General features: G+C 69.0%; 57 protein-coding genes (2 of these 57 cut by a window edge). 14 read left to right on the forward strand and 43 right to left on the reverse strand.

The annotated features are described in order from the left end of the window. On the reverse strand, positions 1-675 hold the 5' portion of the coding sequence (locus VEA62_RS12745) for an amidohydrolase (RefSeq protein WP_324822327.1). 639 nt of this gene lie to the left of the window's left edge; only the first 675 of its 1314 coding nucleotides appear in the window; the start codon lies at positions 673-675; its stop codon lies beyond the left edge, outside the window. 82 nt (positions 676-757) lie between these two features. Between VEA62_RS12745 and VEA62_RS12750 the strand changes: the two genes are divergently transcribed. Together VEA62_RS12750 and VEA62_RS12755 are read left to right on the forward strand one after the other, a co-directional pair. Then, positions 758-2059 carry an MFS transporter gene (locus tag VEA62_RS12750; RefSeq protein ID WP_324822330.1) on the forward strand — a complete coding sequence of 434 codons (1302 nt, stop codon included), beginning with the start codon at positions 758-760 and terminating at the stop codon, positions 2057-2059. Positions 2060-2104: 45 nt separating this feature from the next. Next, a complete protein-coding gene (locus VEA62_RS12755; protein ID WP_324822333.1) occupies positions 2105-2536 on the forward strand; it encodes an SRPBCC domain-containing protein in 432 nt (143 codons plus the stop codon). Between the two features lie 24 nt (positions 2537-2560). Here the strand turns inward: VEA62_RS12755 and VEA62_RS12760 are convergent, their stop codons facing one another. The 9 genes from VEA62_RS12760 to VEA62_RS12800 form a co-directional block, all read right to left on the reverse strand. After that, entirely contained in the window at positions 2561-3547 is a 987-nt protein-coding gene (locus tag VEA62_RS12760; RefSeq protein WP_324822336.1) for a type II secretion system F family protein, read from the reverse strand. A gap of 9 nt (positions 3548-3556) precedes the next feature. Then, positions 3557-4534, reverse strand: a complete 978-nt coding sequence (locus tag VEA62_RS12765) for a type II secretion system F family protein (RefSeq protein ID WP_324822338.1) — start codon at positions 4532-4534, stop codon at positions 3557-3559. 6 nt (positions 4535-4540) lie between these two features. After that, positions 4541-6157: a CpaF family protein gene (locus VEA62_RS12770; protein ID WP_324822341.1), complete on the reverse strand. Its 1617-nt coding sequence runs from the start codon at positions 6155-6157 to the stop codon at positions 4541-4543. A 3-nt stretch (positions 6158-6160) separates the two neighbouring features. Then, a complete protein-coding gene (locus VEA62_RS12775) occupies positions 6161-7723 on the reverse strand; it encodes an AAA family ATPase (protein WP_324822345.1) in 1563 nt (520 codons plus the stop codon). Between the two features lie 5 nt (positions 7724-7728). Next, on the reverse strand, positions 7729-8391 hold the full coding sequence (locus tag VEA62_RS12780) for a CpaD family pilus assembly protein (protein ID WP_324822349.1): 663 nt from the start codon (positions 8389-8391) through the stop codon (positions 7729-7731). Positions 8392-8399: 8 nt separating this feature from the next. Then, entirely contained in the window at positions 8400-9833 is a 1434-nt protein-coding gene (locus VEA62_RS12785) for a type II and III secretion system protein family protein (protein WP_324822352.1), read from the reverse strand. Beyond that, a complete protein-coding gene (gene cpaB / locus VEA62_RS12790; protein ID WP_324822355.1) occupies positions 9830-10747 on the reverse strand; it encodes a Flp pilus assembly protein CpaB in 918 nt (305 codons plus the stop codon). Before cpaB ends, VEA62_RS12785 begins: the two co-directional genes overlap by 4 nt. Positions 10748-10878: 131 nt before the next feature. Continuing rightward, a complete protein-coding gene (locus VEA62_RS12795; RefSeq protein ID WP_324822358.1) occupies positions 10879-11397 on the reverse strand; it encodes an A24 family peptidase in 519 nt (172 codons plus the stop codon). Between the two features lie 122 nt (positions 11398-11519). Further along, positions 11520-11690 carry a Flp family type IVb pilin gene (locus VEA62_RS12800; RefSeq protein ID WP_324822361.1) on the reverse strand — a complete coding sequence of 57 codons (171 nt, stop codon included), beginning with the start codon at positions 11688-11690 and terminating at the stop codon, positions 11520-11522. A 303-nt stretch (positions 11691-11993) separates the two neighbouring features. On the opposite strand from VEA62_RS12800, the gene VEA62_RS12805 reads away from it, so the two are divergent. From VEA62_RS12805 to VEA62_RS12815, 3 genes are read left to right on the forward strand one after another with little or no spacing between them, the layout of a single operon-like run. Further along, on the forward strand, positions 11994-12407 hold the full coding sequence (locus tag VEA62_RS12805) for a pilus assembly protein N-terminal domain-containing protein (RefSeq protein WP_324822364.1): 414 nt from the start codon (positions 11994-11996) through the stop codon (positions 12405-12407). A gap of 6 nt (positions 12408-12413) precedes the next feature. Continuing rightward, positions 12414-12989, forward strand: coding sequence for a TadE/TadG family type IV pilus assembly protein (locus tag VEA62_RS12810; protein WP_324822368.1), 576 nt, complete (start codon positions 12414-12416; stop codon positions 12987-12989). Continuing rightward, positions 12986-13522 carry a TadE/TadG family type IV pilus assembly protein gene (locus VEA62_RS12815; protein WP_324822371.1) on the forward strand — a complete coding sequence of 179 codons (537 nt, stop codon included), beginning with the start codon at positions 12986-12988 and terminating at the stop codon, positions 13520-13522. The genes VEA62_RS12810 and VEA62_RS12815 overlap by 4 nt, the downstream gene beginning before the upstream one ends. On the opposite strand, the gene VEA62_RS12820 is transcribed toward VEA62_RS12815, so the two are convergent. The 4 genes from VEA62_RS12820 to VEA62_RS12835 are packed head-to-tail and all read right to left on the reverse strand — an operon-like array spanning position 13519 to position 16570. After that, entirely contained in the window at positions 13519-14808 is a 1290-nt protein-coding gene (locus VEA62_RS12820; RefSeq protein ID WP_324822374.1) for an anthranilate synthase component I family protein, read from the reverse strand. The two genes, VEA62_RS12815 and VEA62_RS12820, sit on opposite strands and share 4 nt — an antisense overlap. Beyond that, positions 14805-15584 (reverse strand): tyrosine-protein phosphatase, encoded by a 780-nt coding sequence (locus VEA62_RS12825; protein WP_324822377.1) that lies wholly within the window; start codon positions 15582-15584, stop codon positions 14805-14807. The genes VEA62_RS12820 and VEA62_RS12825 overlap by 4 nt, the downstream gene beginning before the upstream one ends. Before the next feature lie 44 nt (positions 15585-15628). Continuing rightward, positions 15629-15943: a transcriptional regulator gene (locus VEA62_RS12830; RefSeq protein WP_324822380.1), complete on the reverse strand. Its 315-nt coding sequence runs from the start codon at positions 15941-15943 to the stop codon at positions 15629-15631. 3 nt (positions 15944-15946) lie between these two features. Next, the gene (locus VEA62_RS12835) at positions 15947-16570 is read right to left on the reverse strand and encodes a hypothetical protein (RefSeq protein WP_324822383.1); all 624 of its coding nucleotides are present in this window, start codon (positions 16568-16570) and stop codon (positions 15947-15949) included. Positions 16571-16993: 423 nt separating this feature from the next. Between VEA62_RS12835 and VEA62_RS12840 the strand changes: the two genes are divergently transcribed. Together VEA62_RS12840 and VEA62_RS12845 are read left to right on the forward strand one after the other, a co-directional pair. Beyond that, positions 16994-17236, forward strand: a complete 243-nt coding sequence (locus tag VEA62_RS12840; RefSeq protein ID WP_324822386.1) for a hypothetical protein — start codon at positions 16994-16996, stop codon at positions 17234-17236. A 147-nt stretch (positions 17237-17383) separates the two neighbouring features. Further along, entirely contained in the window at positions 17384-17659 is a 276-nt protein-coding gene (locus VEA62_RS12845) for a hypothetical protein (RefSeq protein ID WP_324822389.1), read from the forward strand. Between the two features lie 50 nt (positions 17660-17709). Here the strand turns inward: VEA62_RS12845 and VEA62_RS12850 are convergent, their stop codons facing one another. From VEA62_RS12850 to VEA62_RS12875, 6 genes are all read right to left on the reverse strand, one after another. Beyond that, positions 17710-20151 (reverse strand): nucleoside triphosphate pyrophosphohydrolase, encoded by a 2442-nt coding sequence (locus tag VEA62_RS12850; protein WP_324822392.1) that lies wholly within the window; start codon positions 20149-20151, stop codon positions 17710-17712. Continuing rightward, positions 20138-20605: a hypothetical protein gene (locus VEA62_RS12855; protein WP_324822395.1), complete on the reverse strand. Its 468-nt coding sequence runs from the start codon at positions 20603-20605 to the stop codon at positions 20138-20140. The genes VEA62_RS12850 and VEA62_RS12855 overlap by 14 nt, the downstream gene beginning before the upstream one ends. Positions 20606-20705: 100 nt before the next feature. Continuing rightward, the gene (locus tag VEA62_RS12860) at positions 20706-21284 is read right to left on the reverse strand and encodes a hypothetical protein (protein ID WP_324822398.1); all 579 of its coding nucleotides are present in this window, start codon (positions 21282-21284) and stop codon (positions 20706-20708) included. 115 nt (positions 21285-21399) lie between these two features. Next, positions 21400-24309 carry a DNA polymerase I gene (gene polA, locus VEA62_RS12865; RefSeq protein WP_324822400.1) on the reverse strand — a complete coding sequence of 970 codons (2910 nt, stop codon included), beginning with the start codon at positions 24307-24309 and terminating at the stop codon, positions 21400-21402. Positions 24310-24354: 45 nt separating this feature from the next. Further along, a complete protein-coding gene (locus VEA62_RS12870) occupies positions 24355-24801 on the reverse strand; it encodes a hypothetical protein (protein ID WP_324822403.1) in 447 nt (148 codons plus the stop codon). Between the two features lie 8 nt (positions 24802-24809). Further along, the gene (locus VEA62_RS12875; protein WP_324822406.1) at positions 24810-26471 is read right to left on the reverse strand and encodes a thiamine pyrophosphate-binding protein; all 1662 of its coding nucleotides are present in this window, start codon (positions 26469-26471) and stop codon (positions 24810-24812) included. 96 nt (positions 26472-26567) lie between these two features. On the opposite strand from VEA62_RS12875, the gene VEA62_RS12880 reads away from it, so the two are divergent. Beyond that, on the forward strand, positions 26568-26705 hold the full coding sequence (locus VEA62_RS12880) for an entericidin A/B family lipoprotein (RefSeq protein ID WP_324822409.1): 138 nt from the start codon (positions 26568-26570) through the stop codon (positions 26703-26705). 305 nt (positions 26706-27010) lie between these two features. Here the strand turns inward: VEA62_RS12880 and VEA62_RS12885 are convergent, their stop codons facing one another. The 11 genes from VEA62_RS12885 to VEA62_RS12935 form a co-directional block, all read right to left on the reverse strand. Then, positions 27011-27520 carry a hypothetical protein gene (locus VEA62_RS12885; protein WP_324822412.1) on the reverse strand — a complete coding sequence of 170 codons (510 nt, stop codon included), beginning with the start codon at positions 27518-27520 and terminating at the stop codon, positions 27011-27013. 59 nt (positions 27521-27579) lie between these two features. After that, positions 27580-27927, reverse strand: a complete 348-nt coding sequence (locus tag VEA62_RS12890) for a barstar family protein (protein WP_324822415.1) — start codon at positions 27925-27927, stop codon at positions 27580-27582. Positions 27928-28000: 73 nt separating this feature from the next. After that, positions 28001-28237, reverse strand: coding sequence for a hypothetical protein (locus VEA62_RS12895; protein ID WP_324822418.1), 237 nt, complete (start codon positions 28235-28237; stop codon positions 28001-28003). Next, a complete protein-coding gene (locus VEA62_RS12900) occupies positions 28230-28505 on the reverse strand; it encodes a hypothetical protein (RefSeq protein WP_324822421.1) in 276 nt (91 codons plus the stop codon). Before VEA62_RS12900 ends, VEA62_RS12895 begins: the two co-directional genes overlap by 8 nt. A gap of 240 nt (positions 28506-28745) precedes the next feature. Further along, on the reverse strand, positions 28746-29483 hold the full coding sequence (gene truA / locus VEA62_RS12905) for a tRNA pseudouridine(38-40) synthase TruA (protein WP_324822424.1): 738 nt from the start codon (positions 29481-29483) through the stop codon (positions 28746-28748). Further along, a complete protein-coding gene (gene fmt, locus VEA62_RS12910) occupies positions 29483-30409 on the reverse strand; it encodes a methionyl-tRNA formyltransferase (protein WP_324822427.1) in 927 nt (308 codons plus the stop codon). The genes truA and fmt overlap by 1 nt, the downstream gene beginning before the upstream one ends. A 17-nt stretch (positions 30410-30426) precedes the next feature. After that, entirely contained in the window at positions 30427-30654 is a 228-nt protein-coding gene (locus VEA62_RS12915; protein WP_324822429.1) for a hypothetical protein, read from the reverse strand. Continuing rightward, positions 30654-31238 (reverse strand): peptide deformylase, encoded by a 585-nt coding sequence (gene def / locus VEA62_RS12920; protein WP_324822432.1) that lies wholly within the window; start codon positions 31236-31238, stop codon positions 30654-30656. The genes VEA62_RS12915 and def overlap by 1 nt, the downstream gene beginning before the upstream one ends. 57 nt (positions 31239-31295) lie before the next feature. Then, on the reverse strand, positions 31296-31904 hold the full coding sequence (locus VEA62_RS12925; protein WP_324822434.1) for an SOS response-associated peptidase family protein: 609 nt from the start codon (positions 31902-31904) through the stop codon (positions 31296-31298). 50 nt (positions 31905-31954) lie between these two features. Then, the gene (locus VEA62_RS12930; protein WP_324822437.1) at positions 31955-32344 is read right to left on the reverse strand and encodes an acyl-CoA thioesterase; all 390 of its coding nucleotides are present in this window, start codon (positions 32342-32344) and stop codon (positions 31955-31957) included. Beyond that, the gene (locus tag VEA62_RS12935; protein ID WP_324822440.1) at positions 32344-33534 is read right to left on the reverse strand and encodes an acyl-CoA dehydrogenase; all 1191 of its coding nucleotides are present in this window, start codon (positions 33532-33534) and stop codon (positions 32344-32346) included. Before VEA62_RS12935 ends, VEA62_RS12930 begins: the two co-directional genes overlap by 1 nt. A 140-nt stretch (positions 33535-33674) precedes the next feature. Between VEA62_RS12935 and VEA62_RS12940 the strand changes: the two genes are divergently transcribed. Continuing rightward, the gene (locus tag VEA62_RS12940; protein ID WP_324822443.1) at positions 33675-33941 is read left to right on the forward strand and encodes a DUF6356 family protein; all 267 of its coding nucleotides are present in this window, start codon (positions 33675-33677) and stop codon (positions 33939-33941) included. A gap of 175 nt (positions 33942-34116) precedes the next feature. Next, entirely contained in the window at positions 34117-35352 is a 1236-nt protein-coding gene (locus VEA62_RS12945; RefSeq protein WP_324822445.1) for a CaiB/BaiF CoA-transferase family protein, read from the forward strand. Here the strand turns inward: VEA62_RS12945 and VEA62_RS12950 are convergent. The 9 genes from VEA62_RS12950 to VEA62_RS12990 form a co-directional block, all read right to left on the reverse strand. Then, complete coding sequence (locus VEA62_RS12950; RefSeq protein ID WP_324822448.1) at positions 35321-35638, reverse strand: putative signal transducing protein; 318 nt, start codon at positions 35636-35638, stop codon at positions 35321-35323. The two genes, VEA62_RS12945 and VEA62_RS12950, sit on opposite strands and share 32 nt — an antisense overlap. 11 nt (positions 35639-35649) lie before the next feature. After that, positions 35650-37182 carry a 2-oxoglutarate dehydrogenase complex dihydrolipoyllysine-residue succinyltransferase gene (gene odhB, locus VEA62_RS12955; protein ID WP_324822451.1) on the reverse strand — a complete coding sequence of 511 codons (1533 nt, stop codon included), beginning with the start codon at positions 37180-37182 and terminating at the stop codon, positions 35650-35652. Between the two features lie 35 nt (positions 37183-37217). Next, positions 37218-40220, reverse strand: a complete 3003-nt coding sequence (locus VEA62_RS12960) for a 2-oxoglutarate dehydrogenase E1 component (protein WP_324822454.1) — start codon at positions 40218-40220, stop codon at positions 37218-37220. 338 nt (positions 40221-40558) lie between these two features. Beyond that, entirely contained in the window at positions 40559-41461 is a 903-nt protein-coding gene (sucD, locus tag VEA62_RS12965) for a succinate--CoA ligase subunit alpha (RefSeq protein WP_324822457.1), read from the reverse strand. A 42-nt stretch (positions 41462-41503) separates the two neighbouring features. Then, on the reverse strand, positions 41504-42091 hold the full coding sequence (locus tag VEA62_RS12970; protein WP_324822460.1) for a hypothetical protein: 588 nt from the start codon (positions 42089-42091) through the stop codon (positions 41504-41506). A 4-nt stretch (positions 42092-42095) separates the two neighbouring features. Further along, complete coding sequence (gene sucC, locus VEA62_RS12975) at positions 42096-43286, reverse strand: ADP-forming succinate--CoA ligase subunit beta (protein WP_324822463.1); 1191 nt, start codon at positions 43284-43286, stop codon at positions 42096-42098. Positions 43287-43436: 150 nt separating this feature from the next. Further along, positions 43437-43892, reverse strand: a complete 456-nt coding sequence (locus tag VEA62_RS12980; RefSeq protein ID WP_324822466.1) for a hypothetical protein — start codon at positions 43890-43892, stop codon at positions 43437-43439. A gap of 99 nt (positions 43893-43991) precedes the next feature. Then, a complete protein-coding gene (locus VEA62_RS12985) occupies positions 43992-45533 on the reverse strand; it encodes an MFS transporter (RefSeq protein ID WP_324822469.1) in 1542 nt (513 codons plus the stop codon). A 137-nt stretch (positions 45534-45670) separates the two neighbouring features. Continuing rightward, positions 45671-47872, reverse strand: coding sequence for a TonB-dependent receptor (locus tag VEA62_RS12990; RefSeq protein WP_324822472.1), 2202 nt, complete (start codon positions 47870-47872; stop codon positions 45671-45673). A gap of 177 nt (positions 47873-48049) precedes the next feature. Between VEA62_RS12990 and VEA62_RS12995 the strand changes: the two genes are divergently transcribed. Both VEA62_RS12995 and VEA62_RS13000 read left to right on the forward strand, forming a co-directional pair. Then, positions 48050-48772, forward strand: coding sequence for a TetR/AcrR family transcriptional regulator (locus VEA62_RS12995; protein WP_324822475.1), 723 nt, complete (start codon positions 48050-48052; stop codon positions 48770-48772). Next, positions 48769-49551 (forward strand): LytTR family DNA-binding domain-containing protein, encoded by a 783-nt coding sequence (locus VEA62_RS13000; RefSeq protein ID WP_324822478.1) that lies wholly within the window; start codon positions 48769-48771, stop codon positions 49549-49551. The genes VEA62_RS12995 and VEA62_RS13000 overlap by 4 nt, the downstream gene beginning before the upstream one ends. On the opposite strand, the gene VEA62_RS13005 is transcribed toward VEA62_RS13000, so the two are convergent. From VEA62_RS13005 to VEA62_RS13015, 3 genes are all read right to left on the reverse strand, one after another. Then, positions 49505-51016, reverse strand: coding sequence for a carotenoid oxygenase family protein (locus tag VEA62_RS13005; RefSeq protein WP_324822481.1), 1512 nt, complete (start codon positions 51014-51016; stop codon positions 49505-49507). The genes VEA62_RS13000 and VEA62_RS13005 overlap by 47 nt on opposite strands. A 10-nt stretch (positions 51017-51026) precedes the next feature. Next, positions 51027-51470, reverse strand: a complete 444-nt coding sequence (locus tag VEA62_RS13010; protein ID WP_324822484.1) for a DUF2141 domain-containing protein — start codon at positions 51468-51470, stop codon at positions 51027-51029. Between the two features lie 167 nt (positions 51471-51637). Next, positions 51638-52870, reverse strand: coding sequence for a YihY/virulence factor BrkB family protein (locus VEA62_RS13015; RefSeq protein WP_324822486.1), 1233 nt, complete (start codon positions 52868-52870; stop codon positions 51638-51640). Between the two features lie 82 nt (positions 52871-52952). Here VEA62_RS13015 and prmC point away from each other — a divergent pair, with 82 nt between their 5' ends. Both prmC and VEA62_RS13025 read left to right on the forward strand, forming a co-directional pair. Beyond that, positions 52953-53858 carry a peptide chain release factor N(5)-glutamine methyltransferase gene (gene prmC, locus VEA62_RS13020; RefSeq protein ID WP_324822489.1) on the forward strand — a complete coding sequence of 302 codons (906 nt, stop codon included), beginning with the start codon at positions 52953-52955 and terminating at the stop codon, positions 53856-53858. 321 nt (positions 53859-54179) lie between these two features. Further along, positions 54180-54529: the beginning of a DUF4167 domain-containing protein gene (locus VEA62_RS13025; RefSeq protein WP_324822491.1), read on the forward strand. Its footprint extends 616 nt past the window's final position; the window shows 350 of its 966 coding nt (coding positions 1-350); its start codon is at positions 54180-54182; the stop codon falls past the right edge of the window.

Consider the following 54529-nt stretch of genomic DNA (forward strand, 5'->3'; position numbering starts at 1 on the left):
GGCCGCCATGAAGCCGCGCGGCCGGTACCACAGCGTCCCCGGCCGGCCCGGCACGACGTGCAGGCCGAAGATGGCGTCGGGGCGCGGGTTCGCCAGCGCCCCCTCCTCGATCATCAGCGCCGCCCCGCCCTTCGGCTCGCCGGGAGGCGCGCCCTCCTCGGCGGGCTGGAAGATGAACACCACCGTCCCGGCGATGTCGTCCTTCATCCCGGCCAGCACCTCGGCGGCGCCCATCAGCATGGCGACGTGGGCGTCGTGGCCGCAGGCGTGCGCCACCGGCACGGTATCGCCCATATAGGTCCCGGTGGCCGTCGAGGCGAACGGCAGGCCCGTCGCCTCCAGCACCGGCAGGGCGTCCATGTCCGCCCTCAGCGCCACGGTCCGGCCGGGCCCGCCGCCACGCAGGATCCCGACCACGCCGGTCTTGCCGACACCAGTGCGCACCTCAAGCCCCAGCGACCGCAGGTGCTCCGCCACCGCGGCCGCCGTGCGCGTCTCCGCGAAGCCGAGTTCCGGATTGGCGTGCAGGTCGCGGCGCCAGGCGACGACGCGGGGAGCCACGCTCTCCACTGCAGCCTCGATCCGCCCCGGCGGGACCTGGGCCTGCGCGACCCCTGCCGGAAGGGCGACGGCGACGGCGCAGGCGGTGGCGGCGAGCAGGCGGCGGACGGACATGGCGACGTCTCCGATGATGGATCGCAACCGTTGCGGACGACGGGCGCTTCCGCAAGGCTTCACCGCCGCATAGGGTCTCGCCGTGAACCTCCGCTCGCCCGCCTTCGCCATCCTGTTCGCGGTCAGCCTGATCGCCGCCGCCGGCAATATGGCGCTGCAGTCGGTGCTGCCGGCGATCGGCCGCGAGTTTGGCATCCGCGACACCCTCGTCTCCGCCGCCTTCGCCATCTCGGCCCTGATGTGGACCCTGACCTCCCCCTACTGGGCGCGTCTGTCCGACCGGCTGGGGCGCAAGCGGGTGATCATGATCGGTCTCTCCGGCTTCGTCGTCTCCATCGGCGGCTTCGGCCTCGCCACCACGGCGGGGCTCCAGCTGTGGCTGGCGCCGATCCTCGCCTTCGTCCTGATGGCGGTCGCCCGAACCATCTACGGCGTGTTCGGCTCGGCCTCCCCGATCGCCGCCCAGGCCTATGTCGCCGACCGCACGACGCCCGAGCAGCGCACCCAGTCGATGTCGCTGCTGGCCTCGGCCCAGGGTCTGGGCACCGTCATAGGCCCGGCGCTGGCGCCCTTCTTCATTCTGCCCATCGTCGGCCTGGCCGGCCCGATGTACGCCTTCGCCCTGTTCGGCGCCGTCGTGCTCTGGATCGTCTGGCGCCGCCTGCCCAGCGGCGACGTGGTGCGCCAGCCGGCGCCGGGCCGCCACAGGGAGGACGCCGGCAAGGGGCTGTGGAAGGATCCGCGCGTCCGCGACTACCTGCTCTACGGCCTGCTGGTCACCGGCTCCCAGGCGGTCAACATCTCGGTGCTGGGCTTCCACATCATCGACGAGATGGCGATCACCGGAACCTCGGTGCGCGACGCCCAGCCCTTCATCGGCATCGCCATGCTGGCCGGCGCCGCCGCCACCCTGATGGCCCAGTGGGGCCTGATCCCCCTGCTCAAGCTGCAGTCGGCCGACCTCATGCGCTGGGGCGCGGGCCTGGCGCTGCTCGGCAATGTGATGACCATCGCCGCGCCGGGCTATTACGGCGTGGTGATCGGCTATGCGGTGATCTCGCTGGGCGTCGGCTTCGCCCGCCCGGGCTTCACCGCCGGCTCCTCCCTGTCGGTCGACCGGCATGAGCAGGGCGCCGTGGCCGGCCTGATGATGTCGCTCGCGGGACTCAGCTTCCTCGGCCCGCCGGTGATCGGCGTGGCGCTCTACGAACTGGCCGAGCCCGCTCCGTTCGTGGCCAATATCGCTCTGCTGGCCGTCGCCACCGGCCTGTGCTTCGCCAGCTCGCGCCTGCGGCTGGGCCCGCCCGACCTGCCGGACCGGGACGAAACACCCTCGCCCGAGACGCCGCCGGCGTCCCAGCCCGGCCCGGAGGGCGGCCGCTAGCCTGCCGTCTTTTCAGCGCCTGAAAGGCATGTCAGATCGTCGGCCATGGAAACCGCCCGTATTGAACGACGCATCGGCGTCCGCGCGTCGTCCGACCGCATCTGGGAACTGATCGCCGACCTGCCCGGCTGGGATCGCTGGAACCCGGTCGAGACCGGCGTCGAGGGGACCATCGCCTATGGCGGCTCGATCGCCCTGACCGAGGCCGTCCCCGGTCTGCCCGGGCGCCGCGCCGGCGTCCGCGTCGCGGAATGGCAGCCCCTCACCCAACTGGTCTGGCTGGAGAAGCGCGGCCTGTGGTTCGGCGCCATGCGCTATTTCGAGATCGAGGAGCTGGGGCCCGGCAGCTGCATCTTCGCCAACGGCTTCATCTTCTCCGGCCTGCGCGGCGAGATGCATTTCGACCGCCACCGTCCGAAACTGCGCACCGCGGTGGACGCCATCGCCGAGGGGATGAAGACGACGGCCGAAGCCTGAACGGCCACCCCTGGCCGCCCGCGGTCAGCCGCCTTTGGCCATCGTGTCCTGGATGCTGATCACCGCCGGGGTCAGGATGACGATGAACAGCACCGGCAGGAAGAACAGGATCATCGGCACGGTCAGCTTGGCCGGCAGGGCCGCGGCCTTCTTCTCGGCCGCCGAAAGGCGCATCTCGCGGTTCTCCTTGGCCATGGTCCGCAGCGCCGATCCCAGCGGCGTGCCATAGGTCTCGGCCTGGGTCATCGCCGTGGCGACCGACTTGACGCCCGGATGGTTGGTCCGCTTGGCCAGGCCCTCATAGGCCATGCGCCGGTCGGGCAGATAGCTCAGCTCGGCCGAAAGCAGCGTCATCTCCTCGGCCAGGTCGATCGACGAACTGCCGATCTCCTGGCTGACCTTCTGGATCGCCGCCTCGATCGACATGCCGGCCTCGACGCAGATCAGCAGCAGGTCGAGTGCATCGGGAAAGGCCTGCATGATCGAGGTGCGCCGTTTGGCGATGCGGTTCGAGAGGAAGATGTTCGGCGCATAGAAGCCGATCACCGCCGCGAACATGCAGATGGTCAGCCGCAGCATGACCGTCAGGCCGAAGTCGTTCAGCACGAAGACGTAGAAGGCCGCCAGCACCAGCATCACGAACGGCATGGAGAAGCGGAAGAAGTAGAAGGTCGTCAGCGGCTTCGGCCCGCGGTAACCGGCCTGGGCCATCTTGTCGGCGACCTTCGGGTCCTCGAGAAGCTTGGTCAGGTTCAGCCGTTCGACGACGCGCTTCTTGAAGCCCTCGTCGCTGTGGCGCAGCCCCTGGGGGCCGGCGTTCCCGGCGGCGATGGCCTGCCGGGACCGCCGCTTCAGCTCCTCGCGGCGCACGGCCACGGCCTTCATCCGGCCTTCCAGTTTCGCCTCGCCGCCCAGCGACCCCAGCAGCGTGACCATGGTCGCGAACACCAGCAGGCCGACGCCGATGCTGAGGAGGTTCTGCACATTGGTGAAGAAGCCGACGACGTCCATGACCTCCTCCTAGAACTTGAACGAGATCATGCGCTTCATCACGAAGACGCCGAGGGCCATCATCATCACCGCGATCAGCAGCATGAACTGGCCGCGCGGCTCGGTGAACAGCTTGCCCATATAGGCCGGGGTGGTGATGCTCACGAGTATCATCACGGCGGGGGGCAGGGCGCCGATGATGCCGGCCGAGGCGGTCGCCTCGGACGACAGGGCCTTGATCTTCTCGCCCATCATCTTGCGGGCGCGCAGCACGGTCGACAGGTTGCCCAGCGCCTCCGCCAGGTTGCCGCCGGTCTTCTGCTGGATGCCGATCACGATGGCGAAGAACTTCAGCTCGGGCGTCGGCATGCGCTCGTACATCTTTTCCAGCGCCTGCTGCAGGGTCAGGCCGACGCCCAGCCCCTCGACCAGAGTCTGGAACTCCCCGCCGAGGGGCGCCGGGCTCTCGCGGGCGATGATCTTGAAGCAATCGTGGACCGGCAGTCCGGACTTGATGCCCCGGACGATGACGTCGACGGCGTCGGCGAAGTGGCTGCTGAACTTCTTGCGGCGCCGGTTGCCCATGAAGCCGACCACCCAGCGCGGCAGGCCGAGGCCGAAGACCAGGGCCACCCCGAGACAGATCAGGATGTTGAGGCCGAACACCAGCGGAGCCAAGAAGGCGATCACCCCCAGCACGGCGCTGATGATCCAGAAGGTCTTCACGCTGGTCGCCAGGCCGGCCTGCTTCAGCTTGGCGGCGAGGCTGATGCGGGCCTTGCGCTGGGCGCGCTCCGATTCCTGGAGCTGCTGCATGATCTGCTTGCGGCGGGCTTCCGGCGTATTGGCGGCGGCGGCCTTGCGGGCGGCCGCCATGTTCTGCTTCGGCCCGCCGAAATTCTGGGCGCGCTTGACCGCGGCCTCCGAGGAATCCCCCCCGCCGACAAAGGCCCAGCCGAGTCCGCCGATGGTGATGAAGGCCAGAACCGCCGCGAGAATGGGAAGCATCGCCGGCTACTCCGCCGCGTCGAGGGCTTCGGCCAGTTCGCGCTCCAGCCCGTAATAGCGGGCACGGTCCCAGAAACGGGGACGGGCGATGCCGGTCGAGCGGTGGCGGCCGATGATCTTGCCGTTCTCGTCCTCGCCCGTGATCTCGTAGACGAACAGGTCCTGGGTGACGATGACGTCGCCCTCGAGGCCCACCACCTCGGTGATGTGGGTGATGCGGCGGGAGCCGTCGCGCAGGCGGGCGGCCTGGATGATGACGTCGACGGAGCCGACGATCATCTCGCGGATGGTCTTGGACGGCAGGCCGTAGCCGCCCATGGTGATCATCGACTCCATCCGGCTGATGGCTTCGCGCGGCGAGTTGGCGTGCAGCGTGCCCATCGAGCCGTCGTGACCGGTGTTCATGGCCTGCAGCAGGTCGAAGGCCTCGGGGCCGCGCACCTCGCCGACGATGATCCGCTCGGGACGCATCCGCAGACAGTTCTTGACCAGATCCCGCATGGTGATCTGGCCCTGGCCCTCGAGGTTGGGCGGGCGGGTTTCCAGACGCACCACGTGCGGCTGCTGCAGCTGCAGTTCGGCCGCATCCTCGCAGGTGATGACCCGTTCGGTGGGGTCGATGAAGGCGGTCAGGGTGTTCAGCAGCGTGGTCTTGCCGGAGCCCGTGCCGCCCGAGATGACCAGGTTGCAGCGCGAGGCGCCGATGACGCCGAGGACGCGGGCGCCCTCCGGACTGATGGAGTTGTACTCCACCAGGTTCTTCATCGTCAGCTTGTCTTTCTTGAACTTCCGGATCGTCAGGGTCGCGCCGTCGATGGCCAGAGGCGGCGCGATGACGTTGACGCGGCTGCCGTCGGGCAGGCGGGCGTCGCAGATCGGCGAACTCTCGTCGACGCGGCGGCCGACCTGCGACACGATCCGCTGGCAGATGTTCATCAGCTGGGTGTTGTCGCGGAAACGGACGTTGGTCAGCTGGACCTTGCCGCCGACCTCGATGAACACCCGCCCCGCGCCGTTGACCATGATGTCCGCGATGTCGTCGCGGCTCAGCAGCGGCTCCAGCGGACCGTAGCCGAGGACGTCGTTGACGATGTCCTGGACCAGGTGCTCCTGCTCGGCCACCGACATGGAGACGTTCTTGATCGCCACCAGCTCGGCGACGATGTCGCGGATCTCCTCCGCCGCCGCCTTCGGATCCAGACCGGCCAGCTGGGCCAGGTCGATGGTGTTCATCAGGGCGTTGAAGATCGTCGTCTTGGTGGCGTGGTAATAGTCCGACTGCTCACGGACGATCTCGGCGACGGCCTGGGCCTTCTTCAGCTGCTCGAAGCCGGGCGTGGCCTTGGGGCCGGGGCCGTTCTTCGGCGACGCGGCGGCGGCGGCGGGCCTGGGCCGCGAGGCCAGGGCGTCGAGCCGGTCGGCGGCCTCGGAAGCCGGCTTGGCCGTATAGGCCTCGGCGCGGCGCTCCTCCCGCTCCAGTTCCGCGACATCGCCGCCGAACGCGAAGGCCTGGGTCTGCACGCCCGGTTCAGGCTGGGGCACGGGCGGCGGCGCCGCGGGCGCCGGCGCCGGACGCGGAGCGGGAGCGGGGGCTCCGGGCTGGCCTGTGCGCTTTCCGAACACGCGTTACGACTTCTTCTTGAACAGGCCGGAAAGCAGCGACTTGCCGCCCTTGGCGGGCTTGCTTCCGGGCCCCGCAAGCATCGGCAGTTCACGGCGCGAGACGATCTGGGCCAGCATCTGGAACGCGTCGGCCGCCTTCGACTTGGCCCCTGCGTCGAGGATCATCTGGCCGTTGTTGGCGGCCGCGCCGAACAGTTTCGGATCGAACGGTATCAACAGGCTGGGATGGACCCCGAGGGCCGCGCCGAACTCCTTGGCCGGAATCTCCGGACGTCCGGGGACGCCGACCTGGTTCAGCACCAGCCGCGGCGGCGCGTCGTTGGGCCGGCCCTGACGGATCAGGTCGATCATGTTCTTGGCGTTGCGCAGGCTGGCCAGGTCCGGCGTCGCGACCACCACCACCTCGTCGGCGGCGATCAGGGTGCGGCGCATCCAGGCGGACCAGACGTGCGGCAGGTCCAGCACGACGAAGGGGGCGGTCGAGCGGATCTGCGTGGTGACCTCATCGAAGGCCTCGGCCGAGATGTCCCAGTCGGCGTCCAGCGTGGCGGGAGCGGCGAACAGGCTCAGCTTGTCGGTGCACCGGACCATCATCCGGTCCAGCAGGACCGGGTCGAGCCGGTCGGGCTGGCTCAGGGCGTCGGCGACGCCGTTCAGCGGGTCCTGGTTGAAGTCGAGCCCGGCGGTGCCGAACGGCAGGTCGTAGTCGACGATCACCGTATTGGCGCCGATCCGCTCGCTCATCGCATAGGCGGTGTTGTGCGCCACCGAGCTGGAGCCGGCGCCGCCGCGGGCCCCGACGAAGGCGATCGACCGGCCGACGAACGGCTGGGCCGGATCGTTGAACAGGCCGCCGATGGCCGCGATCAGCTGCAGCGGCTGCAGCGGCGCCACCAGGTATTCGCTGACGCCCCGCCGCATCAGTTCGCGGAACAGCAGGATGTCGTTGGTCGCGCCGATGACCACCACCTTGGTGCCGGCGTCGCAGACCTCGGCGAGCTGGTCGACCTCCCACAGCAGGGTCTGGGGATCCTTCAGGCATTCGACGATGATCAGCGGCGGCGTCGGCTCGTGGCGGTACGCCTCGACCGCGGCGGCGACCCCGCCGATCCGGATCTGGGTCGTCGCCCGCGACAGCCGGCGATCCTGTCCGGCGCGTTCGGCGGCGGCGAGGGTGTCCTGGCGTTCGGCGAAGACGTGGATGGCGATCCGCGGCACCGAGACCTCGGGTCCGCCCGCGGCCATGACCGGCGGCGAGAAGGCCGCCGAGGCGCCGGCGACGAGGTCGCCCACGGGATTGAAGCCCGCCACGGCCGGGATCTGGCTCGCGGGCGATGCGGCCGGGTAGTCCTGGGGAGCGGCCGCGACGGCCGGGGTCGTGAACTGCAGCGGCGGCCGGGCCGCCTCCTCGGGGCCGCCCAGGCCGCCCTGATCCGGCGCAGGGGGCCCGCCGGCCTCCACGTCAGGCCGCGCGGCCGGTCCCGCCTGGCCAACCGGGACGTAGCCCATGTCGAGATCGAATTCGTCCTCGAAATCCTCGACCGGTCTGGGGAAGGCGTTGGTCATCGCTACTATTCCACGGCCCGGGCGATACGGCCCTCGACCAGCTGTTCCTGCGGCGCAGCGGTGACCTCGCCCTTGCGATAGTTGTCGAACACCACGGCGGCCCGGCCCGAGTCCGCCGGGCTGATCGGGCGGTGGCCGACGATGTCGCGGGGGTCGGCGATCTGGGCCGCGAGATTGGCGTTTATGGCGCAACCCAGTCCGATCGAGGCCTCGTTCGAGAAGCGCCCCTCCATCGCCCGCGGCTCGGCGGCGCAGTTGGGGATCGCGGCCCGCACAGTTTCGAACCCGGCGAGAACCGGCGCCCGCGGGTCGGGCGCGGCGTAGGAGGCGACGACGATCCGGTCGGCCGGCAGTCCCGCCGCCTGCAGCGCCGAGCGGACGGCCCAGGTCTGGCGCGCGGCGGCCGGGTCCTCGCCCGACGGCCCCTCGATCCGGACCTGGCCCACGCCCGAGGCCATGTAGCGGCCGGCCAGATCGTTGAGGGCCGCCTGCTGGTTCGACGACAGTCCGTCCTCGTGCACCGCCAGGGCGATCCGGTCGAGGCCGGGCTCGACCCGCAGCGAATAGCGCGACAGCGGCGTCAGGGGCTGGCCGGCCGGCGAGCCGGTCGAGGCGCAGCCGGCCAGGACGGTGGCCGCGGCGGCGGCGAGGAGCAGGGCGCGCTTCATCGGAGGCCTCATTCGATCACATAGCCGACGGGGCCGGTCCAACCCGCGTCGGCGGCGTCGGCGGCGGCGTTCGGGCGGCCATAGTGCTGGTTCAGCTGGCCGAACAGGATGGTCTGGGCGTCGTTGGCGATGCGCAGGCCGTCGGCGGGCGTCTGCATCCGCCCCGGCGACGTCGGCGAGACGATGTAGGCCTCGACGATGATCACCAGTTCGGTCTCGCCGGACAGGTAGTCGCGCGAGCGGAACAGGGCCCCCAGCACCGGCAGGTCGCCGAGGCCGGGCAGCTGGTCGATGTTCTGGCGGGTGTCCTCGCGCAGCAGGCCGGCGATCATCAGCGAGCCGCCTGAAGGCAGTTCCACGGTGTTGGAGGCGCGCCGGACGTTCAGGCCCGGGATCACCAGGGCGGTGCCCCCGCCCGTTCCGCCGCCGAGGGTGAAGGCGCCGAGCGAGGTCAGTTCCGACACCTCGGTCGACAGCTGCAGCGAGATCCGGCCGGGCGACAGGACGATCGGCCGGACCGCGAGGCGCACGCCGTAAGGCTTGAACTCGATGGTCACCTTGATGCTGTCGCCGTCGGTTTCCTGGCCGACGGGCACGGGGAATTCGCCGCCCGCGAGGAATTCGGCGCTCTCGCCGTTGGCGGTGGTGATGTTCGGCTCGGCCAGGATGCGGACCAGGCCGGCGCGTTCGAAGGCGCGCAGCGAGGTATTCAGGCTGCTGCCGTCGCCGGCCGAGTCCTGGTAGTTGAGTATGCCGCCGCCCAGCTGGTTGCCCGACACCGCGAAGGTCGCGGCCTGGGTCAGGGTGAGGCCGTCGCCCACGGAGGCGAGCACGGCGGTCGCGTCCAGGCCGAGCTGTTTCACGGCGGTGCGCTGCACCTCGACGATGCGCGCGCGGACGGTGATCTGGTCCGAACCTTCGATGGTCATCATGTTGATGACCTTTTCGGGCGCCGAGACGAAGGCGCGCGCGACCTGGCTGGCCCGGTCGGCCTCGCCGGGGCTGAAGACGGTCCCGGTCAGGATGACGCTGTCGTTGACCGCCTCGGCATGGACATTGCCTCCGGGCATGACCCGGTCGAGCGTGTCCTGAAGCGCCGAGACCCCGGCGTCCACGCGGATGCGCAGCGACAGGATGGTGCGGCCGGCGTTGTCCAGCACGACTGCGTCGGTCTCACCCGGCGCCAGGCCGATGATGGTGATGCGGCGCGGCGAATGCAGCATCGCCTCGGCGACCAGGGGATTGGGCACGATCACGTCGCGGGCGTCCGCGGGCAGGTCGACGGCCATGGACGAACCGCGCGGCAGGCTGATCAGCTGCGACTGCGCGCCCATGGAGACGGCGGCGCGGGTCTGGGCCTCGGCGGGCGAGGCGGGCGCGGCGGCGGCGGCCATCAGGCCGGCCAGGGCGACGGCGGCGAGACGCATCAGCGGACGCTTCATTGGACCACCACCACTTCAGGCGCGCCGCCGCGATAGACGCGCACGGCGGAGGACTGGCGCGGCCCGGCCGAGACGCGGCCGGACGGGCCGCCGGTGTCGGCGTAGGAGCGCAGGATCAGGCTCAGTTCACCCTCGGACTTGGCGAGGGCGAGGGCCTCGGCGTCGCGCGGACCGACCTCCAGGGTCGCCGTCGCGCCGATCACCGTCTGCTCGTCGTCGCCCGCCCGGGTCGACTGGTCGATGGCCAGAACCTTGATGTTCTGCATGACCGTGGCCGAGGTGAATTTGGAGCGGTCGGCTTCGCTGGCGCCGATGTTGCCCAGATTGGTTTCGCGGGTCAGCACCACATCGACCCGGTCGCCCGGCAGGATGAAGCCGCCCGCGGCGGTCTCGACCGTGACGCGGATCGCCATGGCGCGCATGCCCGGCTCCAGATAGGCGGCCATGTAGCCGCTGTCTCCGGCGCGGACGATCTTGCGCATCACGATGGGCTCGCCGGCGAGGATGGGTTCGCGCACGACCGAGCCGACATAGTCCGCCTTGGCTCCGCCGGTGGCGAGCTCGGTCGCGGCGCGGGTCACCGCGGCGACGGCGCCGGCCGGCTTGGCCTCGGCCGCCTGGGGCGCGGCGCCTGCGGCGCCTGGTATCGGCGCCGAACCGTCGGTGATGAAGGCGGGGTTGACCTGGTCGAGCGGCCAGTCCTTCCAGTCCATGTCGGATTCTTCGAGCCGCTTGCCGGCCTGAAGGTCCTTGGCGGCGACCAGGACCTTGGCCATCGGCCGCGCCTCGACGGGCGCGGCGGTGGCGACGGCGGTCGGCTCCTTCGACGGCGATCCCATGGCGCGCACGACCAGGGCCAGCCCGATGGCGGCCACGGCGGCGACGCAGATCACGATGATACGGGCAGGCTTCATCGACTGTCTCCGGCAGGCCCGGCCGGACCCCTGAAATGGTCCTTCGGCCCCCTACCGTTAACGAACATGCCGGGCCCGGGTTAACGTGGGCCTAAGTGCGGCCGGGTCGCCCCGGCTGACAGAGCCGGAAATCAGCCCTGGCCGGCGAGGAAGGCCGCCATCAGGGGCGAGGCCGGATAGGCGGCCAGCACCCCGGCGGCGATGGCCACTCCGTACGGAATGTCCCCCTTGGGCTCCATCAGCCGCGCGGCCCAGCCCGGGCCGTTGGCGACATAGGGCTGCAGCCAGGCGCGGGCGAGGAGCAGCGCCGCGCAGAACAGCCCCCCGATCACCGCCGTCCACACCAGGAACAGGCCGGCTCCGCCCGGGCCGAGCCACAGGATCGCCGAGGCCATCAATTTGACGTCGCCGCCCCCGAGCAGGCGCACGGCGAACAGCCCCATTCCGAGAAGCAGGGCCGCGACGGCCACGCCGATGTGGATCGCGAAAGCCGTCGGGGGGAGTCCCATCAGCAGGGCGGCGGGAAAGAAGCCGAGGATCAGCAGGCCGGAGATCCAGTTCGGGATCTTCATCGACGTCAGATCCTTCAGCCCGGCGAGGATGGCCAGGGCGGGCAGGATGGCGAGGAAGGGCAGTTGCAGGACGTCCATCCGCCCAGTCTGGCGCCGGACCCTTTAAGGCCGCGTTGCCGGGCGTGCAGAGGCGCCGGTCAAAAGCAAAGGGCCGGAGCGTTTCCGCTCCGGCCCTCGCCCGGTTTCAGGACTTCGCCGTCTTAGGCGCCGGCGATGGCGGTCGACACGTCGGTGAAGGCGGCCGAGATGTTGGTGCCCAGAGCGGTGACAGCCGCGATGATCACGACGGCGATGAGGGCGGCGATCAGGCCATATTCGATGGCCGTGGCGCCCGACTCATCGGACATGAACTTCGAAATGAACTTCTTCATGGTCATGGTTCCCTTGGAAAGAGGAAGCGAGCTACGTACTGATGCGGGGGGGAGCCGGTAGCCCGCTTGACCCCCAAAACGCATCGTCGTTATCGCCCATATCGGTTAAGGGCGGGTCGCCGGGCGTGGTTACCGGAAGATTTACTGTAAAATCTGTCGGCTTGACCGTTTCACGGCCCGGATTCCCGGCGCTGTGACTGGACCGGGCCGGTATTGCGGCAAGGGTTTCAAACTTTGTTGAGGTTTCGAGGGCAGGTTCGCCGTCACGCTCCCGCGCGCGCTCGCTCTATGGACACCATCGCCATGACCCGCCCCCACCGCCTGCTTGTCGCCCTCGGCGCCGCCGCCATCATGGCCGGCCCGGGGCTTGCCGTCGCCCAGTCGGGCCGCATCAGCGTCGAGATCGACCAGGCCCGGCGCGTCCAGCTGAGCGGCCCGGCTGGTTCGGTCATCGTCGGCAACCCCGAGATCGCCGACGTCACCGTGGTGGACGCCAACACTCTCTACATCACGGGCAAGGGCTATGGCGTGACCGAGGTGGTCGCCGTCGATCAGATCGGCCGCACGGTGTTCCAGAGCCAGGTCGTCGTCACCGCCGGCGACGGCGCCGGTCGTGTCCGGGTCTGGCGCGGTGCGCAGTCGACCGAAATGGCCTGCGCCGCCTCCTGCTCGCCATCGGTGCGGGGAACCAGCGGCCCCGCCCCGGCCGCCGAATAGGCGATCATGATCTTCCGCCGACGCCGCTGGTCGTTCGGAGGCCGCCGCTTGCGGGGTGGCTTGCTGCGCAACCGCGACGGTTCGGCGGCCGTCGAGTTCGCCTTCGTGGCCCTGCCCTTCTTCCTGATGATCTTCGCCGTTCTCGAAGTGGCGCTGATCTTCACGCTCGACTCCATTCTCGAGAACGCGACCATCGCCACGGGCCGGCTGGTGCGCACGGGCCAGGCCAGCGCCCAGGGCATGACCGCCGCCCAGTTCAAGACCAATCTGTGCAGCCGGATGAGCGTCTTCTCGGGCGGCTGCGAAGCCAACGCCACCATCGACGTGCGGGTCATCCCGCAGTTCGACACCAATCCGCCCGACCCACTGGCCGGAGAAGGCTTCGATCCCGCCGGCCTGACCTACGACAACGGCAATCCCGGCAACCTGATCCTGGTGCGGGTCTGGTACAAGCATCCGCTGGTGACCAGCTTCCTGTCCCAAGGCCTGTCGAGCATCGGCGACCGCACCGCCGTGCTGACCGCCACCACCGCGTTCCGGAACGAGCCGGCGGGAGGGGGGACGCCCCCGGCGACGCCATGAAGAAGCGCAGTCTGATCCGGCGCCTCACCGGCGACCAGCGCGGCGTCTCCGCCGTCGAATTCGCCATGCTCGCACCGGTGCTGATCGCCTTCTACATGGGCATGACCGAATTCTGTCAGGGCTTCATGGCCCAGAAGCGGATGAGCCATGTGGCGGCCATGGTCGCCGACCTGGTGGCCCAGGAAGACACGGTGACGCCGGCTGCGGTCGACGACATCTTCGACATCGGCGGCCTGATCATGAGGCCGTTCCCGACCACGACCCTGCATCAGCGGGTCTCGAGCGTGACCAATGTCGGCGGCGTGCCGACGGTCGACTGGAGCCGGGCCGAGGGCATGACCGCGCGCGCCGTCGGCTCGACCATGACCCTGCCGGCGGATCTCGTCTCGGCCGGAGAGAGCGTGGTGGTGGCCGAGGTGACCTACGACTACGACTCCGCCGCGGACTATCTGATGCCGGGACTGACCCGGTTCTCCCACACCTACTATCTGCGGCCGCGGACCTCCGACAAGACCGCCTGCGCGGCCTGCTAGGCCCCGGCCAGGGCCTCGCGCAGGGCGAGGATCTTGGCCTCGGTCTCCGCCAGTTCCGAGGCGGGGTCGCTGTCGGCGACGATGCCCGCCCCGGCCAGGGTGCGGAAGCCCCACCGCCCCCCTGACCGTTCGAACGAGGCCGTGCGGATCAGCACCGAAGCGGTCAGGGCGCCCTCGCTTCCGACGTGGAACAGGCTGCCGCACCACGGACCGCGCGGCGGCTCATGGGCGGCGATCACCTTCATGGCCTGGTGCTTGGGCGCGCCCGTGATCGACCCCGGCGGGAAGGTCGCGGCCAGCAGGTCGGCGACGCCGGTCTCCGGCCGGGCCGTCGCGGTGACGGTCGATACCAGGTGGTGCACGGTCGGGTGGCTCTCGATCTCGAACAGCCGTTCGGCCGCCACCGTCCCGGGCTCTGCGACTCGGGACAGGTCGTTGCGCATCAGGTCGACGATCATCAGATTCTCCGCCCGGTCCTTGGCGCTGGCGCGGAGCTCGGCGGCGAGGGCCGCGTCTCGTCCCGCCTCGGCGTGGCGCGGACGGGTGCCCTTGATCGGCCGGGTCTCGATGCGGCGGCTCCGGGGGTCGAAGGTCAGGAACAGTTCGGGCGAGTTGGACACCAGCGCCCGCTCGCCCAGCCGCCAGAAGGCGCCATAGGCCGCCGCCCGGTCCGCCAGCCGCAGCATGACGTCGAACGGATCGGCCCCGGGGTTCAGTTCGCCCGACCAGGCGCGGGCGATATTGGCCTGGAACAGCTCGCCCGCGGCGATACGCGCGACCACGTCGGCGACGGCCGCGACATAGGCTTCGGGCGGCGCCTCGGCCCGCAGCGCCGGGGCGGGCGGCGCCGGGGTCGGGACGTCGACCGCCAGGGACAGCCAGCCACCGGCCCGGTCGGCGGCCTGGCGGGCGGCGGCGTCGTCCGCGCCGTGGCCGACCGCGGTCACGGTCCTCTCCCGGTGGTCGAAGGCGAGCATGGCCGGATAGCGGGCCAGCATCAGGTCGGGCCAGACCGGTTCCCGCGGACCCGTCGCCGGACGCGCCCCGGCGTCATAGGCCTGCAGCCCGACCACGCCGCGCGACAGGGCCTGGTCGCGCAGCAGGTCGAGGCCGCCCTCCCCGCCGGTCCAGTCCGGTTCCGCGGCGACGAATGACCAGCGCCCCAGCGGCCCGCCGTCCGAGAGCAGGGCCAGCGCCCCGTCGCGGTCCCTCAGGCCGGCGGCGACGGCGAGGGGATCGCGCCATGGGCCGGCGCGGGTCGCGGTCGCCGGCAGGGGCCGGATCACGCCGCCAGCCGCTCGCCGATGCGGTCGCGCAGCGCCGCGTCGACGCCCAGCGCCTGTTCGAGATAGCCGTCCACCGTGCCGTGCCGGGCGGCGATCTCGCCCAGCGCGGTCTCCAGATAGACCGGCTCGACGCCCAGGAAGGCGACCACGGCGTCGTGCGAGGCCGCACGGCCGGTCATCGCCTCCAGCTGCCTCGCGATGGCCGGGGCCCGCCCCGCCAGATCGACGGCGGCGTTGGTCAGCAGATAGTCCTCGATCATGTCGTCGCGATGCACGCCCAGCACATGGTGGGTCAGGGCCGCCAGCAGCCCCGTCCGGTCCTTGCCCGCCGCGCAGTGGATCAGCACGGCCCCCTCAGCCTCGGCCAGGGCGCGGAAATAGCGGGCGAACAGATCGAGGTGGGCCGGCTCGAACGGCAGCTCCCGGTAGATCCCGGTCATGAACCGCCGCCCGGCGTCCACGGTCAGGTCGGCGCTCTTCAGGAAGGTGATGTGCGGCGCCTCGCGCCCGTCGTCGTGGTCGCTCTCGATGACCAGGCCCGCGAACCCCGGCGGCCGGCGCGAGGGCTGGTCGCGGCGCTCGCCCGGACGGCGCAGGTCGACCACGGCGGCGAGGCCCAGCCCGGCCAGCCGCTCCAGATCCGCCTCGCTGGCCCGGGCGTGGTGGGCCGAACGGAACAGCCGGCCGCCGGCGATGCGGCGGCCGGCGGCCGAGGCGTAGTCGCCATAGTCGCGGAAATTGTCGAGGGCGTCGAAGCGGTGGATGCGGCCGGTCATGCCGCCTCTCTAGCCCACGTCCGCGACGCTTCCCACCGTCGCCGTCAGGTCCCGGCGCCGCCCTGGCCGACGAGGCCCTGGATGGCGTCGAGGTAGGCGAGGAAGGCCTTGCGTCCCGCCGGGGTCATGGAGGCCTCGGTCAGCGGCTTGCGGCCCTCGAAGCGTTTGACGACGGAGACGAAGCCGGCGTCCTCGAGCTTCCTCAGGTGCACGGACAGATTGCCGTCGGTGGTCTGGAGTTTTGTCTTCAGCTCGTTGAAGTTCGCGGAACTGGCCCCGGCGAGGAAGGCCATGATGCCGAGCCGGACGCGTCCGTGGATGACCTCGTCGAGACGCGCGATGTCGAAATCGTCGGCCACGGCTCAGGCCTCTCCCGCGGGTTCCTGGCGCATCAGCACCAGGCCGGGCAGGAGCGCGGTGGCCACCATGAGGCCGGCGAAGGCGAGATAGATGGCGGGGTCGCCGATCAGCGCGCCGAACAGCACTGCGCCTCCGTACGACAGCAGGCCGACCGCGGTCATCCAGCGCCGGCCCGAAGCGGACGCCGAGGCGATCCAGGCGGAGCCGTAGGCGGTGGCGACGACGCTGGGCATGGCCCACATCATGGTCCAGTCGCCGGTGCGAAAGCCCACGGCCATCAGGCTCAGCCACATCACGAAGATGCCGAATCCGAGCGCCGACCACGCGATGCCGATGGCCTTGTTGGCATGAGACCCGTAGCCCGCCTTGCGGCTGGCGCGCCGGATCAGAAGGGTCAGGGCGATGGCGAAGAGCACGCCCGACCCGAGCCAGACCCACAGCTGGACCATTGGATCGACGACGAGGGCGCCGGTCTGGATCGCCCACTGAATGAAGTTCGCGCTTCCGAAGATGACGGCGGCGGCGACCAGGACGGGGCCATTCAGCAGGGGCGCGTCGCGCCCCTCCTCGGCGAGGCGGCGCATCCAGGCGATGTCGGCGGCGGGGTCTTCGATCTTCTCGGTCATCATCGGCTTGGTCCCTGTCATGAGCGGCCGCGGCGGCCGTCCTTCCATCTGAACCCGAGCATGCACCAAGCACTTTGCATTGTAAAGTCCATTGTGCGAGAGCCGCCGCTCCGCTCCTGCGGCGGACAAGTCGCCTCGCGAAAAGCCCATCGGCGCGCCGGCGACGATCAGGCGGGGGCGGCGCCGGCGGCGAGCGAGTCCGGCGCCACCCCGGCCTGATCGTCGAGCGCCTTCTCCTGTTGCCTGTTGCCTGTTGCCCGCTGCCCGCTGCCCGTTGCCTGTTGCCTGTTGCCTGCTGCCCGCTGCCTGTCGCCCCTCTCCCCCTGTGGACACCCCGAACAAACCGCGAACATCCCTCTTGCTCCCGCGCCCGCGGCGCGGCTAACTCAACCCCGGGTCGGTGGTCAGTTCTGGAGTTTCGTCATGCAGCCCGCCCTGTTCCCGCCCCCGGCCGCGCGCGAGCCCGGCGACGCCGACCCCGCCGCCCGCCTGCTGGCGGTGGTCGAGGGCCTCGACCTGGCCAGCGCCGACGGCCGCGCCGGCATCCGCACCCTCCTGGCCGAGATCGAGCGCCTCTCCCCCGGCGCCATCCTGCAGCAGGCGGCGTCGATCGAGCTCCGGCGAGTGGGCTGGCTGTGCGGCGAGGCTTCCCGCCCCGGCCGATAGCCGCCTTGAATCCCGTCCGACGCCGGCGCCCTCTTCCGCGCTCAAGCAGCGAGCCGCCGCGCGGCGAGCGTCAGCGCCCCCTCTTACTACCTGCGCTCAAGCAGCGAGCGACCGCGTCGCGAGCGTTAGCGCCCCCTCCATGCAAAGATGACCCGACGCAATCCCGACCGTTACACGGCGGCGGACTGGCGGGAGGCGGGCCATACGGTCGGCGCCATCCTCGCCAACCGCTGGCTGGTCTACACCGAGTGCGAGCTGTGCGAGCTGCGCATCAGGGCCGACCTGAAACGCATCGCCCGCGAGCGCGGGACGAGCTTCGTCCTGTGGGGACGGAGCACGACCTGCCGGCGCATGGGCTGCCCGGGACGGGTCACCTTCTGGGTGCGGCCGCACGGGGCGAGCGGGGATGTGGCGATGACGTGAGGGGGGGGGTCTGAATGCCAGCGAAGCCCCAACTACTTCGAGCCGTGACTTCAAAGGAGTTTAGGTTGATCGTCTTTGTCGGTGATCAGTCTGGCTTTCACCACAACATCGCCCGCTACAACTCCCATTTTCAACTCAAGAAGACGGCCATCGTCGAGTGTTAGGGTCACCCGTTCAGCATCGGGACGGCCGAGCAATAGAGATACGGGTGCCCTCACCGTGTCACCCTTGACGACCAATGTGAGCAGTTCAGCTAACGAACGATCCTTACGGCCTTGAGACGGCGTCTCAAAAAGTCCGTTGTCTTCGGTAGATCGGTGCCGCGTTTCTCGAAGCACCACTCCTTCATCGAAGCCGCCACGCTTCTCACGCTTTGCATTAGCGACTGCCAATATGTCGCCCATGGATGCTCCGACCGATGTCGAGAGCGCTCTGAAAACCTCATAAAGGTCAGCCAGCTCTTCCCGCTTGTCGACGCCGCGCTTCGCATCAACAAACTCGCCCGCTTCCTCAATGAGCTTGCCGACAAGCGCACGCGTTCGTTCGTGGATCGACAGGGTATCCGAGCTAACAACCTCTCCCCTAGAGGCTATGAATCGAGGGATGTCATCCCGGACCACCTTGTGGAATTTTTTCCGGTTGGTCAGTTCCTGAGGTGGCTTTCCTGGCTCTGCTGAGTACACCTCGACGCCGGACTTCCTGAGTTGATGATAGGCGTGGGAGAGGATGCCTCCCCGCAGCTCAACAGGCAGGTTGAGTTCGGCGCAGCGTCGAGCAACCTCAGCAATGAACTCCTCGCTCCGCACATCGGGCACGCTGGGATTCAGAATGATCTTCACGCTCCCCGGCGCGACAGCAACCAGCTTGCCCAGATCTTCGATCGACGTGACTGTTACGCTTTTAGTAATCGGGGACCGCGCCGGTTCGACAATCTCCTCCTCGGGAACAATCCGAAACCAAGGGAGATTTTCGCCCAACCCCGCGCTGGGGTCGATATCAACAAACCACATTATCTGGACGTCAGTACCGCAGTTCGCTGCGATTTCCGCAGTTCTAGCGCCGATATCTTCAATTTGCTGCTTAGATAGCGAACTATATCTCGCGTAAGCAGGAGCAACTTCTTCTTTCGTCCAAGACCCGTCGGCTTGTTCGATCATTACATGACTTTTGTATCGGACCTGACGACTTATCTCCTTCGACGCCGCAACGTCATACCAGTAGATATCTGTAGAGTTGTACTGCATGCCATCGGCCAGGCCCCAGAGGCCTTCGATGCGGACGAGAGTGCCTTTGAGAGCGAAGTGCGACCAGGCTGCCGCGCGAGCGGGAATAAAAGCGTGAAGGATAAAAACGTAGTCATCGGAAGGAGACCCAAGAGGCATCTTCTCGATCAAACTGCCGATCCAATCTAGCGCTTCCTCCGGAGTGACAGTGTCTGTTCGAGCGCGGTTGAAACCCCCACCGATCCCGTCCGTCCGTAAAACAGCGCGCCCGCCTGTAAGCGACTGGATTTCACGGGCTAGCGCCTCTCCGTTCTGCTCGATCGCATGCCGAAGGGCCGAGGCCGTGGCCCAAAATAGCCGATGAGGCGGAGGCTTCCCGCGACTCCGAAACTCAGAAAGCCGCTTGAGTTTACCCCAACGACTGTCGGTTCCCGGGGTGTACCGTTTGAAAACGACACCCTCTTCCGCTGCAGGGACTACGAACGCGCTGATGGGCGATGCGGCCGGGTTGAAACCGACCGTATCTCGTTTGAACCGATCAAGTTGGACGACCCAGAGTCGAGTGCCATCCCAGACCCATTCCAGTAGCAGTCGGGCAGCTTCGTTTCGCCAGAAGTGAAGCGCGACCGCCCTAGCCCGAGACTTCAACTCGCTGGCGCTCGTGCACACCAAGGGACTCCCTGCACTCAGTGCCTTCCCTTGCTTGGCGGATATAGTCTCAGCCAGCATCTGAGTGCCGTCGCTGGTGTGAGCTTCGATGTACCAACGATAGGGTTTGTCGACGACCCGGAGGTCGTTGGACAAGTGCCCCTTCTGCACCGCGTCGATTTGACGATTAATAACCAAGGCCATCCGGCCGCCGCCGGCCGGTTGGTAGCCTTGGAATATGGTTTCGATGGTAGTTCGCAGACCTGCAGGACCGTCGTCGGGAGAAAACGGCAGCGTCAGGTTCTGCCCGCGGTCCTCGACGGTTTCGTTAGTTGCGCTAGATCGAACGAGCCAGCTCCGTCCAAGGGTAATGGCAGCCTCTGCAATGAAGGCCTCAAGAGCTACGCTAGGCAGGTTCTGCAGGTAAGTCCGATCGCCGAGCCACTGATCATAAAGGCTGGCGGAGAGCAGGATTTCTGCTGGCCGCCATTCCGTTGGGATTGAGGCCAAGCCTTCAGCCTTCAGTCCAAAGACATTCGCGGCAATAGCAGTCGTGGCAGTTGGCTGACTTGCGAATAGCCCGCTGTTAGCCAAGCTGTTGGATCCGCTAATGTTTTTCAACCCTATCCACTGTTCCGAACCAATCTAGCGCTAGGCGCTGCAGCGCGGCGAGGAAATTATCTGAAAAATGGCCGATAAAGAATCCAAAGAACAGAGCGATGTATATGTTTTCAAATAGTTTTTGGTCGATGAAGGGAATAACGCCAGCTGTGATCCCGAAGCCGCTAAAGAGAGCAAGGGTTCCACTGTTGAGCGGCACGATGAACCGCCACAAGACCCTGTCCCTGTTCCACTCCTCCTTCGCGACTGTGTGGTAGAGGAATTTGAGCGCAAACAGGCAGCCGCCAGCAACGCCGGCGCTGAAGACGGCGGGCCAAGGTCGTGCTTGCTGAACGAACACGTCGAAGGCCCATACAGGTGCGTGATTGGGCCACACAGACATGGCCACGACATAAAGCGCGCAAGAAAGGGCGATCAGGAGAATTATGAGTTCGATGATGACCTGGAGCCACACAGGCCCAGGATAGCGACTCTTATATTCCCCACGCAGCCGTCGGTCGTTGTCCAGATACGGCGACGTATCCGGCTTGGGTCCCAGAAGGCGAGCGAAAACCTTACGCATTCATCGCGTTGCGAACACGCTGAGCGGTCCTCGCAACGTTGCCGTTGTGCGGCTGAGACTTGTAGTCCCAGATGAACGCTTTGCCCAAGGATGCAGCGATCTCCCGACGGAAGAACTGCGACACCACCAATTCGGGCTCACATATCTGCGTCCGGCCTCCCGATTGAAGCCAGAGGTAGCTCCGCGATGCGTTTGGAGCATCAAAAGGAAGTCCGTCGGTGCAATCCAACCACCGAGTTCCGGAAACGGCAGGTGCCGCGCCAAAAACGAACGGCACGACGTGCAGGTGCGCCTGATCGGTGCCACAGCCCATCAAAGAGCCAGCTTCGACTGGTCCGTGTTCGAAAATGGAAGTCTTGCCGTACTCGCGTTCGACTGCGGAACGAACGCGCTCCGCCAAGCTGCGAAACTCGTCTCGTAACGCTAGAGGCACTGACTGCAAATTTAGCATCGGAGCTTTGGGCACAATCAGCGTCCAGCCCTCAACGAACCCTCCGAGCGACGGAAGGGCCGCAAAGTTCGCCGTCTCAGTAATGGGACGGTCAAAGAAGTTCGATGAACGGAAACGCAATGTGTGTGCTCTTAATGGTTGGCCCTAAATGTAGGGTATTTGAAGCTTTAGCGCTAGGAGCTTGCGGGCCTGTAAACGCGACCAGACCACTGAGAAGGAAGGCCACCAGCTCCCTCTAATGCGCCTCGTCCCAGTTCGCCGCCGCCCGCGCCTCGACCACCAGCGGCACGGTCAGCGCCACCGCCGGCTCCGCCGCCCCCTCCATGACCCGCTTGATCACCGGGATGGCGCGCTCCGCCTCCGCTTCCGGGGCCTCGAAGACCAGTTCGTCGTGGACCTGGAGCAGCATGCGGGTGGACAGCCCCGCCGCCTCCAGCGCCCCCGGCATGCGCACCATGGCGCGGCGGATGATGTCGGCGGCGGCGCCCTGGATGGGGGCGTTGATGGCGGCGCGTTCGCCGAACTGGCGCTCGGCGCCTGATTTGGAATGGATGGCCGGGATGTGGATGCGGCGGCCGAAGACGGTGTGGACCATGCCGTGCTCGCGCACCTCGGCCTTCGTCTTGTCCATATAGGCGCGGATGCCGGGGAAGCGCTCGAAATAGGTCTTGATGTAGGCGCCGGCCTCGCCCTGGTCGATGTTCAGCTGGGCGGCCAGGCCGAAGGCGCTGATGCCGTAGACGATGCCGAAATTGATCGCCTTGGCGCGGCGGCGGGTCTCGGGGTCCATCTGGTCGACGGGGACGCCGAACATCTCGCTGGCCGTGGCGGTGTGGATGTCGACGCCCGCGGCGAAGGCGCGCTTGAGCTCGGGGATGTCGCCGATGTGGGCCAGCAGGCGCAGCTCGATCTGGCTGTAGTCGGCGCTGATCAGGACATGGCCGGGGGCGGCGATGAAGGCCTGGCGGATCTGGCGGCCGGTCTCGGTGCGGATCGGGATGTTCTGCAGATTGGGGTCGCTGCTGGCTAGGCGGCCGGTGGTGGCGGCGGCCAGCTGGTAGGAGGTGTGGACGCGGTCGGTGACGGGGTCGGCGGCCTCGATCAGGGCGTCGGTGTAGGTGCCCTTGAGCTTGCTGAGCTGGCGCCAGTCCAGCAGGACGCGCGGCAGTTCGTGGGTCAGGGCCAGTTCTTCCAGCACGGAGGCCTCGGTGCCCCACTGGCCGGAGGCGGTCTTCCTGCCGCCGGGCAGCTGCATCTCGCCGAACAGGATGTCGCCGATCTGGCGCGGGGAGCCGACGTTGAACGGGCGGCCGGCCAGCTGGTGGGCGCGCGCCTCCAGCTCGGCCATGCGCATGCCGAACTCGGACGACAGCCGCTTGAGGCGGTCGGGGTCGACGCGGACGCCGGCCCGCTCCATGTCGGCCAGCACGGCCGGCAGGGGGCGTTCGAGGGTCTCGTAGACCGTGGTCAGCCTGGCCTCGGCCAGCCGCGGCTTGAGCACGCGCCACAGCCGCAGGGTGACGTCGGCGTCCTCCGCCGCATAGCAGGTGGCCGGTTTCAGCTCGACGTGTTTGAACGACTTCTGGGCCTTGCCCGTCCCGGCCACGCTCTTGAACGGGATCGGCTCGTGGCCGAGGTGCAGCCGCGCCAGCTCGTCCATGCCGTGGCCGTGCAGCCCGCCCTCCAGCACATAGGAAATCAGCATGGTGTCGTCGATCGGGGCGACGCGGATGCCCCGCTGGGCCATGACGGCGAGGTCGTATTTGCCGTTCTGGACGACCTTGAGGACGGCGGGGTCCTCCAGCAGGACCTTGAGCCGGGCGAGGGCCTCGGCCTTGGCGATCTGGGTGATGGGTTCGCGCTGGTCGGTCTCGCCGCCGAAGTCGAGGCCGCCGGCGTTGGCGGCCGGCGGGTGCTCGTGGGTCAGGGGCACGTAGCAGGCGTCGTTGGGACCGATGGCCAGCGACACGCCGCACAGGCCGGCGTGGGTGGCTGACAGGGCGTCCGTCTCGGTGTCGAAGCCGACCACCCCGGCCTCGGTCGCCCGGGCGAGAAAGGCGTCCAGCTCCTCCAGCGTCTGGATGCAGCGGTAGGCCTCGAGGTCGAACGACTGCCCTTCGACCGGCGCGGTCGGCTCGGCCGGGGCGTAGCGCGGGCTGATGACCGGGGCCGACAGCGGCTTGGGCCGGGCCACGAAGGCGGTGCCGTCGCGCGCCGGCGCCTTGCCGTCCCCGACGCGGGTCCGCAGGCTCCGGAACTCCATCTCGTCGAGGAAGGCGGCCAGCACCTCCGGGTCGGGATCCTTGACCACGAAGTCGTCGATCGGCTCGGGCGCCGGGGCATCGCAGCTCAGGGTGACCAGCTCGCGGCTCAGCAGGATCTGTTCGCGGAAATTCTGCAGCGTCTCGCGCCGCTTGGGCTGTTTGATCTCGCCGGCGCGGGCCAGCAGGGTGTCGAGGTCGCCGTATTCGTCGAGCAGCTGCGCCGCCGTCTTGGGTCCGATGCCCGGGGCCCCCGGAACGTTGTCGACGCTGTCCCCGATCAGGGCCTGAAGGTCGATCATCTTCTCCGGCGCGACCCCGAATTTCTCGAGGACAGCCTCCTCCCCCAGGCGGCGATCCTTCATGGGATCCCACATGACGACCGAGGGGCCGATCAACTGCATCAGGTCCTTGTCGGACGAGACGATCACCGCCTCGCCGCCGGCGTCGCGGGCCTTGCAGGCATAGGTGGCGATCAGGTCGTCGGCCTCGTAGCCGGGCAGTTCGACGCAGTGCACGCCGAAGGCCGCGGTGGCCCGCCGGACCAGCGGGAACTGCGGGATCAGATCCTCGGGCGGGGCCGACCGGTTGGCCTTGTACTGGTCGTACAGGGTGTTGCGGAACGTCTTCTCCGAATGGTCGAAGATGGCCACCAGATGGGTCGGACCGTCGGCGCCCTTCATGTCGCGGATCAGCTTCCACAGCATGTTGCAGTAGCCCTGCACCGCCCCCACCGGCAGGCCGTCCGACTTGCGCGTCAGCGGCGGCAGGGCGTGGTAGGCGCGAAAGATGTAGGCCGAGGCGTCGATCATCCACAGCCGCAGCGCGGGGCCGTCCTGGGTGAGCGGGCGGTCGGGGGTTTCGGGCGCGGCGGTGTCGGTCATGGGCGGAACATAGGGGGACGCGGCCCCGCCGTCACCGGCTGCGCGTCACGAGACCCAGGTGTTGCGGCACGAGCCTTCCGGCACGGTCCAGCCCGCGAAGCCGGAGATGACCCGGCACTCGTAGCCCATGCCGGCCAGGGGACCGTGCATGATGCCGGTCTCGATCACGGCGCCGCGTCCGTCGTAGGTCGGTCGGGCGAAACTGACCCAGCGCAGCCGCTCGCGCGGGTCGCCGGGGCGGTCGGGATCCCAGGGCTCGAAGGCGAGGCCGTAGCGGCTCCAGTCGCAGCGCGGGGCGTAGTCGCCCTCGAAGCGGATGGGCAGGGGGCGGTTGTCGGTGTCGTTGAACCGGTAGTGCTCCTTCGCCACGGCGGCGATGACGGCGCAGTCGTTGCCGTCAGCGGCCGCCGGGGGCGCGTCCGGGCCCGCCGGCGGCGTGGCGCAGGCCCCGAGCAGCAGGGTCGCGGCGGTCAGGACGGACAGGGTGCGCATGGCGGCTCCTATTTCGAACGCAGGCCGGTGATGGTGCGGTTGGGGGCGATGTCCTCGGCCGAGGTGATCAGGTGAACGAGGGCCGGGCGGCCGGCGTTCCGGGCGGCGGCGAGGGCGGCGGGGAAGTCCTCGGTCCGCTCGCAGCGGATGCCGAAGGCGCCGAAGGCCTCGGCGTATTTGACGAAATCGGGGTTCTTCAGGTCGGTGGCGATGGTCCGCGGGGCGCCCGGATAGTGGGTCTCCTGATGCATGCGGATGGTGCCGTAGGTCCCGTTGTCGACGACCACGACCACGGCGTTGATCCCGTACTGGACGGCTGTGGCGATCTCCTGGCCGGTCATCAGATAGTCGCCGTCGCCGGCGATGCAGATCACGTCGCGGTCGGGATGGACGCTCTTCGCTGCAATGGCGGCGGGGTAGCCGTAGCCCATGGCGCCCGAGGTCGGCGCCAGCTGGGTGTGCATCACGCGATGACGGTGGAAGCGGTGCAGCCAGGCGGCGAAATTGCCGGCGCCGTTGGTGACGATGGCGTCGGCCGGCAGGGCCTCGGCGAGGTGGGCCATGCACTCCGACATGTTGACGGCGCCGGTGACCGGCACGGGGGTCGAGAAGGCCTGATAGTCGGCGTGGGCGGCGGCGGCCTCGGCATGCCAGGTCCGGCCGGGGTCGATGGCGGACAGGGCGTGGGCGGCCAGCGAGTTGTCGGCGGTGGCGCTGAGCAGCGGCGTCCACACCCGGCCCAGCTCCTCAGGACCCGGATGGATGTGGATCAGGGTCGCGGCCGTGCGGGCGCGCTCGAACAGGGTGTAGCCCTGGGTCGGGTTCTCGCCGAGCCGGGCGCCGACGGCGAGGATCAGGTCGGCGGCCTTGGCGCGCGCGGTCAGCTTCGGATTGCAGCCGAGGCCGAGGTCGCCGGCGTAGTTGGTCCGGTCATTGGAGATCAGGTCCTTGCGCCGGAACGACAGCGCCAGCGGCAGGCCCAGCCGCTCGGCCCAGTCGCCGAGGGCGGCGGCGGCCGCTTCGCTCCAGCCGGAGCCGCCCAACACCAGCAGGGGGCGTTCGGCCTGCGCCAGACGCGCGCGGACCTGTTCGACAAAGGCCGGGTCCAGCGCGGCCTTCGCGGGCGTCACCGGCCGGATCGGGGCCGGCCCGCCGTCTTCGTGCAGGATGTCCTCGGGCAGGGCGATGACCACCGGCCCCATCCGGCCCTGCAGGGCGGTAGCGAAGGCGCGCTCGACCACCTCGACGGTGCGCGCCGGGGTCTCGATCTCGGTGGCCCATTTGGCCAGGCCGCCGAACACCTCGCGGTAGTCGACTTCCTGGAAGGCCCCGCGGCCGCGGTCGCTCATGGCGATCTGGCCGACGAACAGGATCATCGGCGTGGAGTCCTGATGCGCCGTGTGCACCCCGATCGAGGCATGGGTGGCGCCCGGCCCGCGCGTGACCATGCAGACGCCGGGCTTGCCGGTCAGCTTGCCGTAGGCCTCGGCCATATTGGCGGCGCCGGCCTCGTGGCGGCAGGCGATGACCTGGATGCGGTCGCGCACGTCGGCGAGGGCGTCGAGCACCGCCAGATAGCTCTCGCCCGGCACGCAGAAGACGCGGTCGATCCCGTTCATGACGAGGGTCTCGACGAGGCGGCGGGCGGCGGTGTTGGCGGGCTGGGTCATGGCGGAGCGGTTAGCAGACGGCTGAAACCTTGGCCATGCAACCCAACGGCCACGCTTGACGTTTCAGGCGCGGATTTCACGTCGAAGGGGACCCCCATGAAGAAGATCATCGCCCTCGGGCTCGTCGCCGCCGCGCTCGCGGTCTCGGCCTGCAACACCGTCGCCGGCGTCGGCCGCGACGTCCGCGCCGCCGGCGACGCGGTGGCCTCGAGCGCCGAAAGCGCCAAGCGGTAGGGCTTGTCATCCCGGACGCCCCGAAGGGGCGAGCCGGACGGCGCGCGCCCCACCTGAGGGGAACTCCCGGAAATCGCGGTGCGATTGTCCGGGAGACGGGTGGCTGTCGCGCCGGCCTGACCTGTCTCCCCGATAGCGGCTGGCGCCGCTTCCGGGAGGCGCGCATTTCATGGTCGTCCCGTCCCCGATCTCCGCTTCGCGTCGTCGGAGATGACAGTTGTCCGGTGTCGGCGGGGTCAGGCGCAGGTCGCCTAACTGCCCAACGGCAGAAGTCCCAAACTACCGCGATGGGTGGAAAGCGGACCTTAGTCGCCCGCGCGCTCGTCGAACATGTGGTTGGCGGGCCACCACGTATTTGGTCCGCGCGGCAGCGGGTCATCTTCCCGAGGGTTACGGAGCGGCTTGATCCCGCACCAGTCCCATTTCCCCGAGGTCTTGGCGGCATAGCCATGAACGGCCATGCTATCCGCCAAGTCCGCGCCATCACGACCGAGAACGTCGGCAACCACCATTCCTTGGTCGCCCGTTGGGGTAACGGAACTCAGCCTCCAAGGGCCATTCTCCCATAGCATTTCTTCGAGGGCGGTCCGGGAGGCTCCTCCCAGCGCGGCTTCTGACCAGCACTTCGCCCAAGGACCCAACTCCGCAGCATCAATGCCCCGGACCCGCACCCAACGCCCCTCGAAGATCAGAGTATCGCCATCAAGAACCTCAATGTCTTGATGGGGCGGAACAGTGATCACATCGTTCGGATGACAACCGCCGGCCAGTGCAAGAACACCGCCGACCAAGACCGCCCAACTGCTCAATTTCATTCCGGCACCGTCGCCGATGCCGACAATGTCCGCAATGGGTGGAAGCGGACCCTTGAGGCCTACGAGAAGTAGCCAGACATTAGCAGGGAGAGCACAGGCTTATCTCCGACCTCGACCCGTCGGTAGTTCACAAACGCAGTGCACTCTACCAAAGCCTTGAACTGCTCCGGGCAGCGAACAGCGAAGTCCGATGCGTCATCGATTTGGAGGGTCAAGAGCTCGCCGGGCCGCACCCCTCTTGCCAGCATCTGCGCTTCCGGTTCGTCCGCATAGGTCATGCAGTCGTTCCACGCATCCATGTTCTCGCCGTAGAAGTCGGGGAACCCGAGAACCTCTGCGAACACTCTGTGGAAGGAAGCCCAATCCGTAATCAGGTTTGTGGGGATCGGGACAATCGTGGTGTTCATGGGCGCACCATAACGGTGAAACGGCGGACGTCCGCAATGGGTCGGAAACTGACGGTGGCGTGGGAAACGGACGTCACCGTGGTGGCGGTAGACGGCGTTTCGCCTCGGCAATCATCCATTCGACCTTGTCGAGCGGAACGCTGTTCCCGAATGTAGATACGGACATGGAGCCATCGACGTCGGAGTAGAAGACTTCCGCCAGCGGCGCGGTGTCCATCGAACCGTCGCTCAGTTCGAGATACATGCCATCTCGCTCAGCGACGTCGCTGCCCATCACCAGTTCATAGGTGTTGCCGTCCAAGTCAGACATCGGTGCCTCGCTGGCCCGTTTCGATTTCGGAGCCGCCCATGTGTCGAACAAACGCCTCCCGCACGCTGGAACGGAAAGTCTTGGCCTCCGAGCCATCCGGGTCCCAGCCTTCCGCCTTGAACAGGGCGTCGGCGAACTCCTCAGCGGTCAGGACGCCAAACTCAGGAAGGAAGTGGTCAACGTGCAGCGGTTGGCCATCGACAACGGAACCACAGAACCCGAGGCGGACGCAGACTTCTTCCAGCAGGTTGTCAAAGGCGGCTCTCATCGTTTGACCGTAGCGAAGCCGGGGAGGTCCGCAATGGGTCGGGGGCCGCCATTGGCTTCCTCCTGAAGATCGACTTACCCGCCTCTGCCCGTCATCCTCGGGCTTGACCCGAGGATCAGACCGTCCGGCGCCCGGTGGCTGAGCTTGCGGTCACAGGCGTCGGGCCGTCTCCGTCGCACAGCCCCGCCCCACGTCTGATCCTCGGGTCGAGCCCGAGGATGACGGTGGGGGGTATGGGCGTCAGTAGCTGACGCCCGTCAGATACAGGCCGTCCGACGGCGCCACGGGTCCGCACGCCGCGCGGTCCTTCGCCTCCAGCGCCGCCGCCACGTCTTCGACGGCCCAGCGGCCCTGACCGACCTGGGCGAGGGTGCCGGTCATGGAGCGGACCTGCCGGTGCAGGAACGAGCGCGCCTCGAACTGCAGACAGATCTCGTCGCCGTTGCGGAAGATGCGGGCGACGTCCAGCGTCTTGACCGGCGATTTCGACTGGCAGTTCACATCGCGGAAGGTGGTGAAGTCGTGCAGGCCGACCAGGGCCTGCGCGGCCTCATGCATGGCCTCTTCGTCCATCCGCTTGCGGATGTGCCAGACCCTGCCCTTGTCCAAGGCCGGCGGACCGGCCCGGTTGAGGATGCGGTAGAGGTAACTCCGCCCCGTGGCCGAGAAGCGGGCGTGCCAGTCGGGGTCGGCCTCGACGCAGTGCAGCACCGAGACCGCCTCCCCGGCCATGTGGGCGTTGAGGGCGTTCATCACCGTCTTCGCAGGCCAGGTCTTTTCGAGATCCACGCCGATCACCTGACCGGTGGCGTGGACGCCGGTGTCGGTGCGGCCGGCGGCGGCGATGCGCACCGTCTCGCCGCAGAAGGCGGTGATGGCCCGCTCGACCGCGCCCTGCACGGTCGGCTGGTCGGTCTGGGCCTGGAAGCCGTTGTAGCCCGAGCCGTCGTACTCCAGCGTGAGCCTGTAACGGGGCATCAGGCCAGAACCGTCCCGGCCGGGATGGCGAAGCCGCGCAGCATTTCGTCGGCCGGCTGGGCCGCCTTGCCGGGGCGCTGCACGGTCAGCAGCCGGACGACGCCGTCGCCGCAGGCCACGCGCAGGCCACCCTCCAGCACCTCGCCCGGTCGGCCCTCGCCCGGGCCGGAGACGCGCGACATCAGCGCCTTGATGCGGACCGGGCCCTCGGGTCCGGTGGCCTCGAACCAGGCGCCGGGGAAGGGCGAAAGGCCGCGGATGTGGCAGTCGATCTCCGCCGCCGGGCGGGTCCAGTCGATGCGCGCCTCGGCGGGGGTGATCTTGCGGGCGTAGGTCGGTTCGCCGGTCTGGGGCGTGCCCTCGACCCCGCCGCGCTCGATGGCGGCCAGCGCCCGCGGCCACAGGCTGGCGCCGACATGCGACATCCGCTCGGACAGGGTCGCGGCGGTGTCGTCGGGGCGGATGTCCATCACCTCGGACAGCAGGATCGGGCCCTCGTCGAGGCCCTCGGACATGCGCATGATCTGGACGCCGGTCTGGCGGTCGCCGGCCATGATGGCCCGCTGGACCGGGGCCGCCCCGCGCCAGCGCGGCAGCAGCGAGCCGTGCAGGTTGAAACAGCCGAGCCGGGGGGCGTCGAGCACCTCGGGCTTGAGGATCTGGCCGTAGGCGACGACGCAGGCGGCGTCGACCTCGAGGCTACGGAAGGTCTCTATGGCCTCGGCCGCCTTCATCGAGGCGGGGGTGAAGACCGGCAGACCCATGGTCTCGGCGAAGGCCTGCACCGGCGACGGCGTCAGCTTCTGGCCCCGCCCGCGCGGCTTCGGCGGCTGGCTGTAGACGGCCACGACCTCATGGCCGCTGGCGATCAGCTCGGCCAGCGAGGGCACGGCGAAGTCGGGGGTTCCCATGAAGGCGAGGCGCATGGGTCGCCTTTAGGGGTTTAGTCCCAGCGCGTGAAGACGCCGCCGCCCTCGTCCCATTCGCCGCCGGCGTCGAGCGCGTCGTCGAAATCGAGCAGGCGGTCGATCAGGATGCCGGCGACCACGCCGACGGCGGCGACGGCGACCAGGGAGACGAGGCTGGCCACGCCGACCTTCTCGTTGCGGGTCAGCCGGCGGCGGCCGGTCGGGTCGATGATGCGGTCGCGGTTGCGCTTGAGACGGGCCATCAGGCGGCCAGCCTCGCCGCCTTCCTGACCTTGGCCACGGCCCGGTCGCGCTTCAGGCGGGACAGGTGGTCGATGAACAGCACGCCCTCGAGGTGGTCCATCTCGTGCTGGATGCAGACGGCGTAGAGGCCGTCGCACTCTTCCTCGACGGTCTGGCCGGCGTAATCCATGTAGCGGATGCGGACGCGGGCCGGGCGTTCGACGGCGTCGTAGACGTCCGGCACCGACAGGCAGCCCTCCTCGTACTGGAACAGTTCGTCCGAGGTCCAGACGATCTCGGGATTGACGAAATAGCGCGGGTTGCGCCGGGCGTGCTCGTAAGCGGCGCGGGCCTCGTCGGAGGCGTCCGCGGCCGGCTCCTCGACGTCCTCGCGGTCGCCCAGGTCCATGACGATGACCCGGCGCACGTCGCCGATCTGCACGGCGGCCAGGCCGATGCCCGGCGCCGCGTACATGGTCTCCAGCATGTCGTCCATCAGGGCGCGCAGCTCGTCCGTCACCGGGCCTTCGACCGGGCGGGAGACCTGCTTCAGCACCGCCAGGTCGGCGGGGTTGTCGATGGTGAGGATGCGACGGACGGCCATGGCGGGGAGGTAGGCGGCGCGGGCCCGAACGTCAAGATTTCCCAGTCGCGCGCTAGGTTATGTCCGGGGCGGGCGGGGGGCCGCGGCGGCGGCAAGCGTCCCGGCCGGCGGCGGCTTCAGCAGGTCTTCGGCCGGCCGGCGGTCGAACAGCCAGTCTGCCCAGTCCTGCGGAGCCAGCGGCAGGACGCCGCGGTCGTGATAGGGCGCGACATCCGGTCCCGGCTCGGCGGTCAGCAGCGAAAAGGCGTCGGCCGCGCCCTCCGCACCGCCCCGCCAGATCGCCGCCAAGGCCACGAACGGCTGGTCGGCGCCCCGGAGAATCCACCGGGTCTTGGGGTATTTGTCGCCGGTGAACTCGTAGAAGCCGGACACCGGGACAAGGGCGCGGCCGCTGGTCGGGCCGTTGGAGAAGCGGCGGCCCTCGGAGCGGAAATTGATCACCGGCGGCCGTTTCGGCGCGGGAGGCGGGAAGCCGAAGCGCATCTCAACGAGTTCGGCCGTCCCGGAATCCGCCGCGCGCACGGCCCGGGACAGGTCGGTGGGGCGGACCTCCTCGACCGGCTCGATGTTCGGCAGGCCGCCCGGGAAACGCAACGGAGCGCCATGCCGGTCGAACGCCTCGACCAGCTGGGTCACGGAGAAACGGGCTTCATAGGAGGCGCACATGGCGGCCAGGATAGAGGGTTCCGCGCCCGATGGCAGCGTCGAAGACGGACCTAGGCGGCGCCGGGGAGGATGCGGGGCTTCCTGTCGTCCCCGATCGCGACATAGGTGAAGACGCCCTCGGTGACCCGCACCGCCTCGGCGTGGGCCGCATTGCGCGAACGCTTCCAGGCCTCGACATGGACCCGGACCGAGGTGCGGCCCGACTTGACCACCGTCGCGTGCAGCGACACCTCGTCCCCTACCGAGACGGGCTGATGGAAGACCATGGCGTCCAGCGCCACCGTCACGCAGCGGCCCTGGGCCAGCTCGAAGGCCGGGGTCGCCCCGGCCAGGTCCATATGGGCCAGCAACCAGCCGCCGAAGATGTCGCCCTCGGGGTTGGTGTCGGCCGGCATGGCGATGACCCGGCCGACGAGGCGGCCTTCCGGCGCATCGCCCATCAGAAGGCGCTCTCGCCGGTGATGGCGCGGCCGAGGATCAGGGCGTGGACGTCGTGGGCGCCCTCATAGGTGTTGACCGTCTCGAGGTTCATGGCGTGGCGCATGACGTGCATCTCGCCGGTGATGCCGGCCCCGCCGTGCATGTCGCGGGCGACCCGGGCGATCTCCAGCGCCTTGCCGCAGTTGTTGCGCTTCATCATCGAGATGGCCTCGGGGACCCAGGCGCCCTGATCGAGCAAGCGGCCCAGCGCCAGCGCGCCCTCGAAGCCGAGGAAGATCTCGGTCTGCATGTCAGCCAGCTTCTTCTGCACCAGCTGGCGCGAGGACAGCGGGCGGCCGAACAGCATGCGCTCGCCGACATAGTCGCGGGTCAGGTGGAAACAGGCCTCGGCGGCGCCCATGGCGCCCCAGGCGATGCCGTAGCGGGCCTTGTTGAGGCAGGAGAAGGGGCCGCGCAGGCCCTTCACGCCCGGCAGCAGATTCTCTTCCGGCACGAAGACGTCGTTGAGGCCGATGTCACCGGTGATCGAGGCGCGCAGGCTCAGCTTGTCGCCGATCTTGTCGGTGGTGAAACCGTCCATGCCCCGCTCGATGATGAAGCCGCGGATCGTGTCGTCCAGCTTGGCCCAGACCACGGCGAGGTCGCTGATCGGGCTGTTGGTGATCCAGTATTTGGCGCCGTTCAGCTTGTAGCCGCCGTCGACCTTGACCGCCTTGGTCTTCATCGAGGCCGGGTCCGAACCGCCGTCGGCCTCGGTCAGGCCGAAGCAGCCGACCAGTTCGCCGGCGGCCATTCTTGGGAGGAAACGAAGTTTCTGCTCTTCGGAGCCGAAGGCGTAGATCGGGTACATGGCCAGCGATGACTGGACGCTCATGGCCGAGCGGTAGCCAGAGTCGACCGCCTCGATCTCGCGCGCGATCAGGCCGTAGGCGACGTGGCTGACGCTGGAACCGCCGTACTGTTCCGGCAGCATGGCCCCGAGGAAGCCCATCTCGCCCAGCTCGGTCATGATGGCGCGGTCGAAGGTCTCGTCGCGGAAAGCCTCGACCACCCGCGGCAGCAGCTTCTCGCGGGCGTAGGCCCTCGCCGACTCCTGGATCATCCGCTCGTCGTCGGTCAGCCGGCCCGACAGGTCCAGCGGGTCGTCCCAGCGGAAGGTCTTGGCGGGAGAAGCGGAGCCGTCGGCCATGGGCGGGTCTTTCCTGAAGCGTGCCGGGGTCGCCGCGGCGTCACACGATGGTGACGGGCGCCCCCTGTTCCGGCGGGCGGTTTAGGCCAGAATGACGCCGACGGGTAGAGGCCCGGCCCGATCCAAGCTAGGCTGTCATGATGATCCAGACGCTGAATCGCCTGTTCGTCGACCACCCGCGCGAGGTGAAGGAAACCTATTTCGAACATATGGCCGCCTCGTCGCAGTTCGGATTCAGACTGCTGAAGCTGGCCGGTTGCGCCTTCCTGCACGCGATCGTGCCGGGCGTTCACAAGGCCACGGTCTCCCGCTCGGTCTGCTGCATGGCCGAGGAGATGGACGGCCGCGCCCGCGAGGCCCGCGAATGCCGGATGCGCAACGCCGGGGTGTGGGACCCGGGGCTCTAGAGTCCCTCTCCCCTTGCGGGAGAGGGTGGCGGCCGAAGGCTGACGGGTGAGGGGTCGCGCCGGTCTGTGGGATTCGTGGCCGCGCCCTGACGCTTCCCCGACCTGTGCGACCCCTCATCCGACCCGCTGCGCGGGCCACCTTCTCCCGCAAGGGGAGAAGGGATAGTTACGCTTGATGACCCAAGCCCAAGGCCCCCTCTCAGGCGTTCGCGTTCTCGATCTCAGCCGCGTCCTCGCCGGCCCGTGGGCCACCCAGACCCTCGCCGATCTCGGGGCCGAGGTGATCAAGATCGAGCGGCCCGGCGCCGGCGACGACACCCGGCACTGGGGCCCGCCGTTCACGACCAGGGAAGACGGCTCGAAGGGCGACGCGGCCTATTTCCTGTGCGCCAACCGGGGCAAGAAGTCGGTCGAACTCGACATCGCCACGCCCGAAGGCGCCGCCATCGTCCGTGAACTGAGCAAAACCTGCGACGTGGTGGTCGAGAACTTCAAGACGGGCGGGTTGAAGAAATACGGCCTCGACCACGCCGCCCTGTCGGCGATCAATCCCCGGCTGGTCTATTGCTCGATCACCGGCTTCGGCCAGGACGGGCCGGACGCGCACCGGGCCGGCTACGACTACATGATCCAGGCCATGGGCGGGCTGATGTCGGTCACCGGCCAGCCGGACGGCGCGCCCGGCGCCGAGCCGATGAAGGTCGGCGTGGCCGTGGTCGACCTGTTCACCGGCCTCTACGCCTCCAACGCCATCCTCGCCGCCCTGCTGCACGCCCGCGCCACCGGTCAGGGCCAGCATATCGACATCGCCCTGTTCGACGTGCAGGCGGCCATGCTGGCCAATCAGGCGACCAACTATTTCGTCTCGGGCAAGGCCCCGACGCGGATGGGCAACGCCCACCCCAACCTCGCCCCCTACCAGCCCTTTCCGTGCACGGACGGAATGGTGGTCATCGCCGTCGGCAATGACTCCCAGTTCCGGGCCCTGGCGCAGGCGCTGGGCGCGTCCGGCCTCGGCGCCGACCCCCGCTTCGCGACCAACGCCCTGCGCATCGAGCACCGCGCCGCGCTGACCGCGGAGCTGTCGGCCCTGACCGCCGGCCTGACGATGAAGGCGCTGATGGCGGCGCTGGAGGCGGCCGGGGTGCCGTGCGGGCCGGTCAACACCATCGATCAGGTCTTCGAGGAGGCGCAGGCGAAGCATCGCGGGCTGGAAGTGACGCAGGCGCGGGCCGACCTGTCGGGGCCGGTCCGCACCGTCGCCTCGCCGATCCGGATGTCCGCCACCCCCGTGGCCTACGACCGGCCGCCGCCGGCGCTGGGCGAGCACACGGACGAGGTGCTGGGGCCGCTGGGCGCCGACCGCGAACAGGGAAGCCTCAGCGGCCGACGAGAAAGCCCAGGCCGATGAGCGTCAGGACGGCCACAAGTCCCGCCTTTCGGGCTGCTTTCGGAAGAACGGGATCGGCGTTCTCGATCCGCTCGGCGCCACCCCGAAGAGCCTCGAGCAGGGCGCGGGCGGCGCCGGCCTGATTGTCCGGCACGGACAGGTTCACGCCGCCGAGCGCCTGCAGGACGAGGAAATTGACCTTGGCGTGCTCGGCCCCGCCCAGCACGGCGTCGTAGCCCTCAGCTCTCAGCCGGGACGCCACGATCTCGGCCTCATAGACATCGGCGAAGCGGGCGATCTCGATCATCGCCCGGTTCCCTACAGATCCAGCAGCGCCCGCGCCGGGTCCTCAAGCAGCTCCTTGACCCGAACGAGGAAGGTCACCGCCTCCTTGCCGTCCACGATGCGGTGGTCGTAGCTCAGGGCAAGGTACATCATCGGGCGGATCTTGACCTCGCCGTTCACCGCCATCGGGCGCTGGACGATGTTGTGCATGCCGAGGATGCCCGACTGCGGCGCATTGAGGATCGGCGTCGACATCAGCGAGCCGTAGGTGCCGCCGTTGGTGATGGTGAAGGTCCCGCCCTGCAGGTTCTCCAGCGTGAGCTCGCCGTCCCGCGCCGCCTTGCCCAGCGCCGCGATGCCCTTCTCGATCCCCGCCAGCGACAGCTGGTCGGCGTCGCGCAGCACCGGCACGACGAGGCCCTTCTCGGTGCCGACGGCGATGCCGATGTCGTAGTGGTTCTTGTAGATGATGTCCGTGCCGTCGATCTCGGCGTTGACTGCCGGAATCTCGTGCAGGGCCTGAACCACGGCGCGGGTGAAGAAGCTCATGAAACCCAGCTTCACCCCGTGGCGCTTCTCGAACACTTCCTTGTACTGGCTGCGCAGGGCCATTACGTTGGTCATGTCCACCTCGTTGAAGGTGGTCAGCTGGGCGGCGGTGTTCTGCGATTCCTTGAGGCGCCGGGCGATGGTCTGGCGCAGCCGGGTCATCTTGACCCGCTCCTCGCGCGGCTGGTCGGCGCGCGGCGCGGTCGGGGCGGCGGCCGGAGCCGGAGCGGCCGCCTTGGGCGCGGCGTTTATGGCGGCAAGGGCGTCGCCCTTGGTGATGTTGCCCTTGGGCCCGGTGGCCGCGATGGCCTTGGGATCGAGGTTGTTCTCGCTGACCACGCGCTGGACGGCGGGGGACAGGTGAGGGGCGTCCGACTTCGTCTGGGCCGAACCGGTGTTGGCGGGCGCGGCCGGGGCCGGCGAAGCGGCGGCGGCGGCGCCAGAAGCCGCGATGCTGCCGATCTGCTGGCCCGGGGTGACGGTCGCGCCCGCATCGGCCTCGATGGTCAGGACGCCGGCGGCGGGAGCCGAGACCTCGACCGCGACCTTGTCGGTCTCGATCTCGACCAGCAGCTCGTCCTTGGCGACCGTGTCGCCGGACTTCTTCAGCCAGGTCCCCATCGAACCCTCGGCGACGCTCTCGCCCATGACGGGGGTCATGATGGGCACCGTGCCGCCGGAGGCGGCGGCGGGAGCAGCCGCAGGGGCCGGTTCGGCCTTCGGCGCTTCAGCCCTGGGAGCCTCGGCCCTGGCGGGCGCCTCGGCGGCCGGCGCGGCGGCCGCGCCTTCGCTGACCACGCCCAGCACGGCGCCCGGCGTCACGGTCTCGCCGTCGGGAGCCTTGATCTCGGCCAGCACGCCGTCGGCGGGCGACACCACCTCCAGCGAGACCTTGTCGGTCTCCAGTTCGACCAGGACCTCGTCCTTCTTCACCGGATCGCCGGCCTTCTTCGTCCACTTGCCGATGGTGGCTTCGGTGACGGATTCGCCGAGGGCGGGGGTCAGGATGTCGGCCATGGTCGGGTCCAGGTCTCGTTCAGCTATTCAGGGTGTCAGGCGAAGGCGTCGGTCAGGAAGGCGTCGAGTTCTTTCAGGTGCCGGCTCATCAGGCCCGCGGCGGTCGAGGCCGAGGCCGGGCGGCCGACGTAGCGGGCCCGTTTGGCCTTCACGTTCAGCTTCTCCAGCGTCAGCTCCAGCCACGGATCGACGAAGGTCCAGCCGCCCATGTTCTTGGGCTCTTCCTGGCACCAGACCAGTTCGGCGTCGGGGAAGCGGGCCAGTTCGGTCATCAGCGACTTCATCGGCCAGGGATAGAACTGCTCCAGCCGCATCAGATAGACGTCGTCGATCCCGTCCCGTTCCCGCCGCTCCAGCAGGTCGTAATAGACCTTGCCCGAGCACAGGACGACGCGGCGAATGTCCTTGTCCGCCTTGATCTTCACGCCCGCGGCCTCGGGCCGGGTCTGGGCGTCGTCGTGCAGCACGCGGTGGAACGAGCTGCCCTCGGCCATGTCGGCGAGGGTCGAGACCGCCTTCTTGTGCCGCAGCAGGCTCTTGGGCGTCATGATGATCAGCGGCTTGCGGAACGGCCGGTGCATCTGGCGGCGCAGGATGTGGAAATAGTTGGCCGGCGTGGTGCAGTTGGCGACCTGGATGTTGTCCTCGGCGCACTGCTGCAGGAAGCGCTCCAGACGCGCCGACGAATGCTCCGGCCCCTGTCCCTCGTAGCCGTGCGGCAGCAGCATGGTCAGGCCGCACATGCGCAGCCATTTGCGCTCGCCCGAGGTGATGAACTGGTCGATGACCACCTGGGCCCCGTTCACGAAGTCGCCGAACTGGGCTTCCCACATGACCAGGGTGTTGGGGTCGGTCAGGGCGTAGCCGTATTCGAAGCCCAGCACCGCCTCTTCCGACAGGGCCGAGTCGATGACCTCGAACTCGGCCTGACCCTCGCGCAGGTTGTTGAGCGGGACGTAGCGGGCCTCGGTGGTCTGGTCGACGATGCCCGAATGGCGCTGGCTGAAGGTGCCGCGCACCGAGTCCTGGCCCGACAGCCGCACCGGGAAGCCCTCGTCCAGCAGCGAGGCGAAGGCCAGGCTTTCGGCCGTGGCCCAGTCGATGTTCTCGCCGGTCGTGATCATCTCGCGCCGGCCGTCCATGACGCGCTTCAGCGTCTTGTGCATGTCGACGTCGTTCGGAATGGTCGTCAGCCGGTGGCCGAGGTCCTTCAGCTTGGCTGCCGGGACGGAGGTGGCGCCGCGGCGCTCGTCGCCGTCCGGCAGGCCGATGCCCTGCCACTGGCCGTCCATCCAGTCGGCCTTCTTGGCCTCGAAGGCCTTGCCGGCCTCGAACTCGGCGTCGAGGAAGGCCTCGAACCGCTCGACCTCGGCGTCGACCGCCGCCTGGTCGATCACCCCCTCGGCGATCAGGCGGGCGGCGTAGATCTCACGCGTCGACTTCAGCGCGCGGATCTTCGAATACATCAGCGGCTGGGTGAAGGTCGGGTCGTCGCCCTCGTTGTGGCCGAAGCGGCGGTAGCAGAACATGTCCACCACCACGTCCTTGTGGAATTTCTGGCGGAACTCGGTGGCCACCTTGGCGGCGAAGACCACCGCCTCCGGGTCGTCGCCGTTGACGTGGAAGATCGGCGCCTGGACCATCAGGGCCACGTCCGACGGATAGGGGCTCGACCGGCTGTTGCGCGGGCTGGTGGTGAAGCCGATCTGGTTGTTGACCACGAAATGGATCGTCCCGCCGGTGCGGTAGCCCTTCAGCCCCATCAGGGCGAAGCACTCGGCCACCACGCCCTGGCCGGCGAAGGCGGCGTCGCCGTGGATCAGCAGGGGCACGACGCGGGAGCGGTCCAGCGCCCATTGCTCCGACGGCTGACCGGCGTTGGCCTCGCGGATGTCGAACGCCTGTTTCGCCCGCGCCTTGCCCAGCACCACCGGATTGACGATCTCGAGGTGGGACGGGTTGGCGGTCAGCGACAGGTGGACCTTGTTGCCGTCGAACTCGCGGTCCGACGAGGCGCCCATGTGGTATTTGACGTCCCCCGAGCCCTCGATGTCGGACGGCACGGTCGAGCCGCCCTGGAACTCGTGGAAGATGGCGCGATAGGGCTTGCCCATCACCGCCGCCAGGGTGTTCAGCCGCCCGCGGTGGGCCATGCCCAGCACGATCTCGTCGACGCCAAGGGCGCCGCCGCGCTTGATGATCTGCTCCAGCGCCGGGACCATGGCCTCGCCGCCGTCCAGGCCGAACCGCTTGGTGCCGGGGAAGCGCTTGTGCAGGAAGCGCTCGAAGCCCTCGGCTTCGATCAGCTTGTTCAGGATGGCCAGCTTGCCTTCCTTCGTGAAGGCGTTCTGCTCGAACTTGTCCGAGCCTTCGAACCGTTCCTGCAGCCAGGCCTTCTCCTCCGGCTCGGCGATATGCATGAACTGGATGCCGATATGGCCGCAGTAGGTGCGCTTCAGGATCGCCAGCACCTCGCGGATGGTCCCGGTCTGCAGGCCCAGCACGCCGTCCAGATAGATCGGCCGGTCGAGGTCGGCCTCGCTGAAACCGTAGAATTCCGGCGTCAGCTCGGGGTTCTCGGTCGGTTGCTCGATGCCCAGCGGGTCCAGCGTCGCCTGCAGGTGACCGCGAACGCGGTAGCTGCGGATCAGCATCAGGGCGCGGATCGAATCGTGGGCGGCGGCCCGGATGGCCTCGCTCGACACCGCCGCGGACGGCGCGGCCTCGGCGGCCTTGGCCGGCGCGGCGCCGGCCTTCTTCGGATCAGGCTTCGGCGCGGGCCAACGGCCGTCGAACACCGCGGCGTCCTCGGTCGGCTCCGACACCGGCGAGCGGCCCCAGGCGCCGGCTGCGCCGGCGGCCTTCACCGTCTCGGCATTGTCCCGCAGCTGGTCGAAGAAGGCGCGCCATTCGCCGGAAACCGACGCCGGATCGGCGGCCCATTTCTCGTGCAGATCCTCGATGAACGAGGCGTTGGAGCCATACAGGAAGCTGGTCTCGGCAAAGACCTGGTTCAGCCGACCGGCATCGTCCGCCATTGTTCTCGTCGCGTCCCTTGGGCGGCGCGCGCACGTCTGCCCGCTGCCGGCGCCGCTGATATAGGCGCTGTTTCCTTATGGGTCATGACCGAATGGGGGCGAAGGGGCGGAATTTGTCGCAAATTCCGCGAAATTCCCCCGTTTCGTGCCCCACAGGTGAGACATGAGAGCCCACAACTCCGGCCGTCATCCTCGGGCTTGACCCGAGGATCAGACCATCCGGTGCTCCGTCGAAGGCGCAGGCGCGCGCGCGTGTGGGGCCATCTTCGACGCACAGCCCGCCGCTCGCCTCTGACCCTCGGGTCAAGCCCGAGGGTGACGGATCGCGAGGCGCAACGTCAGCCCTTCAGGACTTCCACCAGCGTCGCACCCAGACGCGCCGGCGACGGCGAGACGCGGATGCCGGCGGCTTCCATGGCCGCGATCTTGGACTCCGCGTCGCCCTTGCCGCCCGAGACCACGGCGCCTGCGTGGCCCATGGTGCGTCCCTTGGGCGCGGTGCGGCCGGCGATGAAGCCGACCATCGGCTTCTTGCGGCCCTTCTTCGCCTCGTCGATCAGGAACTGGGCCGCGTCCTCCTCGGCCCCGCCGCCGATCTCGCCGATCATGACGATCGACTTCGTCTCCTCGTCGGCGAGGAACAGCTCCAGCACGTCGATGAATTCCGTGCCCTTGACCGGGTCGCCGCCGATGCCGACGGCCGTGGTCTGGCCGAGGCCCTCGTTGGTGGTCTGGAACACCGCCTCATAGGTCAGGGTGCCCGAGCGCGAGACGATGCCGACATTGCCCTTCTTGAAGATCGAGCCCGGCATGATGCCGATCTTGCACTCTTCCGGGGTCAGGATGCCGGGGCAGTTGGGGCCCAGCAGGCGGGACTTCGACCGGTCCAGCCGCGCCTTGACGCGCACCATGTCCAGCACCGGGATGCCCTCGGTGATGCAGGTAATGAAGGGCACTTCGGCCTCGATGGCCTCGATGATGGCGTCGGCGGCGCCCGCCGGCGGGACATAGATCACCGACGCCGTCGCGCCGGTCGCTTCCTTCGCTTCGGCCACAGAGGCGAAGATCGGCAGGGTCTCGCCTTCCGACCCGTGCCACAGCTCGCCGCCCTTCTTCGGGTGCACGCCGCCGACCATCTTCGTGCCGTAGTAGCGCAGCGCCTGTTCCGTGTGGAAGGTGCCGGTCTTGCCGGTCAGGCCCTGGACGATGACCTTGGTGTTCTTGTCGACGAGGATGGACATGGTTCGAATATCCCGAAGGCGGAAAGGTGGAGTCGCGTCGGCTCAGTCGATGCGAGGAAGGAAATAGATCAGGGTCGACCCCGGGCCGGCGCGGTCCAGTCCGATCATGCGCATCTGGCCGGTCGCCGCCATGGACACGAACTGGGGGTCGGTGAGGCTGCGCGTGGGCGCCCGGCCCTCGGGGGTCTGCAGCCAGGCGTAGGCCTCGAAGCCGGCGCCGCGCACGGGCGCGAACCCCATCACCTCCCGCAGCCGCGCGTCGAGCGCCCGGTGATCGGTCGGCCGGGCCGAAACCCCGCAGAACTCGATCTGCACCGTCTCCCGGCCGATGCGGCGGGTCATCAGTCCGGTGATGACATAGGCCATGTCGGCGCTGGTGCTGCGCACGAAGCCCGAGGCTTCAGAGCTGTTGCGCAGATGGGGCACGGTCTCGGCGGGAGTCGGCGAAAAGCCGGCTTCCAGCGCCAGGGCGGCGGCCCGCTCGCGGTCGCCGTGGGCCGCGACGCAGATCTGGTTCAGGGTCTGGATCAGGTCGAGGCGCGCGGGCGCCACCGCCGCCTGCGACCATCCGGTCGCGGGCCACACAAGCGCCGCGGCGAACGCGGCGACCAGGGTGCGGGCGCCCCTCACAGGCTCAGCCGACCGCCGCGACGATCTTCTGGGCGGCGTCGTCCAGGTCGTCGGCGGCGGTGATGGCCAGACCCGACTCATTGAGGATGCGCTTGCCCTCGTTGACGTTGGTGCCCTCGAGGCGGACGACCAGCGGCACCTTCAGCCCGACTTCCTTCACCGCGGCGACCACCCCCTCGGCGATGACGTCGCAGCGCATGATGCCGCCGAAGATGTTGACCAGGATGCCCTGAACGGCCGGGTCGGCGGTGATGATCTTGAAGGCCGCCGCGACCTTTTCCTTGGAGGCGCCGCCGCCCACGTCGCAGAAGTTGGCCGGCTCCTTGCCGTACAGCTTGATGATGTCCATCGTCGCCATGGCCAGACCGGCGCCGTTGACCATGCAGCCGATGTTGCCGTCCAGCGCGACATAGGCGAGGTCCCATTCCGAGGCCTCGATCTCCTTGGCGTCTTCCTCGGTTTCGTCGCGCAGTTCCTTGATGTCCGGATGGCGGAACAGGGCGTTGCCGTCGAAGCTGACCTTGGCGTCCAGCACCCGCAGGCGGCCGTTGGTCATGACGATCAGCGGGTTGATCTCCAGCATCGACATGTCCTTCTCGACGAAGGCCCGGTACAGGGTCGGGAACAGGGTCTCGCCGTCCTGGGCGGCCGCGCCGTCCAGCTTGAGCGCGGCGTTGATCTTCGCCACATCGGCGTCGGTGACGCCGGCTTCCGGGTCGATGACGATGGTCTGGATCTTCTCGGGCGTGTCATGGGCGACCGCCTCGATGTCCATGCCGCCCTCGGTGGAGACGACGAAGGCGATGCGCCCGTACTGCCGGTCGACCAGCAGCGAGCAGTACAGCTCGCGATCGATGTCGGCGCCGTCCTCGATATAGAGGCGGTTGACCTGTTTGCCGGCCGGGCCGGTCTGGGCGGTCACCAGCGTGTTGCCCAGCATCTCGCGGGCGTTGGCGACGACTTCCTCGATCGAGCGGGCGAGCCGGACGCCGCCCTTGGCGTCGGCCGGCAGCTCCTTGAACCTGCCCTTGCCGCGCCCGCCGGCGTGGATCTGCGACTTCACGACGTACAGGGGACCGGGCAGCTGTTTCGCCGCCGCTTCGGCCTGGTCGGCCGAGGTGATGGCCACGCCGGCCGCAACCGGAGCGCCGAAGCCCTTCAGGACCTGCTTGGCCTGATACTCGTGAATGTTCATGGATGCCGCCTTGGGGGGAGAGTCGGCGTGCTTATAGGACCCGCGCCTTCGCAGGTGCAACCGCCTGTCGCCCGGCCGGCATGGACCGGACAGGGAAACGCCCTCCGCCGCGGGGCGAAGGGCGTTCGGTGGTTCGCGCCGCGGAGCCGCCTAGCGGATCGGCCGGATCGCCGTCAGGCTGGTGCTGTCCGCCTCGCTGGTGACCTGCACGAAGGTCACGTCGCCGGCGCGGTAGGCGTCCTGGTCCGGGGCATAGGCATAGAGGCCGGCGTTGGCGTCGACGGCCATCGCCACGCCGCCCAGCGCTGCGGTGATGCCGGAGGCCAGCTCGGGCTGGGCCGGCTGGCTGGTCAGCATGCAGGCCTGGCGCTTGCCGTCCGGGGCGGCCTGTTCACCGACCACGAGGTTGCGCTCGACGCCCTCGCCCGTATGCGTCCAGACGGTCATGCCGTCCTGCTGGACCGGGCCCGACCAGGAGCCCTGGGCGGCGACGGCGGCGGTCACGGCGGCGACATCGCCCCTGGTGACGACGCACAGGGCCTTGAAGTCGTCGGCCGGAGCCGGGGCCGCGCTCAGGGCGGCGGCGAACAGAAGCGTGGCGATCATGTAGGCGGACTCTCACGATGACAGGGGGAGGGCCGGGCGCGGCCCGGCTATCGAAGCCAGTGTGCGTCGAAAAAAAGCGTCAATATGGCCGGCGTCGTCTCAGTCGACCCAATCGCGCTTCAGCGTCCGCGAGGCGCCGAACAGCAGGGCCGAGGCCAGCAGATAGAAGGCCATGCCGGTGTAGATCGCCCAGCGCAGGCTCTCGTCGCCGAAGCGCGGGGCCAGCAGGTCGCTCATCCAGCCGAAATAGTAGAAGCCGACGGCCAGGCCGAGCAGGTTGTTGATCAGCAGGAACAGGGCCGAGGCGGTGGAGCGCATCGGAGCCGGGACCAGGTGCTGCACCGCCGCCGTCACCGGTCCCAGCCAGGCCAGGTTCAGGCCGGTCGGGACGAGGAAGATCAGGAAGGCCAGGATCAGCTGCTGGGCGTTGGTGCCCCCGCCGGGCAGGACCAGGCCGATGATCCACGGCGAGTTCATCGCCGCGATGAACAGCGGCGCCGAGATCAGGAAGGCGATCGCCGGGGTCATCGGATAGGCCCCCTTGCCGCGCTTGCTCAGCTTGTCGGCGAAGAAGCCGCCCAGCCAGATGCCGAGGGTGCCGCCCACCAGGGCGATGCCCGAATAATACCAGCTGGTCTGGATCAGGGTCAGGTCGAAGCTGCGCATGAAGAACAGCGGCAGCCAGCCGGCGACGCCATAGCCGCAGATCGAGGAGGACGCCGCGCCGAGCGCCAGCAGCCAGAAACTCGGCTTGCGGATCACCACCGAGGCGGTGCTGCGGGCGATCCGCAGCGACACCCCGATGACCAGCGCCAGCAGACCGCCGAAGCCCCAGGTCAGGCCGCTCGCCTCCTGGCCCGCGACGAAATACTGGACCGCGCCCCAGGCCAGGGCCGCTGCGCCGATCGACAGCATGGCCATTGAGGCGAGGCTTCCGGTCCGGCTGGACAGCGCCGCGGCCGGGGCCGTGCTCGCCGGCGAGGCGGCGGGGGCCAGCGCCGCCTTCTCCGCCGCGGCCGTCGCGTCGGTCCCGCCCCGCTTCGGATCGCGGATGGTCAGGCGCAGCAGCGGGGCCAGCAGCAGGCCCAGCATGCCGACGACGATAAAGGCCGTCTGCCAGCCCCACCGCGCCGCCAGCAGGCCGCCGACCAGCGTGCCCGCTGCGGTGCCGATCGGGATGCCGAAGGCGAACACCGCCAGCGCCCGGGCCCGCTGCGACGGCGGGAAATAGTCCGAGATCAGCGAATAGGCCGGGGCCACGCCGCCCGCTTCGCCGACGCCCACCCCCATCCGGCACAGGAACAGCTGGGTGAACGAGCCGGCCATGCCGCACAGGGCGGTGAAGCCGCTCCACACCGCCAGCGCCCCGGTCATGATCCACACCCGGCTGAAGCGGTCGGCCAGCCACGCCAGCGGGATCGCCAGGGTCGAATAGACGCTGGCGAAGGCGATGCCGCCCAGCAGGCCGAACTGGGAGTCGGTGAGGTCGAAATGATCCTTCAGCGGGGCCGCGAGGATGCCGATGATCTGCCGGTCGAGGAAGTTCAGCGCATAGACCAGCACCAGCACCGCCAGCACATAGTAGCGGTAGCCGGGGCGGACGGGCGTCGCCGCGGGGCTGGAGGCGGCCGTGTCGGTCATGACGTTTCCCTCGACTTGGTCTTCTTGTTGGGCCGGACGGTAGCGGGGCCGTGGCGCGGCGTAAAAGAAAAAGGGCGGCGGCTCAGGTGAACCGCCGCCCGTGATCACATGCGATCAGGCTTCAGGAGTCTTTCGGATCAGAACTTGACCTGCAGCGAGGCGGTCACGGTCTGCGGCGGGCCGTAGTATCCGATCAGGGAGTCGTTGAAGACCGCGCCGGCGAAGTTGTAGGCGCCCACCCGGTACTCCTCGTCCGTCAGGTTCTTGCCGTACAGGCCGACGGTGTAGCGGTCGCCCGGATCGGTCCAGACGATCGACAGGTCAACCAGCGCATAGGCCTCCTGGTCGAGGATCGGGTTCGGGAACTCGAACTGGCTGTAGTCGTCGCGATAGGACACCGACGGGGTGACGGCGAGCTCGCCGCCGGCCACGTCGCCGCGCCAGGTCAGGCCGAGATAGCCCGTCCATTTCGGTGCGTTCTGCAGCACCACCTGGTCCGAGATGTCCTCGTAGACGCCCAGCGCCAGGTTGTAGCGCAGGAACTCCTCGAAGTCGGAGTCGAGGTAACCCACGGCGAAGTTGGCGCTCAGGCTGTCCGACAGGAACAGCGAGCCTTCGAACTCGGCGCCGAGGAAGGTCGAGGAGCCGACGTTGTCGACGAAGCTGGCGATGCCGCCGACGGCCGGGACCTGGGTGGTGACCTGCTGGTCGTTGTACTCGTTGCGGAACACCGAGGCCGCGAACGACAGCCGGTCCAGCGAACCCTTCAGGCCCAGCTCGATCGAGTCGACGGTCTCCGGCTCGTAGCCGTTGACCGTGTCCGGGGTGAGGATGGCGTCGCCGCGCATGTCGAAGCCGCCGGACTTGTAGCCCTGCGAATACGAGGCGTAGGCCGTCATGTCGTCGTTGAGATCATAGGACAGCGCCACCCGCGGGGTGAACTGGTTGAAGTCGTTCGAGGCGGTGTAGTCGGTGCGGACCAGCAGGGGAGCGCGCGGCGTGCCGCCCAGCAGCGGGCTGTTGGTGGCGCCCAGATAGTTGGCGCGGAACACCGTCCCGGTCTTGTTGTCGAGCGTATAGCGCGCGCCCAGCGACAGGTGCAGGCGGTCGGTCAGGTCGAGGTTGACGTCGGCGTAGCCGGCCCAGCTCTCGGTGTTCACCTGGCCGCCGGTGCCGATGACGATGCCGAGATTGCCGGCGATGGTGTCAAAGGCCCCCTCGGCGTGGCCGTCGAGGTAGAAGAAGCCCATCACGCCCTGGATCCGGTCGTAGTCGAACAGGAACTGGAACTCCTGCGTCAGCTGGTCGTCGGCGTAGTAGGCCGGGATGTCCAGGGTCGGCGCCGGGGTGTTGTCGAAGTCGATGACGGTGTCGGTCTCGCCCTCGCGCCAGGCGGTGATCGACTTGAAGGTCCAGTGCTCGTTGACATCCAGCTGGACCGTCGCCGAGAAGCCCTGGTTCATCACCGAGTTCTCGTCGCCGATGCCGGCATAGGTGTCATAGACGCTGTCCGGCACGCCGGCGCCCGGTCCGACGCCCGCGACCTCGCGGTGGCCGTGGCGGGGATTGGAGTCGTCCTCGACCCGGTCGTAGGCCAGGCGGATCGACATGTCCTCGCGCGGTTCCCACTCCATGCTGACGCGGCCGGCCAGCACGTCCTTGTTGTAGTGCTCGGCGCCGGTGTTCAGGTTCTCGCCGTAGCCGTCGCGCTGATAGCTGGCGATGGCGCCGCCGATGCGGAAATTGTCGGCCAGCGGCATGCTGCCCGAGGCCAGCAGGTCGACCTGGTTGTAGCTGCCGTAGGCGCCGCGCAGCATCAGCTCGGGATCCTGCGACAGACGCGAGGTCACGTATTTGACCGCGCCGCCGACCGTGTTGCGGCCGTAAAGCGTGCCCTGCGGGCCGCGCAGCACCTCAATGCGCTCGACGTCGTAGATGTCGAGCACGGCGCCCTGAGGACGCGCGATGTAGACGTCGTCGACATACAGGCCGACGCCGGGCTCGAAGCCCCACAGCGGATCCTGCTGGCCGACGCCGCGGATAAAGGAGATCAGGGTCGAGTTCGATCCGCGGGCCACCTGGACCGTCGCGTTCGGCGTCTGCTGCTGCAGGGCGGTGATGTCCGTCGCGCCGGTCTCTTCCAGGCGTTCCGCGCCCAAAGCCGAGACCGAGATCGGCACGTCCTTCAGCGCCTCGTCGCGACGGCGGGCGGTGACGATGATCTCGCCGACGTTGGTCGCCGTCTCCTCCTGCGGCGGCGCGTCCTGCGCCAGGACGGCGGTTGAAAGCGCGCTCCAGGCGGCGCCCGCGAGCAAGGCGGTCTTTACGTAGCGGTTCATGTGAAGCCCCATTCCTGTGTTTCCAGCCCGTGACGCTTTTTTATTCAGCGTTCAATGATTTTCCGGGACCGTAACTGTTTTCCCCCGCCTGTCAAACGGCGCCGCTTGCCGCGACACGGGCCGCGCCCGACTGTGGCGCCGTTGCCATGACCGGCTGACGGAGCCTAGCTTCTGCGAATGACCAAGCTTGCCGCTCCCGAGACCGTCGCCGCCCCCGCCCGGCGCGGCCGCCCGTCGAAGGCCCGGGCCGAGGGCGCCGCCGATACCCGCGAGTCCATCCTCGACGCCGCCGAGGACCTGTTCTCCAAGCACGGCTTCTACGGCGTCACCATCCGCGAGGTGGCGCGCGAGGCCGGCGTCGACACCGCCCTGGTGCACTACTATTTCGGGGCCAAGCGCGCCCTGTTCGACGCCGTCTTCCTGCGCCGGGCCGAGGTCTGGAACAGCGACCGGGTCAACGCCATCAACCGCTACGCCGAGGCGGCGGGGGCGGACATGACGCTGGAGGGGCTGCTCGCGGCCTTCCTGCATTCGCCGTTCGAATGGGCCCTGAAGGGCGGGCCGGGGTGGAAGCACTACGCCGCCCTGGTGGCCCAGACCAACGCCAACCCGATGTTCGGCGGCGAGATCATGACGCGCTATTTCGACCCGACCGCCCGGCGGCTCATCGAGCTGATCAAGCGGGTCCTGCCCGAGGCGCACGAGGAGGACCTTTACTGGGGCTATCACAACCTGTCCGGCGCCCTGACCCTGACCTTGGGCGAGACCGGTCGCCTTGACCGTCTGTCGGGCGGCCTGTGCCGCTCCGGCGACCTCGAAACCGCCGGCGAATACATGGTCCGCTTCGCCGCCGCCGGTTTCCGCGCCGTGTGCGGGCCGGGAGCGGGCGCCCGCCGATGAGCGCCCCCGCGCCCCCGCAGGATGAAGGCCGGACGCTGCGGATTTCGATCCGGCTCGACCGCGGCCTCGCCGTCGCCGTGGGCTCGGGCGTGGTGCTGGCCCTGACCGGGGCCTTCGGCACCAACATCGTCCCGCTGTGGCTTCGCTTCGCCTATTGGGTTCCGCTGATTCTGGCCGGCGCCGCCTGGGCCACTCTTTGTTCGCGTCTGATCGAGCGCCTCGTCGACCCGGACGAGCGGCCGTGGCTGACGGTGGCCGCCCTCTCCGCACTCACCGCCGGCCCGGTGGTGGTGCTGGTCTGGCTGGTCACCGGCCTCGTCTTCGAGAGCGAGATCTATCCGGTCAGCCGGCTCGTCGACTTCATCGGCCCGGTCCTGGTCATCACCGTCGCCATCAGCGCCCTGAACGTCTTCCTCGGCCGACCGGCGCCGGTCCAGACCCATGCGGGCTCCGCCAGCGCCGCCCCGGCCCGTTTCCTCGACCGCCTGCCGCCGCGGCTCCGCGGCGCCGCCCTGCGCGCCGTCCAGGCCGAAGACCACTATCTGCGCCTGCACACCGACCGCGGCTCGGACCTGATCCTGATGCGGCTGTCGGACGCCGTCGCCGAGCTGGAGGGACTGGAGGGCGCGCGCACCCACCGCAGCTGGTGGGTGGCGCGGGACGCGGTGCGCGACGTCGCCCGCAGCGACGGCCGGGCGTCCCTGACCCTCGAGGGCGGCGTCGTCGCCCCGGTCAGCCGCCGCTACGCCCGGGCCCTGCGGGAGGCCGGCTGGTACTAGGCCGAGCCTGGGTCCAGATGCCGTGGAAGCTGACCGGCAGGGCCGTGTCCGCCCGCCAGCTGGCCACCGGCCCGTCCTCTATCCGCGCCGCGTCGAGCACATGCAGCTCGCTGACCCGGGCGGCCAGGTTGATCGACGGCCCTATCAGCCATCCATCGTCCTCGGCCGAGCCGCCGGGCCGGGGCACGAACACCATCTCGTCCATCACATGGTCGGCCCCGAAGTCGAACACCCGGGTGCGTCCGGCCCGCCAGTCGGTCATCCCGATCGCGCTCGCGAACGGACGCCCCGGCGCCTCCCCGGCCGTATGCAGGCTGAAGCGTCGGGGCAGCCCCGCCCGGCGTGGATCGCCCCGCGGGAACTCCGCCACCTGGTCCGTGCGCAGCAGCCCGGCGGATCCGTCCGCCTTCAGTTGCGCCAGGGCCAGCCGCGCCGGCTCGCCATCCAGCGGCACGCCGTTGAGGACCTCGGTCGCTCCCCGGGCGGCGAAATCCATGTCGCGATGGACGCAGACGTCGAACCGGATGTCGTCCCCGTCCGACCAGGCGTCGCCCAGATGGAAGAAGCCGAACGCCGGCAGCTCGAACACCCTTCGACGCGACAGGTCGTCCTTGTCGAGGACCAGCACCTGCGTGCCCTCGGCGGGGCGCCACTCGAAACCCTCGGAGAAGGGCATGGTCATCCGCGCCTGTATCCACGGCTGCAGCACGATCACCAGATGCCCGTCGGTGGCGGTGAAATCGTGGACATAGCTGGCCCGCGGCAGGGGGATCAGGGTCGCCGCCTCCAGCTCGCCCGCGGCTGACAGCCGCCAGACCATCGCCTGACCGCCGCCCATGCCCAGGTTCCAGATCCGGCCGTCCGGCTCGCGCCGCGGATGGGCGAGGAAGGGCATGGACTTCAGGTCCGGGCGGTGGGTGACCATGCCCCGGGTCGCCAGCGTCTCCGGGTCCATGGCCACGGCCGAGCCGCCTTCCCACAGGGCCCACAGGGCGTCCCCGGCCATCAGCACGGATGTGTTGGCCGCATTGGCGTCGTCGTTCGAACCGATCTCGGCGCGCGGATCCCCGACGGTGCCGAAACCCGGCATGACCATGGCGTCCAGCCGCGTCTCCTGGCGCCGTTTGGGCGTGTCGACGAAGCGGGCGGCCAGCTCCGCCCGGCCATCGGCGATCCGGAAGCGCCGGACCAGTCCGTCGCCGTCGAACCAGTGCGCCGCCGACCGCCCGGGGCGGCGGAATTTGGCCGGTCCGTTGCGGTACAGCGCGCCCTCCAGCCCGGCGGGCGCCCGCCCGTGGATCAGGCGCATGGCCCGCGGGGCCACATCGGTTTCGATGTCGGCGGTGGCCAGGCCCCAGTCCGTGGCGATCCGCATCGCGGACATGGCGCGCACCGTTTCCGGGGTGACGACCGCGGCGGCGGCGGCCGCGGCGCCCATCAGGACATGGCGTCGGGAGGCGATCATCGCGCCCTCCTCAGCGAAGCCGGATCGTCTGGGCGGTCGCGCCCGAGACGGTGAAGCGGGCCCGCTCCCAGCTCGCCGGTCCCATATTGCCGACGGCGTTGTTCGAGAAGGCGTAGGGCTCGGTCGGAAGGCCGAATGGATTGGCGTCCATCTCGCCGTCTCCGTCCACGTCATGGAAGGCCTTGGCCGCGTACTCGCCGGCGGGCAGGCCCTCGAAGGTCGCCGTGGTCTCGCCGGCTGCGACGTCCAGCATCGTCTGCCCGACCGGCCGACCCCCGGTGTAGGCCGCGGGCGAATCGTACAGGGCGACCATGACGGCGCCGGTCGGCGTCCCGGTCTCGAAGGTCAGGGCGACGGAGCTGTCGCGGCCGGCTTCCTGGGCGAGGGCGGGGCCGGACAGCAGGAGCAGGCCGGCGGCGGCCGCGCCGAGGGTGGCGATTTGCAGGCGGATCATGGCGGTCTCTTCGTGTGGGGGAGACCCGACGGCCGGGCCTCGACCCGCCGACCCTGTCCGCGACCCGCGCCGCCCGCCACGCCGGATGCGGCGATCGTCGCCCCGCCTTCGTGAACGGCGGCGCCCGCCCGTTCGCGAAGCGCCAACGACCGCCCCTGCCGCCCTCGTCAGGCCTCGGGCGGGGTCTGCCGGATGCGCCGCTTCAACAGCCGGTCGGACAGCGCCTCGGCATGTTTGAGCGTGAAGGCCAGGGCCGCCAGATTGCCGCGCCGCGGCCCGACCGTGTCGGCCACCACCGCGCCGCGCTCGCCGAGGGCGGCCGGCTCTCCGGTGGTGGTGTCGATGGCCGTCTGGTGCTCGACCTCGGCGTTCAGCTCGGCCCCCATGATGATGATCTGCACGCTCAGCCAGGTCCACAGCAGGAAGCCCATCATCGCCGCCAGCGGTCCGTAGGAGTCCACCTTGACGAAGGTCTGCAGATACCAGCTGAAGCCCAGCGACAGGCCGACGCTCAGCAGCGAGGCGAACAGCGCCCCCGGCGTCAGCCAGCGCCAGCGCGCCCGCTGCCGGCACGGCCCGAAGCGATAGACCACCGTCAGCGAGGCGACGTAGACGAGCAGCAGCAGCGGCCAGCGCAGCGGCGCCAGGTGGGCCCATTCGTCCGCGAGGCCCAAATAGCCCAGCACCAGAGGTACGCCGACCACCAGACCGGCCGTCACCAGGATGGCGGCCAGTCCGCTCACGGTGAAGGCCAGGCAGGTCAGGTTGTATTTGAGGAAATTGCGGCGCTCGACCTCGTGATAGGCGATGTTGAGCCCGTAGAAGAGCACCTTGATCGCCCCGTTCGCGGTCCACAGCGACAGCGCCAGCGTCCACACCAGGGTGAAGGTCAGCTGGGTGTTCGAATTGTCGGCCAGGCGCTGCATCTCGCCCGAGACGAAGCCGGCCACTCCCGACGGCATCACCGAATAGAGGAAATACAGCCGCGCCACCACGTCGCTGGGATCGGAGAACAGGCCGTAGATGGTCACGAAGGCGGCCAGGGTCGGGAACAGCGACAGCACGACGAAGAAGGTCACGCCGCCGGCGACGAAGCCGACGCGGTCCCCGAAATAGGACATCCCGACACGCCAGAAGATGTCGATCCAGCCCTTGTGCGGAATGTGTTCCGGCCGCCGCGCCAGCCGGCCGCGCCCGGGTTCCCTTTCCTCGAAATCCTCGGGAACCGGCGGACGCGGCGGCGCCGGCTCCGGTCGCGGAGGGCGCAACTCCAGTCCGTAGCGATGGCCGTGGCGGTACAGCAGATGCGCCGCCCCCGCCCCCGCGGCCAGGCCCCCGGCCACCGCTCCCAGGACGCCCCACAGGCTGAGGCCGCCCCTTGTTTCAGACCGCTTCTGCATCGTGGCCACAACGACTCCGGTTTGACGGCGTTCCGACGCCGCCGCGCTTGATATCCGCGCAATCCCGCGCCAAGGCCAGAGCATGACCGACGCCGCCGCATCCCCGACCTCCGGCCCGACCCTGCTGACCGCCTGGAAGGCCGCCGCGGCCACGCTCAAGGCCGGCCGCATCGACAGCCCCTCGATCGACGCCCGCCTCTTGCTCGAGGTCGCCGCCGGCTGTTCGCGCACCGACATCCTGACCGACCCGTACCGCGCCGTGACCCCCGGCCAGCAGGCCGCGCTGGACGGCTTCGTCGAGCGCCGCCTGCGCCGCGAGCCGGTGTCGCGCATCCTCGGCAGGAAGGGCTTCTGGAAGATCATGCTGAACGTCACCCCCGACGTGCTCAGCCCCCGCCCCGACACCGAGGCCATCCTCGACGTCGTCCTGCTGGCCTGTCCGCCCAACCGGGCCTTCGAGATCATCGATCTCGGCACCGGCTCCGGGGCCATCCTGCTGGCGACCCTGGCCGAACGGGCCGGCGCCCGCGGGGTCGGCACCGACATCTCGTCCGAGGCCCTGGCGGTGGCGAAGGAGAACGCCGCCAATCTCGACCTCGACGGCCGCGCGACCTTCCTGCGCACCGAATGGGCCGCCGGCTTCGCCGACCACAGCTTCGACGTCGTCGTCTCCAACCCGCCCTACATCCCGTCCGGCGACATCCCCGGACTCGACCCCGAAGTGCGCGACCACGACCCCCACCTCGCCCTCGACGGCGGCCCCGACGGCCTCCAGGCCTACCGCGAACTGGCCCCCGAGATCCGCCGCATCCTGCGCCCCGACGGCCTGTTCGCGGTCGAGATCGGCTGGGACCAGGGCCCCCAGGTCAAGGCCCTGTTCGAGGCCGCCGGCTTCGCTGACGTCATCGTGATCAAGGATCTGTCTGACCGCGACCGCGTCGTCACCAACGGCCCGGACCCGCGGACGAACCCCGTCCCGAAGATGTAGGGCTCCTCGCCCGACGGGCCGAAGGCGACACAAACAAACCCCTTGGAAACAGCCTGCGCCCGCGCTAAGTCTCTCCCTGTCTCCCACCCAAACCGCACGACTTGGGCCGCTTCAGGCTCATCCGCGCGCGCTCAGGGCATCTGACGGTCGAGCCAGTCGGCCCGGCGGACCAGGGGGCGACGCGGATTTCCGATCACATCGTCAGCGGGGATTGGCCTCGCGCGAAGCGGAACGACGAAACGGACGGCGACAGGCTGCATCTCGCAGGCCGGCCCGTCCCTTCACAAAGCACGGTAGCGTCCGATGAGAGATTTCAAGGGCATGAAGCGTCAGCGCGGACGCAACAGAAAGCCCGGCGGCGGCGGCGGCGGCAACGCCAACGCCACCAACCCGAACCGGTCCTGGGACTCCCAGGGCCCGGAGAACATCAAGGTCCGCGGCAACGCCCAGACCGTCTACGAGCGCTACATGCAGCTGGCGCGCGACGCCTCGGCCGCCGGCGACCGCGTCCTCGCCGAGAACTACACCCAGCACGCCGAACACTATTTCCGCGTCCTGCGCGCCCTGCAGCCCTCGCGTCCGGTGTCCGAGATCGCCCAGCGCGAACTGGCCGGTCAGGGCTTCGACATCGATTTCGAGGACGAGACCGGGGCCCAGGCCGCCGCCATCAT

It is taken from the genome of Brevundimonas sp. (genome assembly GCF_035627475.1).
In the GTDB taxonomy this organism is placed as follows: Bacteria; Pseudomonadota; Alphaproteobacteria; order Caulobacterales; family Caulobacteraceae; genus Brevundimonas.

What these genes read in the sequence shown, in the direction of transcription:
- VEA62_RS12755 (WP_324822333.1), top strand. Translation starts at nt 2,105, where the DNA reads ATGGAAACCGCCCGTATTGAACGACGCATCGGCGTCCGCGCGTCGTCC.
- VEA62_RS12760 (WP_324822336.1), bottom strand. Translation starts at nt 3,547, where the DNA reads ATGGACGTCGTCGGCTTCTTCACCAATGTGCAGAACCTCCTCAGCATC.
- VEA62_RS12765 (WP_324822338.1), bottom strand. Translation starts at nt 4,534, where the DNA reads ATGCTTCCCATTCTCGCGGCGGTTCTGGCCTTCATCACCATCGGCGGA.
- VEA62_RS12775 (WP_324822345.1), bottom strand. Translation starts at nt 7,723, where the DNA reads ATGACCAACGCCTTCCCCAGACCGGTCGAGGATTTCGAGGACGAATTC.
- VEA62_RS12780 (WP_324822349.1), bottom strand. Translation starts at nt 8,391, where the DNA reads ATGAAGCGCGCCCTGCTCCTCGCCGCCGCCGCGGCCACCGTCCTGGCC.
- VEA62_RS12785 (WP_324822352.1), bottom strand. Translation starts at nt 9,833, where the DNA reads ATGAAGCGTCCGCTGATGCGTCTCGCCGCCGTCGCCCTGGCCGGCCTG.
- cpaB (WP_324822355.1), bottom strand. Translation starts at nt 10,747, where the DNA reads ATGAAGCCTGCCCGTATCATCGTGATCTGCGTCGCCGCCGTGGCCGCC.
- VEA62_RS12795 (WP_324822358.1), bottom strand. Translation starts at nt 11,397, where the DNA reads ATGGACGTCCTGCAACTGCCCTTCCTCGCCATCCTGCCCGCCCTGGCC.
- VEA62_RS12800 (WP_324822361.1), bottom strand. Translation starts at nt 11,690, where the DNA reads ATGAAGAAGTTCATTTCGAAGTTCATGTCCGATGAGTCGGGCGCCACG.
- VEA62_RS12805 (WP_324822364.1), top strand. Translation starts at nt 11,994, where the DNA reads ATGACCCGCCCCCACCGCCTGCTTGTCGCCCTCGGCGCCGCCGCCATC.
- VEA62_RS12810 (WP_324822368.1), top strand. Translation starts at nt 12,414, where the DNA reads ATGATCTTCCGCCGACGCCGCTGGTCGTTCGGAGGCCGCCGCTTGCGG.
- VEA62_RS12815 (WP_324822371.1), top strand. Translation starts at nt 12,986, where the DNA reads ATGAAGAAGCGCAGTCTGATCCGGCGCCTCACCGGCGACCAGCGCGGC.
- VEA62_RS12825 (WP_324822377.1), bottom strand. Translation starts at nt 15,584, where the DNA reads ATGACCGGCCGCATCCACCGCTTCGACGCCCTCGACAATTTCCGCGAC.
- VEA62_RS12835 (WP_324822383.1), bottom strand. Translation starts at nt 16,570, where the DNA reads ATGACCGAGAAGATCGAAGACCCCGCCGCCGACATCGCCTGGATGCGC.
- VEA62_RS12840 (WP_324822386.1), top strand. Translation starts at nt 16,994, where the DNA reads ATGCAGCCCGCCCTGTTCCCGCCCCCGGCCGCGCGCGAGCCCGGCGAC.
- VEA62_RS12845 (WP_324822389.1), top strand. Translation starts at nt 17,384, where the DNA reads ATGACCCGACGCAATCCCGACCGTTACACGGCGGCGGACTGGCGGGAG.
- polA (WP_324822400.1), bottom strand. Translation starts at nt 24,309, where the DNA reads ATGACCGACACCGCCGCGCCCGAAACCCCCGACCGCCCGCTCACCCAG.
- VEA62_RS12870 (WP_324822403.1), bottom strand. Translation starts at nt 24,801, where the DNA reads ATGCGCACCCTGTCCGTCCTGACCGCCGCGACCCTGCTGCTCGGGGCC.
- VEA62_RS12875 (WP_324822406.1), bottom strand. Translation starts at nt 26,471, where the DNA reads ATGACCCAGCCCGCCAACACCGCCGCCCGCCGCCTCGTCGAGACCCTC.
- VEA62_RS12880 (WP_324822409.1), top strand. Translation starts at nt 26,568, where the DNA reads ATGAAGAAGATCATCGCCCTCGGGCTCGTCGCCGCCGCGCTCGCGGTC.
- VEA62_RS12885 (WP_324822412.1), bottom strand. Translation starts at nt 27,520, where the DNA reads ATGAAATTGAGCAGTTGGGCGGTCTTGGTCGGCGGTGTTCTTGCACTG.
- VEA62_RS12890 (WP_324822415.1), bottom strand. Translation starts at nt 27,927, where the DNA reads ATGAACACCACGATTGTCCCGATCCCCACAAACCTGATTACGGATTGG.
- VEA62_RS12895 (WP_324822418.1), bottom strand. Translation starts at nt 28,237, where the DNA reads ATGTCTGACTTGGACGGCAACACCTATGAACTGGTGATGGGCAGCGAC.
- VEA62_RS12900 (WP_324822421.1), bottom strand. Translation starts at nt 28,505, where the DNA reads ATGAGAGCCGCCTTTGACAACCTGCTGGAAGAAGTCTGCGTCCGCCTC.
- truA (WP_324822424.1), bottom strand. Translation starts at nt 29,483, where the DNA reads ATGCCCCGTTACAGGCTCACGCTGGAGTACGACGGCTCGGGCTACAAC.
- fmt (WP_324822427.1), bottom strand. Translation starts at nt 30,409, where the DNA reads ATGCGCCTCGCCTTCATGGGAACCCCCGACTTCGCCGTGCCCTCGCTG.
- VEA62_RS12915 (WP_324822429.1), bottom strand. Translation starts at nt 30,654, where the DNA reads ATGGCCCGTCTCAAGCGCAACCGCGACCGCATCATCGACCCGACCGGC.
- def (WP_324822432.1), bottom strand. Translation starts at nt 31,238, where the DNA reads ATGGCCGTCCGTCGCATCCTCACCATCGACAACCCCGCCGACCTGGCG.
- VEA62_RS12925 (WP_324822434.1), bottom strand. Translation starts at nt 31,904, where the DNA reads ATGTGCGCCTCCTATGAAGCCCGTTTCTCCGTGACCCAGCTGGTCGAG.
- VEA62_RS12930 (WP_324822437.1), bottom strand. Translation starts at nt 32,344, where the DNA reads ATGGGCGATGCGCCGGAAGGCCGCCTCGTCGGCCGGGTCATCGCCATG.
- VEA62_RS12935 (WP_324822440.1), bottom strand. Translation starts at nt 33,534, where the DNA reads ATGGCCGACGGCTCCGCTTCTCCCGCCAAGACCTTCCGCTGGGACGAC.
- VEA62_RS12940 (WP_324822443.1), top strand. Translation starts at nt 33,675, where the DNA reads ATGATCCAGACGCTGAATCGCCTGTTCGTCGACCACCCGCGCGAGGTG.
- VEA62_RS12945 (WP_324822445.1), top strand. Translation starts at nt 34,117, where the DNA reads ATGACCCAAGCCCAAGGCCCCCTCTCAGGCGTTCGCGTTCTCGATCTC.
- VEA62_RS12950 (WP_324822448.1), bottom strand. Translation starts at nt 35,638, where the DNA reads ATGATCGAGATCGCCCGCTTCGCCGATGTCTATGAGGCCGAGATCGTG.
- odhB (WP_324822451.1), bottom strand. Translation starts at nt 37,182, where the DNA reads ATGGCCGACATCCTGACCCCCGCCCTCGGCGAATCCGTCACCGAAGCC.
- VEA62_RS12960 (WP_324822454.1), bottom strand. Translation starts at nt 40,220, where the DNA reads ATGGCGGACGATGCCGGTCGGCTGAACCAGGTCTTTGCCGAGACCAGC.
- sucD (WP_324822457.1), bottom strand. Translation starts at nt 41,461, where the DNA reads ATGTCCATCCTCGTCGACAAGAACACCAAGGTCATCGTCCAGGGCCTG.
- sucC (WP_324822463.1), bottom strand. Translation starts at nt 43,286, where the DNA reads ATGAACATTCACGAGTATCAGGCCAAGCAGGTCCTGAAGGGCTTCGGC.
- VEA62_RS12980 (WP_324822466.1), bottom strand. Translation starts at nt 43,892, where the DNA reads ATGATCGCCACGCTTCTGTTCGCCGCCGCCCTGAGCGCGGCCCCGGCT.
- VEA62_RS12985 (WP_324822469.1), bottom strand. Translation starts at nt 45,533, where the DNA reads ATGACCGACACGGCCGCCTCCAGCCCCGCGGCGACGCCCGTCCGCCCC.
- VEA62_RS12990 (WP_324822472.1), bottom strand. Translation starts at nt 47,872, where the DNA reads ATGAACCGCTACGTAAAGACCGCCTTGCTCGCGGGCGCCGCCTGGAGC.
- VEA62_RS12995 (WP_324822475.1), top strand. Translation starts at nt 48,050, where the DNA reads ATGACCAAGCTTGCCGCTCCCGAGACCGTCGCCGCCCCCGCCCGGCGC.
- VEA62_RS13000 (WP_324822478.1), top strand. Translation starts at nt 48,769, where the DNA reads ATGAGCGCCCCCGCGCCCCCGCAGGATGAAGGCCGGACGCTGCGGATT.
- VEA62_RS13005 (WP_324822481.1), bottom strand. Translation starts at nt 51,016, where the DNA reads ATGATCGCCTCCCGACGCCATGTCCTGATGGGCGCCGCGGCCGCCGCC.
- VEA62_RS13010 (WP_324822484.1), bottom strand. Translation starts at nt 51,470, where the DNA reads ATGATCCGCCTGCAAATCGCCACCCTCGGCGCGGCCGCCGCCGGCCTG.
- VEA62_RS13015 (WP_324822486.1), bottom strand. Translation starts at nt 52,870, where the DNA reads ATGCAGAAGCGGTCTGAAACAAGGGGCGGCCTCAGCCTGTGGGGCGTC.
- prmC (WP_324822489.1), top strand. Translation starts at nt 52,953, where the DNA reads ATGACCGACGCCGCCGCATCCCCGACCTCCGGCCCGACCCTGCTGACC.